30 protein-coding genes and 2 pseudogenes are annotated in these 43193 nt (G+C 65.5%); 18 read left to right on the top strand and 14 right to left on the bottom strand.

All coding sequences use genetic code 11. The features are described from left to right. The 4 genes and pseudogenes from KA354_19025 to KA354_19040 all read left to right on the top strand — a co-directional run. Window positions 1–607, top strand: a 607-nt coding sequence (locus tag KA354_19025) for a hypothetical protein (protein ID MBP7936741.1), incomplete at its 5' end; no start/stop codon positions are given. A gap of 83 nt (window positions 608–690) precedes the next feature. Beyond that, window positions 691–1446 (top strand): hypothetical protein, encoded by a 756-nt coding sequence (locus KA354_19030; GenBank protein ID MBP7936742.1) that lies wholly within the window; start codon window positions 691–693, stop codon window positions 1444–1446. A 124-nt stretch (window positions 1447–1570) separates the two neighbouring features. Then, a complete protein-coding gene (locus tag KA354_19035) occupies window positions 1571–2488 on the top strand; it encodes a Mu-like prophage major head subunit gpT family protein (protein MBP7936743.1) in 918 nt (305 codons plus the stop codon). Between the two features lie 240 nt (window positions 2489–2728). Continuing rightward, window positions 2729–3532 (top strand): annotated as a pseudogene (locus KA354_19040) (ParA family protein). A 462-nt stretch (window positions 3533–3994) separates the two neighbouring features. Here the strand turns inward: KA354_19040 and KA354_19045 are convergent. Together KA354_19045 and KA354_19050 are read right to left on the bottom strand one after the other, a co-directional pair. Then, window positions 3995–4879 (bottom strand): bifunctional 5,10-methylenetetrahydrofolate dehydrogenase/5,10-methenyltetrahydrofolate cyclohydrolase, encoded by an 885-nt coding sequence (locus KA354_19045; GenBank protein ID MBP7936744.1) that lies wholly within the window; start codon window positions 4877–4879, stop codon window positions 3995–3997. A gap of 10 nt (window positions 4880–4889) precedes the next feature. Beyond that, window positions 4890–4982: pseudogene (locus KA354_19050) on the bottom strand (SEC-C domain-containing protein). Window positions 4983–6454: 1472 nt separating this feature from the next. Here KA354_19050 and KA354_19055 point away from each other — a divergent pair. The 8 genes from KA354_19055 to KA354_19090 all read left to right on the top strand — a co-directional run bounded on the left by KA354_19055 (window position 6455) and on the right by KA354_19090 (window position 22182). Next, a complete protein-coding gene (locus KA354_19055; GenBank protein ID MBP7936745.1) occupies window positions 6455–7477 on the top strand; it encodes a MoxR family ATPase in 1023 nt (340 codons plus the stop codon). Between the two features lie 82 nt (window positions 7478–7559). After that, on the top strand, window positions 7560–8480 hold the full coding sequence (locus KA354_19060) for a DUF58 domain-containing protein (protein MBP7936746.1): 921 nt from the start codon (window positions 7560–7562) through the stop codon (window positions 8478–8480). Between the two features lie 52 nt (window positions 8481–8532). Continuing rightward, on the top strand, window positions 8533–10686 hold the full coding sequence (locus KA354_19065; protein ID MBP7936747.1) for a BatA and WFA domain-containing protein: 2154 nt from the start codon (window positions 8533–8535) through the stop codon (window positions 10684–10686). Between the two features lies 1 nt (window position 10687). Continuing rightward, on the top strand, window positions 10688–12988 hold the full coding sequence (locus KA354_19070) for a hypothetical protein (GenBank protein ID MBP7936748.1): 2301 nt from the start codon (window positions 10688–10690) through the stop codon (window positions 12986–12988). A 195-nt stretch (window positions 12989–13183) separates the two neighbouring features. Further along, window positions 13184–15736, top strand: coding sequence for a hypothetical protein (locus KA354_19075; GenBank protein ID MBP7936749.1), 2553 nt, complete (start codon window positions 13184–13186; stop codon window positions 15734–15736). Window positions 15737–15739: 3 nt separating this feature from the next. Further along, on the top strand, window positions 15740–16600 hold the full coding sequence (locus KA354_19080; protein MBP7936750.1) for a DUF4159 domain-containing protein: 861 nt from the start codon (window positions 15740–15742) through the stop codon (window positions 16598–16600). A 154-nt stretch (window positions 16601–16754) separates the two neighbouring features. Further along, on the top strand, window positions 16755–19796 hold the full coding sequence (locus KA354_19085; GenBank protein MBP7936751.1) for a HEAT repeat domain-containing protein: 3042 nt from the start codon (window positions 16755–16757) through the stop codon (window positions 19794–19796). A 184-nt stretch (window positions 19797–19980) separates the two neighbouring features. Next, window positions 19981–22182, top strand: a complete 2202-nt coding sequence (locus tag KA354_19090; protein ID MBP7936752.1) for a DEAD/DEAH box helicase — start codon at window positions 19981–19983, stop codon at window positions 22180–22182. A 57-nt stretch (window positions 22183–22239) separates the two neighbouring features. Here KA354_19090 and KA354_19095 read toward each other — a convergent pair whose 3' ends face one another. Then, window positions 22240–22656, bottom strand: a complete 417-nt coding sequence (locus KA354_19095; GenBank protein ID MBP7936753.1) for a hypothetical protein — start codon at window positions 22654–22656, stop codon at window positions 22240–22242. A 27-nt stretch (window positions 22657–22683) separates the two neighbouring features. Then, on the bottom strand, window positions 22684–22989 hold the full coding sequence (locus KA354_19100) for a response regulator (GenBank protein ID MBP7936754.1): 306 nt from the start codon (window positions 22987–22989) through the stop codon (window positions 22684–22686). Between the two features lie 569 nt (window positions 22990–23558). On the opposite strand from KA354_19100, the gene KA354_19105 reads away from it, so the two are divergent. Continuing rightward, window positions 23559–27170 carry an SUMF1/EgtB/PvdO family nonheme iron enzyme gene (locus tag KA354_19105; GenBank protein MBP7936755.1) on the top strand — a complete coding sequence of 1204 codons (3612 nt, stop codon included), beginning with the start codon at window positions 23559–23561 and terminating at the stop codon, window positions 27168–27170. Between the two features lie 27 nt (window positions 27171–27197). On the opposite strand, the gene KA354_19110 is transcribed toward KA354_19105, so the two are convergent. Together KA354_19110 and rlmN are read right to left on the bottom strand one after the other, a co-directional pair. Beyond that, complete coding sequence (locus KA354_19110; protein MBP7936756.1) at window positions 27198–29981, bottom strand: DUF4091 domain-containing protein; 2784 nt, start codon at window positions 29979–29981, stop codon at window positions 27198–27200. Window positions 29982–30251: 270 nt separating this feature from the next. Continuing rightward, window positions 30252–31352 carry a 23S rRNA (adenine(2503)-C(2))-methyltransferase RlmN gene (rlmN, locus tag KA354_19115; GenBank protein MBP7936757.1) on the bottom strand — a complete coding sequence of 367 codons (1101 nt, stop codon included), beginning with the start codon at window positions 31350–31352 and terminating at the stop codon, window positions 30252–30254. Window positions 31353–31466: 114 nt separating this feature from the next. Here rlmN and KA354_19120 point away from each other — a divergent pair, with 114 nt between their 5' ends. After that, window positions 31467–32117, top strand: coding sequence for a protein-L-isoaspartate(D-aspartate) O-methyltransferase (locus KA354_19120; GenBank protein MBP7936758.1), 651 nt, complete (start codon window positions 31467–31469; stop codon window positions 32115–32117). Window positions 32118–32217: 100 nt separating this feature from the next. On the opposite strand, the gene KA354_19125 is transcribed toward KA354_19120, so the two are convergent. After that, a complete protein-coding gene (locus KA354_19125; protein MBP7936759.1) occupies window positions 32218–33315 on the bottom strand; it encodes a DegT/DnrJ/EryC1/StrS family aminotransferase in 1098 nt (365 codons plus the stop codon). 607 nt (window positions 33316–33922) lie between these two features. On the opposite strand from KA354_19125, the gene KA354_19130 reads away from it, so the two are divergent. Continuing rightward, entirely contained in the window at window positions 33923–34327 is a 405-nt protein-coding gene (locus tag KA354_19130; protein MBP7936760.1) for an NUDIX domain-containing protein, read from the top strand. Window positions 34328–34484: 157 nt separating this feature from the next. On the opposite strand, the gene KA354_19135 is transcribed toward KA354_19130, so the two are convergent. Together KA354_19135 and KA354_19140 are read right to left on the bottom strand one after the other, a co-directional pair. Beyond that, window positions 34485–34880, bottom strand: a complete 396-nt coding sequence (locus KA354_19135; GenBank protein ID MBP7936761.1) for a response regulator — start codon at window positions 34878–34880, stop codon at window positions 34485–34487. Between the two features lie 43 nt (window positions 34881–34923). Then, window positions 34924–35433, bottom strand: coding sequence for a chemotaxis protein CheX (locus tag KA354_19140; protein MBP7936762.1), 510 nt, complete (start codon window positions 35431–35433; stop codon window positions 34924–34926). A gap of 333 nt (window positions 35434–35766) precedes the next feature. On the opposite strand from KA354_19140, the gene KA354_19145 reads away from it, so the two are divergent. Continuing rightward, the gene (locus tag KA354_19145; protein ID MBP7936763.1) at window positions 35767–36876 is read left to right on the top strand and encodes a sugar phosphate isomerase/epimerase; all 1110 of its coding nucleotides are present in this window, start codon (window positions 35767–35769) and stop codon (window positions 36874–36876) included. Window positions 36877–37219: 343 nt separating this feature from the next. Here the strand turns inward: KA354_19145 and KA354_19150 are convergent, their stop codons facing one another. Continuing rightward, window positions 37220–38164 carry a hypothetical protein gene (locus KA354_19150; GenBank protein MBP7936764.1) on the bottom strand — a complete coding sequence of 315 codons (945 nt, stop codon included), beginning with the start codon at window positions 38162–38164 and terminating at the stop codon, window positions 37220–37222. Window positions 38165–38239: 75 nt separating this feature from the next. Here KA354_19150 and KA354_19155 point away from each other — a divergent pair, with 75 nt between their 5' ends. Together KA354_19155 and KA354_19160 are read left to right on the top strand one after the other, a co-directional pair. Then, window positions 38240–38833, top strand: coding sequence for an SIS domain-containing protein (locus KA354_19155; GenBank protein MBP7936765.1), 594 nt, complete (start codon window positions 38240–38242; stop codon window positions 38831–38833). A 112-nt stretch (window positions 38834–38945) separates the two neighbouring features. After that, complete coding sequence (locus KA354_19160) at window positions 38946–40043, top strand: NAD-dependent epimerase/dehydratase family protein (GenBank protein MBP7936766.1); 1098 nt, start codon at window positions 38946–38948, stop codon at window positions 40041–40043. On the opposite strand, the gene KA354_19165 is transcribed toward KA354_19160, so the two are convergent. From KA354_19165 to KA354_19180, 4 genes are all read right to left on the bottom strand, one after another. Further along, window positions 40017–41549 (bottom strand): metallophosphoesterase family protein, encoded by a 1533-nt coding sequence (locus KA354_19165; protein ID MBP7936767.1) that lies wholly within the window; start codon window positions 41547–41549, stop codon window positions 40017–40019. The genes KA354_19160 and KA354_19165 overlap by 27 nt on opposite strands. A 217-nt stretch (window positions 41550–41766) precedes the next feature. Next, a complete protein-coding gene (locus tag KA354_19170) occupies window positions 41767–42165 on the bottom strand; it encodes an arsenate reductase ArsC (GenBank protein MBP7936768.1) in 399 nt (132 codons plus the stop codon). A gap of 52 nt (window positions 42166–42217) precedes the next feature. Next, window positions 42218–42811, bottom strand: coding sequence for a flavodoxin family protein (locus KA354_19175; GenBank protein ID MBP7936769.1), 594 nt, complete (start codon window positions 42809–42811; stop codon window positions 42218–42220). A 171-nt stretch (window positions 42812–42982) separates the two neighbouring features. Continuing rightward, window positions 42983–43193, bottom strand: a 211-nt coding sequence (locus KA354_19180; protein ID MBP7936770.1) for a cytochrome C biogenesis protein, incomplete at its 5' end; no start/stop codon positions are given.

Genomic DNA, 43193 nt, shown 5'->3' on the forward strand with positions numbered 1-43193 from the left:
GGAATGGACGGTGGGGGGGCGTGAGAAGCTTGCCGCCAAGGAGTATCGTTACCTCTCGCCGGTGGTTATGGTCCGGAAGGCTGACCGGCGGGTGGTTGCCCTTCATTCGGCGGCCCTGACGAACAAGCCGGCGATCGCGGGGATGCAGCCGATCGTGAACCGTGCGGAGGCGAGTCTGGCGGGTCTTCGGGTTCAGCTTGGACTGGCCTCGGACAGTGAGGTGGAGGCGGTTCTGGTTGCGGCCGAGGAGCGGCTGAGCCTGCTGGCCCGGGAGTCCCTGCTTCGTGAGGCCAGTGAGCGGGTTCTGGGGGCGATGCGGAGTGGTCGTCTGGTTTCGGCGCAGCGTGAGTGGGCGATGTCGCTGGCGATGAAAGACCCGGCGGGTTTTGAGGGGTGGCTGGCGACGGCGCCGCAGGTGGTGGTTCCCGGGCGGACCGATCCGCCGCGTTCGAAGGTGGAATGGGGGCGGGACCGGGAAGCGATCGCCGCCTCGGCGCGGGCCGTGTTTCGGTCGGATCCGAGCCTGGCTTTGCTGACCAGCGAGGAGGCCTGGGTGGGTGAGGCGTTGAGAGATGCTTTTGGAGGTAGCGGTTCCGGCGATTGGTGAGTAATGGGGGAGCGGGGGAGGAGGGGGACGAACGGGATGGCGGGTGCTGTCCGTCGTGGTCAGGTAGAAGGAGGTTGTGGGCGATGCCTTTGACGGCCAATCGGGACTTGGATCGGTACGTGGACCAGGAACTGCGTGCGTTGCCGGTGCGAGCGGGTGCGCGCATCTACAAGGGTGCGTTTCTGGGATGGAACAATGGGCACGTCCGGCCGCTCCTGGCGGGTGATTCATTCGCCGGGATCGCCTATGAGGAGAGGGACAACGCGTCGGGTGGCGACGGTGGGCGGGCGGTTCGGGTATTCACGATGGGGGATTTTGAGCACGTGTTGGCGGGCGCCTCGCGGACGGGCAACCGTTCGGCGGTTTATGCCTCTGCGGACAACGCCCTCACGGCGACGGCCGCGGGGAACAGTTTTGTTGGTTTCCAGCTGGAAGTATGCGGCAGCAACTTAATCCTGCTGCGGATTCAGACGACGCCGACGCCGCTGGCGGGCGGGGTGATGACCGGCGAGCTGGTTTCGGCGGGCATCAAGCACAAGGTGGTGATCAAGGCGAGTGCCGCGAGCATGGTGGTTGGAGCTGGCGATCTGGGAGGCGTGATCCTGGTGACGGGTACGACGGCGGGGGTGCTCGTTTTGCCTGCGGTCGCGACGGCGGGTGCCGGGGCCTGGTGCACGTTCATCAAGAGTGGAGCCTCCGGTCTCTTGACCATCGATCCGAGCGGCGGCGAGCTGATCGACGGAGCGGCGACGCACGCCGAGATGGACTCGAACGGCGACTCGGTGACCGTTTTCTGCGATGGGGCGGGTTGGGTGGTGGTGGCCAAGAAGATCGCCTGAAACCGCTGAGGATCGAGGACGGAGGGTGGATCGAGGAAGCCGTCGGCGGCTCAGGATTGGAGGGCGGCGGGCGTCTTCGGTCGCGGATGACAGATCGGCCAGGAAACACGAAAGGACGTCACACATGGCGGTGATCAACACGGGCTTGCTGACCAAGGGGCTGCGGAGCGAGTTTTTCGATCGCTTCGAGAAGACGGTGGTGTATTACCAGGATCTGGCGACGCGTATTGTGTCCAGTTCGGACGCGGAGACGTATCGCTGGCTGGGGACGGTTCCGCGGATGCGGGAGTGGGGCAACGGCCGGCTGGCCAAGGGGCTTCGGACGGAGCGATACTCGGTGGAGAATCTCAAGTACGAGGCCACGATTGAAGTGGACCGTGACGAGATTGCCGATGACCAGACCGGGCAGATTCGGGTGCGGATCGGCGAACTGGCCCGGCGGGCGGCGACGCACAAGGATTTTCTGATCGGGCAGCTCCTGACCAGCGGTGCGGGCCCGGGGTTTCACGGCTACGACGGGGTACCATTTTTCAGTGGTAGTCACATCTCGGGAGGATCGGGGGCGCAGGACAATGACGTGACCTACGCTGCGGCGGCCGCCGACAATCTGCCGACGACCGACGAGTTCAAAGGCGCCCTGAGGCAGGCGATCGCGGCCATGCTGTCGTTCAAGGATGATCAAGGCGAGCCGTTGCCGGTGGGCATGAACGGGATGGTATGCGTGGTTCCGCCGCCGATGCTGTTCACGGCGATGGAGGCGGTGAGTGCGACGGTGATCAATCAGACCTCGAATGTCATGGCCGGTGCGGCTCGGGTGATTGCCCTGCCCTGGCTGACGTCGGCCACGGTGTGGTATCTGCTCAAGACGGATGGCGTGGTCCGGCCGTTCATTTTCCAGGATCGCGAGCCGGTCGAGTTTGGGGCCCTGGCGGAGGAGAGCGAGGAAGGTTTCAAGCGTGAGAAGTTGCTGTTTGGTGTGCGGGCCCGGTACCGCATGGCCTACGGGTATTGGCAGTACGCGGTGCGGACGACATTCACGTGATCGGCGGGTGACGGCCGAGGGCGGGTGATACACGCGGGATGGCGGATGGCGAGAGCGGCCGGGTTGGGGGGATTGGCCGCCTCGCCTCGGTCATTCCGCGGTTCTGTTGGTTGGGGAAGATGGGGGGATAGGGTTTGGCCTGAGTGGTCCTCTGTTCATATAATGACGCCGCTTGCCACGAGGGTGGGGAATGAAGAGCAGCCTGCCGGGGCCGCTGGCGCCCGTCGGGGAGGAGGTCCGATGCGACGCATTGCGGTGATCAATCAGAAGGGTGGTGTGGGCAAGACGACGACAACGGCGAACGTCGCGGCGGCCCTGGCCCGCGCCGGGCATCGTGTTCTGGTCATCGATCTGGATCCGCAGAGCCACCTCAGTCTTCACCTGGGTGTGGATCCTGCTGCCGGTCGCCCGGGCACCTATGAGCTGCTCACTGGGTTGACCTCGATAGCCAAGTGCCGGGTGAAGGTGGCCAACAACTTGTGGGCGGTCGGGTCGAGCATTGACCTGGCGGCCGCGGAGGTCGAGCTGGTGAGCGTCGTGGGGCGGGAGGTGATTCTGCGCGACCTGCTCGACCAGCATGTCGGGCTGGACAAGGACCCGAAGACGAGCAAGTACGATTATGTTCTGATTGACTGCCCGCCGTCGCTGGGTGTGTTGACGCTCAACGGCCTGTGTGCGGCCCAGGAGGTGGTGATTCCGCTTCAGCCGCACTATCTGGCCCTGCAGGGTTTGAGCAAGCTGCTCGAGACCGTGTTGCTGGTGGGCAAGCGGATCAACGCCGGCTTGAAGGTGGGGGGGGTGGTGATCTGCATGTACGAAGCCGGGACCAAGCTGGCGGCCGAGGTGGTGGACGACGTGAGGGCTTTTCTGGACTCGGCGAAGTCGGCGAACATGCCTTGGTCTTCGGCCCGGCTGTACAAGAGTGTGATTCGCCGAAACATCAAGCTGGCGGAGGCTCCCAGCCACGGGCAGAGCATTTTTGACTATGCCCCGGACAGCAACGGAGCGAAGGACTACGAGGAGTTGGCCGCCGAGATCGACGGCAAGGTGGAGCGGGTTGGTGTGACGGCGACCGCGGGGGTGGAGTCGCCGGTCGCTGACAAGCAGGCGAAGGCGGGGCGGGCTCTGTCCCCGGTATCGAGTGGTGGGATTGAGCCGTCGAGGGTAGCGAGCGTCAAGGAGGAGTGCGCGGCTGGCGGACCCAAGGCCGAGGTTGCTGGGGCGGCGGTGCCGGCGGCTGCCGTTCCGTCGCCGGTGGCCCCGGCGACTGCGGGCGCGGCGGCGCTCTCGGGGGTGAAGGCTGCCCTGGCGGAGCCAATGCACCCGGACGCGCTGGGAGCCGAGGCGGTCAAGCCGAAGCGACGGCCGAGGCGTGTCCGACCTGAGCCGGCGGTGAAGACGGAAGCGATTGAGCCGGTGCCCTCGTCTACGCCGAGGGTGTAGTTTGAGGGGTACCTGCCCGCGGGCTTCTGGTGGCGGGGTGCTGTTGCGTTATGGTCTTGGCGTTCACGGCTTGCGGATCGCCTGTTTGCGGGCAGCTTCGACGGTATTGCGCATGAGCATAGCGACGGTGACCGGCCCGACGCCGCCGGGGACGGGGGTGATGGCCCCGGCCACTTCGCGGACCGCTCTGAAGTCGACGTCGCCGACGGTTCGCGACACCTCGTTGCCGTTGATATCACTGCCCTTGACTCGATTGATGCCGACGTCGATGACCATGGCGCCGGGTTTGACGTGATCGACGGTGATGAGGCCGGCCTTGCCCGCGGCCACGACGAGGAGGTCGGCCCTGCGGGTGTACTCGGCCAGGTCGGGGGTGTGTTCGTTGCAGGCGGTGACGGTTGCGTCCTTCTGAGCGAGGAGGACGCTGATCGGGCGGCCGACGATGGCGCCTTGTCCGACGACGACGGCGTGGATGCCACGGAGGGGCATGTTCAGGGTTTGGACCAGCTCGACGACCGCGAGGGCGGTGCAGGGGGCGATGATCGGCTGGCCGTAGAAGACCAGTCCGATGTTGGCGGGGTTGACGCCCTCGACGTCCTTGTAAGGGTCGATGCGGTATTGCATATCGTGGACATCGATCCAGGTGGGGAGGGGGAGGTGGAGCATGATGCCGGTGATGCCGGGGTCCTGGTTGAAGTCCTGGATTCGGTCGGCGACGCAACTGGCATCACAATCGGCGGGCAGGCGGCTGAGCAGATAGTCGATACCCATGGCCTGGCATTGTTTTTCCTGGGAGCGGGCATAGACCAGGCTGGCGGCGGGCTCGCCGACGAGCAGGGCGGCGAGCTTGAGCCTGCGGCCTTCGGCGGCGAGGGCCGTTGTCTGGCGGCGCACCTCCGCGCGGATCGTTTCCGCCACCTGGTTGCCGTCGATGAGGGTTGCGGTCATGGAGGTCCTTTCAGGCGAGCCGCCCGCAGCATTTCTTGTACTTCTTTTCGCTTCCACAGGGACACGGGTCGTTGCGGCCGATTTTCGGCTGCGAATCGCGGATCGGCGCGGTGGGCGGATCCTCATCGGTGAGGGGGTCGACTTCCTCTTCGTCCTGGTCGTTTCCTTCTTCGTCTGCGAAGTCGTCGCCGATCCCGTTTTCCTCAGCGTCCTCCCAATCCTGGAGCAAGTCGGGCAACTCGGTCTTCCACCAGTCGCGCCAGGATTCCCAGGATTCGGGCAGCCACTTTTCCACCGGGGTGATCCATGACTTGACGAGGTCCTCGGGGAGCGGCTCGGCTTTGCCTTCAAGCTGCTCGATCACGTCGGCGATGTCCGGATTGTCGGTGCGACGGAGGATCTCGCGGAGAAACGGGAGGGAGTCCTTGTCGCCCAGGTCGCTCAGTACGCCGGCCGGTCCGGCGAGGTCGGTCTCCGTATGGGGGCGGGTGAAGAGCTGGCGGAGCATGTTGCGGCAGAATCGGATGACCGAGGCTCGTGTGGGTGGATCGGCCTGTTCGGCGACATCCAGGAGATGGAAAGCGTGGAACCAGCATTGCAGCCGAGTGCCCTGGCTCTCGATCGCCTGCATGACAGGTTCTAGGATGGGGGGGCCCAGGCGACCGGTGGTCTGGACGATGACCTCCATCATGGCGTCGTCATCGATATCGCCCGCGTCGTTGAGCCATTCGAGGAGCTGCCGGGCGAAGTCTTGCCTGGCGGGTTCGCTGAAACGCTCGGCGCCGAGGGCGATGACCGCGAGAACCCCCAGGATGGTCAGATCCGGCTCCTCGCGTTCTCCTGCGCCTTCAACGTAGTCGAATTCCTCCGTTCCGCGGCGGAGCAGCTCGAGGCGGACTTCATCGGAGAAGACGGCGGCGTTGGCCAGGGCGTGAAGGTCGTTCCAGGGAACGTCCTTGCCGTCCATGGCCAGCGACGACCAAGGCAAGTCTGAATGACGGTCCTCCATGGAACGATCTCGCTACAGCTATGCTCAACCCGATGGGCGGATTGGACCATTTTTGCATGACGCACACAAGTCCGCCGGCCCGGCCGCGTTCGAAACGGCTGGGAGTGGTCCTCGGACGCGTTGACCACGGCTGGTGGCCACGGGTCGATCCCGCCGAATGGTGCGTGTACCGTACCCGTGGCAGGCCCGCATGCCAAGGCGGCGGGCGTTTCAGCCGAGGCGCAATCCATGCTGGGGTTGGATGTCGCCGGGGTGAGGGAGAGGGTTGTCAAGATCTGCGCGCGGGCCGGAAGCCGAGGCCCGGCCGCATGTTGCAGGTTGTGGAGGCGGCGGCGACGATTCCGGGATCGAGGCATTACCTGCGGGGTGTGTCTTTGCGATAGCCGCGTACGATCTGTCAGGCTCACGTGAGATACTGTGTGGGGCGGTAATCTGGTATGCTCATGGTCTGGACCCGGGGGCGGCGTCTTGTGTGGCTGGCGTGCTCCCTGGCGCCGACCGCGGAGCCGGGCTTCCGTTGTGTCGCGATGGTTGACAGTGAGGCTTCCTGAGAAGGGATATGGCCGATGCACAGCGAGGCTGCAGGAGTTGACGCCGCCCGTGGGCGAGTGGAGGCGTTCAGCCGTCAGGTCCAAACCATCCGGGGCAGTCTGCATCAAGTGGTGGTCGGTCAGGAGAGGACGGTTGATCTGCTGCTGACCTGTGCGTTGACCGGCTCTCACGCCCTGCTGGTCGGCGTTCCGGGCTTGGCCAAGACGCTGATGGTGAAGGCTCTGGCGGCGACGTTCGACTGGAAGTACGCCCGCGTCCAGTTCACTCCGGACCTTATGCCCGCGGACATCACCGGCTATGAGCTTCTGGGGCGTGAGAGTCAGGGGGGTACGCCTGCGATGGTTTTTCGGCCGGGTCCGGTGTTTGCCAATCTGGTTCTGGCGGATGAGATCAACCGGGCGGCGCCGAAGACTCAGTCGGCGTTGCTGGAAGCCATGGCCGAGAAGCAGGTCACCGTGGGGGGCAAGACCTATGGCCTGGAGGAGCCGTTCCTGGTTGTCGCGACGCAGAATCCGATCGAACAGGAAGGGACTTACCCTCTTCCGGAGGCCCAGCTGGATCGGTTCATGATGGAGATTCGCATCGGCTATCCGCCGCCGGATCAGGAAGTGGCGATTGTGATGAAGACCACTGGTGGGCAGCCGGGGCTGCCGACGCCGGTCCTGGACCGGGCGGGTTTTCTCGGACTGCGGGATCTGGTTTGGGCGGTGCCGGTATCGGCGGGGGTTGCCGGCTACGCCGTGAGCTTGTGCGGGGCGAGCCGGCCGACGGATCCGCGCGCGGATGGTTTCGTCAGGGGTTACGTGGCCTGGGGTGCGGGTCCGCGCGGCTCGCAGAATCTGATCTGGGCGAGCAAGGCCCGGGCGCTGTTGATGGGTCGGACCGCTCCGACGCTTGAGGATGTGCAGGCGGTAGCGCTCCCGGTGCTTCGCCATCGGGTCATTGTGAACCATCGAGCGGTGGGCGACGGGGTTGTGACGGAGGACATCGTCAGGCATCTGCTGGAGGTAGTGCCGCGGGCCGGAGGTTCTGGTTGAGGGCGTTCGCATCGGGGGGGGTAGCCTTGATCGTGCGGTGTTGGCTGGGGTGGGCTCGCGGCCATGCGTCTGGGGCGGCGGTATGGACGGCATTCGGGCAACATGGGTGGGTCGGTTTCTGGACTTGCGAGCCCTGGCGTGCCTGGATCATCTTCGGTTTTCGACCCGGCACCGGATTGAAGGCAGCTACAGTGGCCGTCATCCCTCCCGCCGACAGGGTGGGGCGGGCGAGTTCGTGGATTTCCGTGAGTACGTCGAGGGTGAGGATCTCCGTCGGCTGGACTGGAAAGTTTTTGCCCGGACCGGGCGGGCGTACTTGCGCCTGTACCGGGATGAGACCCATCTGGCGTGCACGCTGGCCATTGATGCCAGTGGGTCGATGCGTTTCGCCGGCTGGGGGTCGGGTGGTGTGCGCGGCTCGAAGCTGGAATACGCCCAATACCTGGCGACGGCGTTGAGTCACATCATTGCTCGCCAGCGGGATCGGGTCGGTTTGGCCCTCCTGGCAGAGGGTTTGGAGGGGTACGTGCCGCCGGGTTCGACTCCGGCTCACGCGGCCGGGATTCAGCAAGCGATCGAGGGAATCGAGACGCGTCCGGTGACCGATCTGGCCACGGGTTTGCGGGAGCTGTTTGGCCGTGTGGTGTCCCGGGGTGTCCTGGTGGTGATGAGTGATTTTCTGGTGGACGATCTCGAGCAGGTCTTCGCCTCGGTCCGGCTGTTCCGGCATCGGCACTGGGAGGTTGTGGTTCTTCATCTGGTTGACCCAGACGAAGAGAGGCTGCCAGAGGGTCTGGGGTATCGGTTCGTCGGGCTGGAGGATGAGGGCCAGGTGGACTGCTCGCCGGCGGAGATAGGCGGGTTATACGAAGAGCGTTTTGCGGCCTACGCGGCGGCGGTTCGCACGCTGGCCCTGGCGGGGGGGTGTGATTACCGGCGGGTTTCGACCGTGGTGCCGTATCTTCGGACGCTGGGCGGGTTCCTGGTGGAGCGGAGCTCGTAGGTCTGGCTGGTGAGGCGTGGAGCGGGTTTTTTTAGGGTCGGATGGTCGACCGATGGCCTGTGGTGTCCTGCTCATCGCGGGCGGCTCTGGGCGAGGAGGGCTGGTGGTGCTTCATCCGTGGGCGGTGGTGTTGGGTGTGCTGGCGGTCGGGCTGCCGGTGTTGATTCACTGGCTGAGCCGGCCGCGCCCGGTCCGACTGCCGTTCTCGGGGCTGCGTTTCATTCGCGGCGCGATTCGTCAGCGGCGAGCGGTTCACCGGCTGCGTGATGGTCTTGTTCTGGGTCTTCGGGTGATGGCGGTGGTGCTGCTGGCCATGGCTATGGCTCGGCCCCTGTGGGGCCCAAGGCTGGAGTCTCTTTATACCTCCGATTGGGGTGGTAGCCGGCAGCGGGTGGTGATTGTGGATGTGAGCGAGAGCATGTCCGCCCGCGAGGGGAGCTTTGAGGTTTTCGAGAGAGCTCGTCCGCTGGCGGCGAAGTATCTGGCGTACGCCGAGGGCTTGCGGGCGAATCTGATCCTGGCCGGCGGCCGGCCGGAGGGGGTGTTTGAGCGGCCGTCGGCCAACGTGGCCGCCTTAAGGGACGCGCTGGCTGGGACTCGGCCCCGCCCGGAACGGCTGAACATCCAGGCCGCGCTGGCCATGGCCGCTCAGATGCTTGGCCAGGTTGCGGAAGCCGGTGTTCCGCGGCGCGAACTGGTGGTGGTCAGTGATTTTCAGAAGACCAGCTGGGCAGAGGCGGATCTTCGGCTGTTGCCCGCGGATACGCTGATGCGGATGGAGTCGGTTGCGCCGGCGAGGGTGCTGGGCAACCTGGCGGTGCTGGGGGTGAGCAGTCCAGGGCGGGTGGAGCGCGGGGCGGAGATCAAGGTCGATGTCGAGGTGGGCAATTTCTCGCCCAGGCCGCGCCAGGTTCAGGCGGACATCACGGTTGCCGGGGCGACCGGTCGGGCGTCCGGTTCATGCCCGGCGTTCGGCCGAACGGTGCTGTCGACCCGGGTGGTGCCGGCTTCGGACGGCTGGCAGGCGGGTGAGGTCCGGCTGGTCGGGATCGACGACGCCCTGCCGGCCGACGACATCCGGCCGTTTGTGCTGGCCGTTCGCGCTCCGACGATCTACGCCCTGGTGACTCGCCAGCGGAACGTGGTGAATGCCACGGCGAGCTATTACCTGGAGCGAGCTCTCGTTCCCAGCGTGGGGGGCGGGGGCGCTGAGGGCGAACGCGTGGTTCGGTGTGATCCCGGGCAGCTTGACCTGGAGGGCATTGCCCCGGCCGATCTGGTCGTTGTTGCCCATCCGGGGCGGCTGGTCGGTAAGGCCGTTGAGTTGCTGGCGTCGCACATGCGTCGCGGCCGATCGCTGGTGTATGTGGCGGCCGAGGCCGTGGACGCCGTCAACCTGAAGCTGCTGGTTGAGGCGGTCGGGGGGGGCCTGCGCATGCCGGTCGAGTTTCTACCGCCGACCGCGGGTCGTCCGCGCCGGGATCTCAAACTGGCGGACGTGCGCCTGGACTCCGCCGCGTTCAGTCTCTACGGGGACGATGTTCGGGCTGCGATCGCCCCGTTGCGGTTCTCGGGCGGTCTGGACACGCGGGTGATCGAGGGAGGGCTGGCTGATGACGTGTGGGGGCGTTACGACGATGGTACGGCATTTCTGGCGGTTGCGAGTCGAGGGGACTCGTGTCTGGCGGTTCTGAACGTGGATCTGGCGGCTTCGAATCTGCCGGTCTCTCCGGTGTTCGTGCCGTTGCTGCATGAGTTGGCGGCTTGGCTGGTAGGTAGCCGGAGCGAGGGTCACGATCTGCTGTGTGGTGAGCCGGCGTCTGTGGTCCTGCCGGTGGAGTTCGCCGGGTTGAGGGCTCTGCGGGTGGTTGCCCCGGCCGGGGTAACCGAACCGGGAGGCCTCGTGGCCGAGGGTGATGGCGTGGTCTACCGTTCTCCGGCCGTCGGCGGGCCGGGCGTGTTTCGGATCGAGAGCGGCGATGCGGCCTGTCTGGCGTTTGCCTCGGTGATTCCGGCTGCCGAGAGTGATCTGCGATGTCTCGATGTGGCCTCGATCAAGGAGGGTTTGTCGACGGGGGGCGAGATCGAGGTGTGTTCGGCGGCGGGCGAGGATGACGGGCGTGATTTCATCTGGGTGTGGCTGGCGGCGGCCTGTGTTGGGTGTTTGCTGCTCGAGCTGGTGGTTCTGAGGGTGATGCGGACGTGACATGGTGACTTTGAGTACGGAACCGCTGTTATCTGGCTGGCTCTGGCTCGCCCTGGTGGCGCTGGGCGTTGTTCTGCTGGGGTGGTACGGGTCGGCTCGTCCGGCTTCGATGAGCCGGCGGAGATGGGTTTGCATGCTGGCCCTGATGGCTGGCGGCTTGGGTGTGGTGCTTGCCCTGCTGCTGAATCCGGTCTGGGTGGAAGAAGTGCCGCCGCCGGAGGGCAAGCCGCTGTTGACGGTGCTGGTGGATTCTTCGGCGAGCATGGCCGCGGTGGACGCGCTGGGGGGCAAGAGTCGTTACGACGAAGGTGTGGCTTTGGCCGCCCGACTGGCCAGGGAGCTGGCCGGCCGGTTCGATGTGCGGGTGCGGGCGTTTGCGGATCGAGTCATGCCGATCGAGGTTCTTGCTGCGGGTTCTTCTCGTGCCGACGGACCGTTGACCGACCTGGTGCTTGCCTTGGACTCGGGCCTGGACGAGGAGTGCCCGCAGGGTCAGGCGATGGTGCTGATCAGCGACGGCATTCACAACGCGGGTGGGGGGGCGAACGCGGTTCTGGGCGGTTCGCGGCGGGCGAAAGCCATGGGGGTGCCGGTCTACTGCCGGACGATCGGCGGCGACGCCGATATCCGGGACCTCTCGGTAGAGCTATGGTCACCTCAGGAGCTGGCTTTCACGGGGCAGCGAGTGACGCTCACCGCCCGGGTTCGCCAGCGGGGCATGGTCGGAGCGCGGACCGCGGTTGCCCTGCGGCTGGACGGGGCCGAGATCGAACGGAAGGAGGTTGTGCTGGCCGCTTCGGAGCCGGTGGTAGTGGGTTTTGATGTGACCCGGCCGCAGAGTGGCTTGTACCGCTATGAAGTTCGGGTTGAGCCTCTGCTGGGCGAGGCGACGGCCGCGAACAACGTCGGGAGCGGACTGCTTCGCGTGGTCAGCGTGCCGATCCGGGTCTTGTTCATAGAGGGCAAGCCTTACTGGGACGGCAAGTTCCTGGTGCGATCGCTGGCCTCGGATCCGCTGGTGGATCTAGACAGTGTGGTTCGGCTCGGCCCCGAGCGTTTCGTGTGGCAGGTTCTGTCGGTCGACCGGGCGAGGCCGGCCGGGCCGCCGGCGGGTCCGGGGCCGGCATCTGGACCGGTGGACGATGCTCCGGCTCCGCGGATGCGGAGCTGGCGGGTGGTGAACGACGGGGGCGTGGTGCTGGCGGGTCCGGAGGGGTTGAAGGGGTACCAGGTTGTCGTTGTGGGGCGTGACGCGGAACCGTTTCTCAGCGAGGCTGGTCTGGAGAATCTGCGTGACTGGATTGCCCACGAGGGCGGGGCGTTGGTGTGTTCGCGTGGTTGTCCTGTGGCCGAGGTCAACCAGCGGTTGGCGAAGCTGCTGCCGGTTGAATGGCTGCCGGCGGGTGAAACGCGGTTTCACCTGCAGTTGACCGATCAGGGGCGGGATTTCAGCTGGCTGTCGGTTGGAGGGGCTGGCGAGGATGCGGCCGAGCTGCCCGATCTTCCCGCCCTGGTGATGGCCGCCCGGGTTGCCCGGGCCAAGCCTCTGGCCTCGGTCCTGGCCACCGCTTCTGGAGGGGCGGAAGCGTCGGGGCGACCGGCGATCAGTTATCAGCCTTATGGTGTCGGGCGGGTGGTGGTGATTGAAGGGGCGGGCATGTGGCGATGGGCGTTTCTTCCGCGCCGCTACCAGGATCAAGAGGGTTTTTACAGGAACCTATGGCACAGCCTGCTGCGCTGGCTTGCCTGCGGCGAAGGGCTGTTGCCGGGGGAGAGCCTGGCCGTCCGGTCCGAGAAGCTGAGCTACACGACGGTGGAGGTCGCCACGGCGCTGCTGCGTGTTCGGGATTCCACCGGGGCCACCCCGACCGTCGAGTTGCTGGCCGAGGGTCAGGCTGAGGCCCGGTCGTTCACGCCGGTCGCGATCAAGGGCGAGCCGGACGTCTTCAGAGTGGTGTTCGGCAGGCTGTCGCCGGGCTGTTACCGGATACGAGCCGGCAGGGCGGCTGGGGGCCGGGCCGGGTCGGAGACGATCTTCGTGGTGTCGGATCCGGTCGACGAGCCGCTGGATCAGAAGGCCCGGCCGGAGCTGATGGCCCGGGTTGCGGAGTTGAGCGGAGGGGCGGTCCTGACAGAGGCGAGCCCGGACGAAGTCGTCGCCCGTTTCCGGGCGCATCAGAATCTGACCCGGACGGTGGCCGTGGGTCGCACAACGGCCTGGGATCGCTGGTGGGTGCTGCTGGCGATCGTGGTTCTCTGGGGTACGAGTTGGGGGCTGCGGCGATCCAGCGGTCTGATCTAGCGCGGTTGGCCGGGCTCGGGTTCGCTGGAGGCATGGCACCGGTGAGGGCGTCTTGCCCGGGTTTTTTCGTTGGTCACCGATCCCTGTCCGGCCGGTGGCGGGAGAGCGTTTCGGGATCGGCGCTCGAGGGACGTGCCGCAGTGCGAGAGCTGCGATGTATGAGGTGGCTGTGAACGCTTCGAGAAGGAACAAGGCATGACCCATTCGGCGCTGGCCGCGGTTTTGCGGGGATTGCGGCGCCGCCTGCTGGCTATTGAGACAGGCGCGGGAGCGGTCTGGACTGCGATCGCCGCGATCGCCTCGCTGCTGGTGTGGATGTGGCTCGATCTGGTGCTCGAACTCGCCCCGCGTGTGCGGGTCGGCTCATGGGTGTTCACCCTGCTGCTGTCCGCAGCGGTGGTGGTCCTGATTCGAGGGGCAGTGCGGCGGCGGTGCGAGGCTTGTTCGCTGGCTCGTCGCCTGGATGCCGTGGCGGGTGCGGGGGGCGAGATTCTGACTGGTGTGGAGCTCATGGCCGAGTTGCGGACCGGGACCAGCGGTTTGGGCGACCCACGTTGGGCGGGTGGGCTGACCGCCGGGCTCGCGGAGATGGCGATCGATCGGGCTGCGGCGCTGGCGAGTCGGGTATCGGCGGTCGAGGCCATTCCGTCGCGGCCGTTGCACCGTCCCGCAGGGCTGTTCGTGTTGCTGCTCATCGGCCTCGTCACCGCGAGTCTGCTGTGGCCGCAGGTGGTTTGCACGCAGGGCTTGCGGTTTGTCGATCCGTACGGTGATCATCCGCCCTATTCGCCCCTTTGGTTTGAGGTGCTGCCGGGCACGACACGGGTGATCTATGGCCAGGGCCTGGATGTCTTGGTTCGCCCTCGCGGCGGTGTTCCCGAACGGGTCGAGCTCGTGCTGCTCGCCGTGGATTCGGCCGAGGCCGAGGTGTTGCCTATGTTCCCCGAGTCGAGCGGCTTGTGGCGTGCGACCCTCGCCAATCTGACCCGTCCTCGGCGCTACTACGTGCGCGCCGCCCGTTCCCGGAGCCGTCAGTATGACATTGGGATCCAGATGGTGCCTCGGCTCGACGTGGTTCGATTCAGAATCACGCCGCCCGCCTACTCCCGCCGGGCGAGCGAGGAAGGGGAGTTGCCGCCGCGCGGTCTTAGCGGGCTGCCGGGGACCCGGATCCAGGTGTGGGCGAAGAGCAACCGGCCGCTGTCGGGCGGAAGGGTTAATTTCATCACCCCTTCGACAGCGTCGGCCCCGGCACGGGTGGTGAGTCTGGATCGCACCGCGGATCCGAACGAAGTGACCGGTGTGGTCACCCTTCTGTCCTCGGGCCAGCTCGCGATATGCGTCACCGATACCGATGGCCAATCGTCGTCGCAGGCGTTCACGGTTCCGGTGACGGTGGTACCGGACGAGCGGCCGGCCATTCGGATGGCAGCCCCGCCGGCCGAGTCGCTGGCCACACCGACGGCGGTGATACCGTTGCTGCTGGCCGCCGAGGATGACTGCGGCATCTCGCGTGTACAGCTCTTCCGGAGCCTGAACGACTCCCGCCCGCTGCCTATGGACGTGCCGCTGTCCGGCGTGCCGACCCGATGGTCGAACACGATCGAGCTTCGCCTGGCGTCGCATGGACTCGCTCCGGGGGACGAGATCAGGCTGTCTGCCCGGGTGGAGGACAATGATCCTGACGGCGCCAAGGTCGGCGAGAGCACCATTGCGAGGATACACATCGTCGCCCAGGCGGACTTCGAGCGACTGGTCGGAATCCAGGGCGGACTGGAGTTGACGGCCGGCGAGCCCGGCATCGGCGTGGCCCAGGCGATGGAGGCGATCAGGAAGGCCGCCGGCAAGTGCGGTGCGGGTCGCGAGGTGATCGGCACCGAAGCGAGCGAACCGCTGGAGTACCTGGCGGCCGTCTATCCGCTGATCGAGGGCGAGGCCCGGTACGTCGCCCTCCACGGACGGCAGGTCGAGGTGACGAAGTGCCTGGCGGCCCTCAAGGATCACGAGCGGGAGACCGATGTCGCGGTGAGGGCTCGAATGCGCGATGTGGAGGTCGAGCAGGGACAGGTGCACGATGCTCTGTACGGCTTGCTGATTGATATCGAGGATCGCATCACCGCCCTGCCTGGTGACGAGAGGCTTGGCGAACTGCGGGAGACGGCCGCGGCGTTCGTTCAGGACGTCCGGGCCAGTCGAGTATTGCCCGCGATGTCCGAGGCTCAGGCGGCCCTGCTGGGCTTCTCTGGCGCCTGTGCCTATCGGGCGGCGACCGAGGCGAAGGAGGCGATGGCCCGGTTCATCGCCCGCGGCCGGGGCATGGGCCAGTTGGGTCGGACGGGTCTCACGTTCCGGCCCCCATTGTCCAGCGGCATGGGTAGCACCCTCGAGCAGCTTCTCAGTCAGGCCGGGTTTTCCCCCCTGGGCCAGGGAGAGACTGTGGCCGGCAGCGGTTACAGCGTTCAACGCAGCCTGCTGCAGGACATGGGCATGTACGGAGACTTGTCGGCCGTAGCGAGCGTCGCCCAGGGCGGATCACGGCGCGGCCGCGTGGTCGATGCGACGCAGGTGGGTGGGGCGAGTTCGGGTCAGGCGATTGCGTCGCCCGGTGAAAGACCGGGGATGGACTACGTGGCCGGTGGCGATCGTTTCCTGGCGGTACCGGTTCAGTATCGGCGTAAGGTTGGTCAGTATTTCGAGCGGATCGCCGAGGAAATGCCCGACCGCCGGCCGGCTCTGAGATCGAGGTGAGGTATGGGATTACACAGCGCCAATCGACGGAATGCCGGGCAGGCCCGGGCGTCGTTTCGGTCGGTCGGTCTTGCGGCGACGGTGTTCTGTCTGTGCGGCGGATGGCTGGCGGTTTCCTATGCCCAGTCGTCCGGCCGCGGGCTCGCTCCGGCGGCCCCCGGGACACGTCCAGCCACCGCGGGTCAACCGGCGGTCGTCAAGCCGTCAGCCACCCGTCCCGCGGCCAGCCGACCTGCCGCCCGGGCGCACGTTCTCGAGCCGAAGCAGGTTGGCGGCGAGCCGGACAGCATCGTGCAGGTTGCCAACCTCATCTACGCGGGCAGCAGGAGCAGCAAGTGTTTCTCCGATCACTTCCTGATTCAGGCGGAGAAAGAATCGGTCATTTCGACGAGTCGCAGGTTCCATGCGGTGAAGCTCGATTCCGACGAGCTGTTCGGCTTCCCGCTGGTGATCATGACGGGTGAGGGCCCCTTCGGGCTGGGCGATGCGGAACGGGAGAATCTGCGGACCTTCGTGATGAATGGCGGTTTCCTGTTGGCGTCGGCGGGTTGTTCATCGCCGGAATGGGATCGCTGCTTCCGTGTGGAACTGGCCCGCGTGTTTCCGGAGAACTCGCTGGAAGTGATAGAGATGGAGCACCCGGTGTTCCACACCGTGTACGACATCACCGCGCTCACCGCCCATCAGGGTCTGCCGAAGCCACTGGAGGGAATCGTGGTGCGCGGGCGTCTGGGTGTTCTGTACTCGCAGGAAGGTCTCAACGACACGGCCCACGCGCAGGGTTGCTGTTGCTGCGGCGGCAACGAGATCACCAACGCGCTCCAGGTCAACGTCAATATCCTCGGGTATGCGTTAGCGTACTAAGGGCGGGTGCCGGCCCCGTGTGGCCCCGGCGAGTGGGCCTGGTTCGGGCGTTGTCCGCGGTCGCCGATCACCGTCTCGCGGTGCGGCTTCAAGGATGCGGGACGCGAAGCGGTGTGCGATGTGTTGATGACGGCAGGATGATGAAACTGGGACGATGGCGATGCGGCGACTGGTTTTCAGCGTGATTCTCGGCACGGGCCTGTTGTTCGGGCCGGTGTCACCTCGCCTTCCTGCCTGCGGCCTAAACATCGATGACCACGCGCTGGTGGCCGGGTTGCAGCACCAGCACGGGCAGGCATCGGTGCCTCCGTCGGCGGATCTCACCTCAACGGAACCACCGAGCGCCGAGGCCGTTGCCTCCCTGGTTCAGGAGCTCGGGAACCGGGACCCGGTGATTCGTGAAGCCGCCATTCGACGTCTTGCGGCTCATCCGAAGGAAAGCGCGGTGGCGGTGGTCGAGGCCTTGACCCGGGAGCGGCTGGCCGTGCGGCTCGCGGTGATGGAGCTGCTCGTCCTGTGGAAGGCGCCTGTGGGGGACATGGATCCCTGGCGCCCGGAGACGTTCAGCGACGATCTTCTCAAGGCACTCAGTGAGTGGGCGGCCGCGCCCGGCAAGCAGCCCGGCAGCCGGCCGGCCGAGCTGAGCGATGAGGAGCGGGCGAGTGTTGCCCGAGACCTCGCCGATCTGATGCGAGCCCGGAGCCCGACCGAGGTCCAGGCGATTCGCGAGCGGCTGGCCCGCTTTGGTGTTGTGCTGCTGCCTGAGGTCTGTGCCCGGCTCGGGGCCGTGGAGGACGATGAGGCCCGCGAGCGGCTGACGGCGCTTCGCTACCGACTTGCGGCCAGCGATGTTCTGGCTCTGCGCTGGCCATCGGGCTTTGACCGGTTGGCGTCGATGGACGCTGGCACCCGTCGGCGGGCGGCCGAGGAACTTGGCCGTTTCGCCGGTCCTGCGGACGTGTCCCTGCTGCTCGAGTTGTTCAGCGGTCCGGACGCCCTGGTCCGCGAGATCGGTCTTCGCCTGCTGAACGAGATGGGCGGTGCGCAGACCGCTGACGCTTGGGTCCGACTGCTTGCTGACCCCGAGCCGAACGTTCGGGCCGCGGTCCTCAAGCAGTTGGCGGAAGAGCCCTCTGCATCCCTCGTTTCGGCAATCGCCGAGTATGTGGCCGGCGAATCCGATCCCGATCTGATCGTGCACGCGGTCCGAGCGTTGCGCGCCGCCCGGAGCCAGGCGGCGGCCGCTTGCCTGATCAGCCTGCTGAAGAACCCCGCCTGGCAGGTGCGCGCCGAAGCTGCCGAGGCTCTGAGCGCCATGCCGACTGGATCCTCGGGCATGAGCGGTGCGGAGGCGGCCGATGTGCACGCAGCCCTGATCGGGCTGCTCGAGGACCAGGATGGATTCGTGGTCAGTCGGGCCGTCGCCGGTTTGCGTGGAACGGGGTCAGTGGCCGCGGTCGAGCCTCTGGTCAGAGCTGCGGGCGCTCATCCCGAACTGGCCGCCGAGATCGTGGCAGGCCTGGCGAGCGACGCGAGCCTGAGGAGCAAGGCCGTCGTTCATCTCCGATCGTTCTGCACGCATGCCGACCCCGCGGTCCGAGCCGCGGCCATCGCCGGCCTGGGTGGCGCTGCCTCCGACGCGATAGAGAAGGAAATACTGGTTGCGCTGGCCGACCCGGAGAGCCCGGTTCGCATCGCCGCCGCCAACGCGCTGTTCCAGATCATGGATGCACGCCGGTTATCTTCGGACCGGTGCTTCCTGGCGGTGGGAAGACCCTCCTGTTCTCTGGGCAGCCAGGGCGGGCCGTCGAGATGGGATCCAGGGGAGGCCTCTGCGGTCGCCGATTCCGGAAGCGAACCGTCAGGTGCGGCTCGGGGCATCGACACTCAGCCTGCCCCGACGCCGCCGGGCAGGACTCAGCCTGACGACCGCGGGAGGGTCTTCAAGAGTTTGGCCATCGAGGATCCCTTGATCGCAGGGTGGCGATCCGGCCGGAGCCGACCCTTGTGGATGACTGCCACGATTCCCTTGTTGGAGAACATGCTCGCGGCTCCGCAGGTCGATGAGCGCGTCGCTGCCTGCCGCCCGCTGGTTGCGCTGGGTCGGGAGGACCTTGCCCTCCCGGTCTTGTTGGCCGCTGTCCGTGTCACCGAGTCCGGTTACGCTCGCATTGTTGCGATCCTGCCCTGGCTGCCGATCGAGGCGCGGCGTGAGTTCCTCGAGCAGTTGCGGCAAATGAAGCCCGATGGTGAGGCCCTCACGGCCCTCGTTTCGGCGATCGCCCAGGTGCCGGACGACGATGCCGATGGTCCTTTGTGGGCCCTGCTGGCCAGTCCGACGGCCGATATCGAAGTCGGCGCCCAGGCGTTTATCGGCTTGGTCAAAGTCTACTTCGGCGACGACAACTTTGACCCGCCGGCCATCCCGGTGGCCCAGCGCCGATACGTGACGATTGTCGCCCAGGACAAGGTTGCCTCGGGCCCGCCCATGCAGCGGTTGATCGCCTTGGCTCTGCTCTTGGGGACTGGGCCCGAAGTTGCCGGTGAAGTTGCCGGCAGGATGTTCGAAGATGCTTCACTTCCGAACAATGTCCGTGCGGATGCATTTCAGGCGTGGCTCCTGAGTCGGCAGAGCGGGAGTGCAAGAGAGCTGGCCGTGGCCAACATGACGCACCCCTTGGTCGAGGTTCGCCGCCTGGCCCTGGCCTACCTGAGTCTGGGTCCCAACGCCCTGTTGCATCTGCGGAACCGGATCTGGCTGTACAGTGCGGCGTGGTCCGGGGATGTAGAGTCCGGGTACGACGTCAACGGCAGGATCAGCCTTCAGCCGCCCAGGCCGCTCCGGGCGGCGATGCTGCGGCCGATGCTCACCGATCCTGATCCGCAAGCGGCCGCCTACGCGGGTTATCTGGTCAGTCTGTTCAGCCGGCCGGAGGGGCTGGCTCCCCTGGTTTCCTACTGGCGGGCTCATGCCAGGAGCGACGAGGCCTGGACGCGGTTGGTCTATCGGGCCGCGGCCGCGGTCAACAACGAGCAGCTGGTTCCGCTTCTGGAGGAGATCTACGGCCGGTACAGGAAGGACGACAACGCCGTTCGCGAGTTCTACTGGACGATCCAGACCATGGCGCCCGGCGACAAGATCCAGGCGCTGCGGGCCCGAATCCGTGACGAGGTGGGCATGGACTGGTTGAGATGACGTGGTGGGGTCGGTGATAGCGACCCGGGTGGGCGCCGGGGGCGGCGCGTCGTGGACCGAGAGGAGCGGCCGCAGGCAGGGGAGTTCCGGGTTGCCGCAGCCGGGCTTGAAGGGCGGCTCCCGTGGGCGGCCTTGAAGGTTTGGGCATCGCCGACATCTCTCGACATTTCGGCCTATCGCGGCCATGCTACCGGGCATGGATCGTGACGAAGTCTGCTCGAAGTTCCTCGAGTCGCTGAGGTTTGAGCTCTATCTCTTCCAGGAGGAGGCCCTGCTGGCGTGGTTCGGTTCGGCCGGCGGGGTCATGGTCTGCGCCCCGACCGGCATGGGCAAGACCCTGATTGCCGAGGCGGCGGTTTTCGAGGCCCTTCACACCCGCAAGCGGCTGTACTACACCACGCCGCTCATTGCTCTGACCGACCAGAAGTTTCGCGAGATGCAGGATCTGGCCGAGAGGTGGGGATTCTCGCGCGACGACATCGGGCTCATCACCGGCAACCGCCGGGTCAACCCTGACGCGACCGTCAGGGTGGTGGTGGCCGAGATCCTGCTCAACCATCTGCTCTCGACGGACACCGCGCTTTCCGGCCTGGTGGACGTGGGAGCGGTGGTCATGGACGAGTTTCACAGCTTCAACGATCCGGAGCGGGGTGTTGTCTGGGAGCTCTCGCTCGTTCTGCTGCCCAAGCACGTTCGGGTCATGCTGCTGTCGGCCACGGTGGGCAACCCGTACGACTTTTGCCGCTGGCTGCGCGTGCAGCACGAGCGTGACCTGACCATGGTGCTGTCCAATGAGCGTCGTGTGCCGCTCGAGTTTGTCTGGGTCGGCGACAAGCTTCTGACCGAGCATCTGCTGTCCATGGTTTCGGCCGACGATGTCGAGAACCGCACGCCCGCGCTGGTCTTCTGCTTCAACCGTGACGAATGCTGGGAAGTGGCGGAGCAGATGAAGGGTTTGTCGCTGGTGACCGCCGCCGTCCGGACGCAGATCGAGGCGTACCTGGACACGGTCAGGGGCGATCTGGAGGACGGGGTGGGGCCGAAGCTGCGCCAGATGCTGCTTCGCGGCGTGGGCGTGCACCATGCGGGCGTGTTGCCCAAGCACAAGGAGATCGTCGAGGAGTTGTTCAACCGCAAGCTGGTGCCGTTTGTGATCTGTACGGAGACCCTGGCCGCGGGCGTCAATCTGCCCGCCCGGTCGGTGGTTTTGAGCACTCTGCTCAAGGGCAAGCGTGGCGAGAAGAAGCTGGTGGCCTCGAGCAGTGCCCATCAGATGTTCGGGCGTGCCGGCCGGCCGCAGTTCGACACCAAGGGCTACGTTTTCGTCGTGGCCCACGAAGATGACGCCAAGCTGGCCAAGTGGCACAAGAAGTTCGACCAGATCGACCCGCGCTCCAAGGATCCGGGCATTCTCCGGGCTCGCAAGGAGCTGGAGCGGAAGAAGCCCGCGCGCCGCAAGACCGAGCAGTACTGGCACGAGGGCCAGTTCAAGCAGCTCATCGAGGCCGGGCCCGCCCGGCTCTACAGCCGCTCGATGATCCCGTACCCGGTCTTGTGCTACCTGTTGACCAAGACCGGGGCGCAGCAGGCGGTGCGTTCGTTCCTGTCCAAGCGGTTCGAGACCGTCGAGCACATCGAGCGCTGGCAGGAGCAGCTCGGGTTCATGCTCAACAATCTGGCCGGCTTCGGTTACCTAACCCGATCCGAGGACGGCGATCGCGTCACCCTGGACGACAGCATTTACAGGCTGCTCAGCTTCCGGAGCGTGGATCCGCTGTACGGCATGTTCCTGGTCGAGCAACTGGTGCGTAGCAGTTTTGAGGAGAAGGTCATGGCCCTGGAGTCGGTGCTCCAGGTTCCGCCGGTGATCGAGCGCCACGTGCGCATTCCGGAGGATTTGCCGCCCGGTCCGCTTCAGACTCAGGTCATTGAGCCGCTGCTGATTCAGATGGGTGTGGTTGTTGCCCAGGTCAATGCGGGGGCCGACGACGATGACGACGACTACGGAGTCGAAGGGCTGCTGGCCGAGGAGGAGCAGCGTCCGCCGACGTTTCCGGAGATGCTGAAGATCGTGTTCGAGGCTCGGCTGGCCGCTCCGGAACCGGTGTTCGTGCAGCCCAAGTGGATCGGCGGGGCCCTGCCCGACGTGGTGGGTGACTTCTACAAGCTGGTCAAGTCCCGCGATCTGGTCAAGCAGGAAGGGCTGATCCTGCGGCACCTGCTGCGACTGGTTATCCTGGCCGGCGAGTTCTACCTCCACACCGAGGATCCGGATTACCAGCGTATTGCCGAGCTTGCCACCGCGGCCTGCCGCCGGGTCGATCCGCGCTACACCGACCGGTTCCTGGAGCAGGCGGCGGAGGTGCGGAAGCTGACGCCGGGGTGATGCGGAGGTGGAGTGGCGCAGGGCGTCCTGCTCGGTTCTCCGCGGGGCGGGCGGTGTTCATCGATAGGAGCCGCCCAGCACCGCGTGGCGTTCTCTGGAGAAACTGTCCTTGAGTCGTTCGCACGCCGCCTGCAGGTTCATCAGTTCTTCCTCGAGCGGGCACAGATTGGGTGGCTCGGTGTTTGGGGTCCGCAAGGCCTTGCCGACGTCGAGGGCGAATGCGCCGAAGCGTTCGGCGCCCAGTCTGATACACTCCACCGCCATGTTGTCCAGCTGTTCTGCGGCCTTCATGCGGTCGTTGTGTTGAGCTGCCTCGCGGACCTCGGCCAGGTGGCTGTCGAGCACCACCACGTACTTGGTGAGCAGTTCGAGGTAGCGCGGGGGTGTCAGGCACAGGCGTTGGATGGCGGCTTCGGGGTTGGTCACGGAGCCGGTGACGTTGCACCGGAGGGCTCGTCGCAGCGTGTCCAGCACGTTGGCGGCGACGTAAGGCTTGAGCAGCTAGGCGGAGATCTGCAGTGCTGCCAGGGACAGGATCATCTCGCGGTTTCGCACGCTGGAAATCATGGCCACGCGCATGCTGCGCCATCGCGGATCGGATCGCATTCGCTGGACGAGTTCGTGACCGTTCAATCGGGGCATCTTGATGTCGAAGAGGCACAGATTCGGCTCCAATCCGCCCTCCAGCAGATCCCAGGCGGCCTGGTCGTCCCGAGCCTCGGTGATCTGCCACGTCGGCTCGGCCTTGAGGATGTGGCGAAGAGCGATGCGCGAGGTCGCGTCGTCGTGGGCATGGAGTATCTTCATGGCTTCGCCTCTCCTGCGTCTGAGGGTGGGCTAGAAGTGGCAGTTGACGCACTTGTTCTTATCGACGTCGATCACCTGCGGCTGGGTACGCGTCGCACGCCCCGTGGGATCCATACGGTCTCCTCAGTCGTGGTCCGGCCGGCTTGCCGTGCAGAATGCCCCTTGTTCATCGGTTGGCGGATGGCCCATGCTGAGCAAACGGTGAGCCAGGGCCCGGGGGGGCGGCTCGGGTCGGTGATCGGGTGCATCTGGTGCAGGGGGAGCCGGAGAGGCAGGTCTGATAATCTCGCCAACGGTGTATGGGAGGGTGATCCGCGGAATTGCCTGCGGAGAGAGCGGCGGTAGAATACCGCTCACCCCTGACCGGGGTCCGCGGTGTTCTGTGTCGTGAGCGTCGAAAGCACTGGTGGTCGGCATCCACCCCATTCTGGACGGTAGGCCCGCGCACTGCGGCGAGCATCTCGGCGTATTGGAGCACGGGCTGGTCCGGCCGCCGCGGGCGGTTTACTGCGGCGACTGCACGGTGTACGAAAGCGGCTCTTCGGTCGATGGTCGCGGGAGATTGTCTCATGAACCTCGGGGGGCTGGTTTTCGTTGTGGTCTTTCTGGCTGGCACGGCCTCTGGCCCTGGCCAGGCGGCGCCCGCGGCGGTGACCGGCAAGGACGGGGGGGTGATGGTCCTGGTGCCTGCCGGCTCATTCATCATGGGCACCGGTGAAGGCAGGCCTGAGGAGGGGCCGTCTCGTCGGGTGGATCTGCCTGCGTTTTACATCGACAAGACCGAGGTGACCGTCGGCCAGTACGCTCGCTTCCTGCAGGAGACCGGCAGCAGGCCGCCGACGGGCTGGGCGGAGCAGGGGTCGCCCCGGGGCCGCGAGCGGCTGCCGGTCACGAACATCACCTGGTACGACGCCATGGGCTATGCCCGCTGGGCGGGTAAGCGGCTGCCGACGGAGGCGGAGTGGGAGAAGGCGGCGCGTGGGATCGACGGTCGGCGGTTTCCATGGGGCCAGATCGACGAAGTGGCCCGCCGCAACCTGGCGGAGGACAAGGATGTGGTCGAGGTCGGCACCCATCCGGCAGGTGCGTCCCCGTGCGGCGGTCTGGACATGGCCGGCAATGCCTGGGAGTGGACCGCCGACTGGTTCGAGGTCTACCCCGGTTCGGCTGCCCGGTCGATCCACTTCGGCCGGCAATACAAGACTGTCCGCGGCGGCGGCGCGACCTACTTCTACGGTCAGCCGAACACCGGCCGATGTGCTCAGCGGGCGCGCCTGGTGCCGTACGGAGCCCACGACGCGCTCGGGTTCCGCTGTGTCATGGATGTAGATCCGGAGCATCCGGCGTACGATCCGAAGGCGGTGCTGAAGGAGGCGGAGGATGGCCTTCAAGCTTCGCTGCGTGAACCTGCCAGGCTCTCCGACGAACTGGAATACGAGGCTCTGCTGACGACCGGTCGCGTGCCAATCACGATCGTGGGTGAGCCGGGACAGCGGGGGCACGTGCGTGCCGGGTTCCCTCTTCCCGAAGGCAGAATCCAGGAGGGGGCGAGTCTGCGGCTGGTGAAGGCCGACGGAGCGGTCGTGCCCATGACGGCCAGGGCTCTCTCGAGGTGGAAAGACGGTTCGGTTCGGTGGGCCCTGCTCGACTTTGCCGGCGAGGCGGGACAGCCACTTCAGGTGGAAGTCTCCGGCGAGTGTCCGGTCGCCTCCCCGCTTGCGCCTGGTCTGCGCCTTCAGCGGACCGGTGACGTGGTCACGATCGACACCGGCCGCATCGTTGCCCGCCTCACGCCCGCCGATCTTGTTGAGCGGGTAACGATTCGCGATCGTGGTTCGCACGACGGTTCGCCATTGCTCGGCAGGATGAGCATCGAAGCCCAGGTGGATACTGATGGCGTGTCACTCTCATTACACGCTCTTGCTGCAGAGAGGATTCAGGTGGAAGAGGGTGGCGAGCAGCATGCCACGGTGCGGCTGAGCGGCTGGCTGGGTGACATCAACGGCCGGAAGTCGGCCCTGGAGTATGAGCTGCGGGTCCTGGCGGCGGCGGGTTGCGGACGGCTGGGTCTCTTGCTGACCGTGACTCATCTGGCTCCCCGCAGGCAGCCATTCGATGAACCGGCCCCGGTGATTCGGTTGGCGGATCTGGCGGTGCGTTTCGTTCGGGGCGGCGCGCCGGCTCGACTCATCGTCGGCACGGAGCAGGAGGCTCTTGTGCTGCCGGCCGCGGAGCGGACCGAGGTGCTCCAGCCTGATGATCTCAGCTACACGGTTCATCAGCCTGGCGGAAAGGACTATCAGGGCCATCGCCACCCCGGCTGGCTGGCTGTGCAGCTCGAGGAGGGCTGGTGTACGCTCGGCCTGCGGCACTTCTGGCAGAACTGCCCCAAGAGCCTGTTGGTGACGGCGGATGCCGTGGGGGCGAGGCTGTGGGCGGGGAACAAGCCTTTCGAATGGGAGGCCGGCCTGGCCAAGACGCACGAACTGGTGATCGAATGCGCGGCCACGCCGCCGGAGCATGTTGATCTCGATCCGTTGCGGATCACGATGCCTCCGGCGTGGATGTGCGGCACGGAGGCGGCTGGTGGGATTCTGCCCCGAACCCGCGAGGTCATCGCGCTCCTGCCCTACTGGGAATGCTGGCGCGACTCGGCGATGCGGGCCTGGCTCAACGCGATGCCGTTTGGTATGCGCGATTTCGGCGACGCCTACATGGGCGGGCCCTACAAGGGCAAGAACGCCTACGCCGATCTCGAATACGACGTGCACCTGAACTTCATGTTTCAGTATCTGCGCACCGGTGAGACGTGGTATATCGACGTGGCCGAGCCGATGGCCCGCCACCAGGCGGACATCGACGTCAATCACCACAGCGGGCACCCCTGGAAGCACAGTCCCCAGCACACCACGACCGAAGCCGACCTCGGCCACGTCTTCGTGCGCGGCCTGCTTCTGCACCATCTGCTGACCGGTGAACGTCGCTCGCTGGAGGTGGCCATGCGGGTCGGCGACTGGATCGCCGGGAACCTCGAGAGGGGTCAGGGTACCGGCAACGAGCGGCAAATCGGCTGGTCGCTGTACGCTCTCACTGGGCTCTACGAGGTCACCCGCGAGCCGCGCTACCTTCACGCGGCCGAGGCTTTGTGCCACCGCCTCATCGCCGGTCAGGCGTCGACGGGCAAGTTCGCGATCCGCTGGGACAACCGCATCGCCTTCTTCAATGGCATCGCCATGAACGGCATGCTCAGCGTGCAGGCGCTGAACGGCGATCCGCAGCTGGCCGAGGGCATTCTGAAGGTTGCCGGCCGGACCCTGGGGTTCTACCCGGAGTACGCCTGTCGGACGTTGAACGCGTACTGCTGGGCGGCCGGGCGGACGCGTGATCCGCGGTTCATCGACGCCGTGGAGCGCACCTGGCGGAGCTCGCTCGAGTTTCTCATGGACCGCTCGGCCGAGGCTGAGGAGACCCACGCCTGGCGGTTCCCACGGTTCGCCGTCCGGTACAACCTGCTGCCGCTGTTCGACAAGGTGCCCGGCCCGCTGCCCGAGCCGGCCAAGTGGAAGGCCACGCGGTTCAGAAGCGCGGAAGTCGAGGTGTGCCTGCGACCCGCCGAGAAGGGCCCCGCCCCTGTCATGGTCATTCGCGAGGGGCTCGCGGAGGGCAAGGCAGAGCTGCTCGATGGCGCCGGTCGGACGGTGCGGGTCTTCGAGCTGTGCGACGCGGCCCGTTTCTTTGAAGCAGCCGTGTTCACGCTGGCGGGCCAGGACACCTATCGCCTTCGCCTGACCGGGGCGAGGGTCCGGGGCTGGCAGATCCAGCGCGATGCGGGCGCGCGAATGACGGTGCACGATCCCGGCTGCGTCCAGTTGCCCTTTCTGCTTCCTCGGGCCTACGGCTATCTGACCGAGGGCGTCGAGCAGGTGAAGATTCGTTTCGAAGCGGTGGGCGAGGGCTTCCACGGGGTCAGCCTCTACGACCCGGCCGGCAAGCCGGTCGCCGTGGTGCGGCATTTCATCGATTTCCAGGATCCCGGCCGATACGAACTTGAACTCAAGGCTCCGATCGAAGGTGAGGTCGCAGGCTGGTCGCTGCAGATCGACGAGGCCAGGATCCTCTCGATCGAAGGTTTCTCGCCCTACTGGGCCAGTGACCCGGCGGAGCTGTTCCATCCGCGATGAGCTGGCGGTGGGGCGTACCTCCGGGGCTCACGGCCCGACGTGCAGCTTGGTTGCCTCGATGATGGTCTGGGCCACCGTCGCCCTGAAGGCTGCCAGCCGGGTGGGCTCGTGCGTGTAGTCCGTCGTGGTGCGGACCACGTTGTCCGGTACGGCCAGCAGTTGGCCCGCCCGCTCCAGCCAGGCTTTGCGCTGCGGGGTCTCCGGCAGGGTGACGATCTTCCCGGTCAGCTCCTTGAGCCGGTACAAGTATTCGTAGTCCTCGAACCCGTCGCGGATGTTCTCCAGCCGCACGGTCGAGAGTGGTCCGTTGGGGCCGGGGCAGATCAGGCTGCCGTCACCGTTGGCGTAGGCGGTGATCTTCTCCCTGTCGTTGGGGTCCTTCCTCTCGCTGTAGCTGGCCGGGTTCCACTCGGTATACGGCCCCTGGGCGATCGGCCGGCGGTTCGGTTGCCATTCGTTGATCAGGTAGTAGAGGAAGCCGTCGACCTCGTACTTGTAGCTCATCGCGCCGGTGAGCAGCCGCGACTCGATAGCCGGATATTCGATGAACCAGTTCGCGGAGGGGTGGGATGGCACGATGCAGACGTACCACCACATCTTCTTCCTCTCGGCTCGAAGCTGGCGGGCCTCGGCGCGATCGTAGGCATCGGTCAACGGGACCCAGATATCCACCACCTCGCGCAGCCCGGTCCGAGCGCCAAAGGAGCGATCTTGGGCGGTGGTCATCGTCTCCAGCCCCGGGTATCGCCGATGCACGAAGGCGAAGGTCTCCTTCATCTCCGCGAACTTCTCCGCCTGGACCTCGTCGAAGCCGTACACGTAGGCGTAATCGAACAGCCCCTCCTGCTTGAGCCTCTCGACATATCGGGCGAGGCGCTCGGGGTTTTTGGGCTGATCGTGCCGAAACTCGCCGCCGACGTTGAATGCGTTCATGCCCCTGGACACGCCGTATTTCACGACTCCGATGTCCGGTGCGTCGCCGCGGTACAGGTGATCGATGTTCAGACGGTGATCGAGAATCAGATCGTGGTACTTGCGAGCCAGCTCCTCGTTCCATGTTCCGCGATAGAACGTGCGGGTCACGGGCTCGTTGTAGGTGAACGCGTTGGGCAGGTGTCCGCGCCGGGGCAGTTCAAAATCCCACACCCGGACGTTCAGTCGCAGTTCGATCGGGGCCTGCCCATCGGCCTTGACCGTCACCGTGCCCTGATAGTCGCCGGCCGGCGTCCGCGCCGACGTGGCGACGTCGATCCAGAAGGCGACATGCTCGCCGGGCTGGGCATCACCGGTGGTCTGGAAGTCCAGCAGGGGGTCCGGCCACCAGCCGTGATAGTCCGCGTCGTAGCGCACCTGGTCGGCCACATCGACGTGACCGACCAGGGCCACGCTCACCGTGGTGTCCGCACCATCGCCGGTGCGGCTCGCGGACTTGAGCGGCGACACGGTCACCGATGCCTTGGCCAGCGCCGAGAGCACCGGAATCACGATCACCTGGAATCCTTCATGCTCGTTGCGGGCGAGCGAAAGGTCGTAGTGATCGTCGATGGCCCCCTCGAAGGGGAAGTCCTTGATCATGACCTTCTCCATCGGGCCGGCCAGCCCAATGGCGAAACCGGCATTCGGGATCACGGCTCGTGTTCGAGCGTATGACCAGGGTTGGTCCAACTTCAGAGCCAGGTCGGTGACCAACTTCTGGAGCCGCTCCCAGTTTTCGCCGCCGTGCAGCCTTGGATCCGCGGTGATGCGCTCGGCCTCATTGAGCGGCCGCTCGGCCTCAACCAACACCTCGCTGAGCGGGTGGCGCGTGAGGGCGGGACATTGGCTCAGGCCGGCTCTGGTCTCGTCGAACCGCTTTCGCAGGATCGGCACCCTGGCGGCCACTTCCGGCGAGGTCATCGGGTACCAGCACCGGGCCAAGACGGTGCCGGTCGCATCGACCAGGCGCAAGTCAATCCTGCGGATTCGATCGTCATGCAGGGCAAAGGACACACTGCCGTCCGCCCCGACGGTTCCTTCCTGTCGGCGTGTGACTGTCCGGCCGCTGGTCTCGCCGTTCTGTTTTTCCTCGGCCACGAAGCGCAAATCTCCGCCCGAATCCAGCGCCAGCCGGTTCTCGCCCATCGTCACCGGATCGACCTTCCGGAACCGAGCCACGGCTGTTCTCTTCCCCCCGAAGACGATGTGCCCGAACGCCTCGGGTGTCTGGTAGCTGCCCCGAGTCGGTGCCCAGGTGCTCCGCTCCGGCCGCGAACTGTTGTGGCAGAATTGGACCGCCCAGGCGTCTCCCTCCACGGGCATGGACCGGCGCAGCTCGGCGAACGGGATTCTCATGGCCAGTGTCCATCCCTTGTCGTCGGACGCGGTCTGGACCTCGGCGCGGCCGTTCCACTCTCGCCGGCGCTCCCACGCGTCATAGACCACGCCGGCCGAGTTCACTGCGAAGTGGATGAATCGCTGGTGCGAGTGCCAAGGGTCGAGCAGTAGTTCGATACTGTCATCGCGCCAGGTTCTGTCGTCAGGCTGGCTTGCGGCTTGCTTCAACCGGGCCCCGCTTCGCCCCTGGCATCGGAACGCCACCCGCAGGGCCTCGGCTTCGTAGGCGAGGTACACCCAGGTCTGCTCGGCCGCCAACCGCCGCTCCCCCAGCCTTGTGAAACCGGTGACGACCGCCGCTTGTGTCCACGGCGGGCGACTCAAATCGGCACTCACGGGTGAAGACCCCACTTGGGGGATGGTGATGACATGCCCCGCATCGCTCTCCAGCGGACCCGGGTCACCGAGAAGGAGCTGGTTGGAGAAAACGCTCGTCAACAGAACGATGCAACAGGCATGTGGGGATCCTGCTCGGTGCATGGTGGGAGTATAGTGATTCCGCGAGGCCATGGGGAATCCGAGCGGCGGCCGCCGGCCAACGGAGGGCGGCACGAGCCCGCCGCCTCGGCCGCGGGTGCCGCCTGTCGGACGCGCGCTCGGAACGAACTCGAGGTCGCCGGTATTTGTTTCTCATGGAGTCCGTCATCTCCGGCATCGGGGTCAGGGTTGATGCCGGCGTGGCTGCCTTGGGGCCGGGATCGGAGGGGGCTAGGGAGTGGGCTGGTTGGGACCCGGAACCAGGTCATCAGTGACCGGCTTGCCGGTGGCCCGGCGAAGCTGTCCGCAGGCCGCGTCGATGTCCAGACCGCGACCTTTTCTCACGTGGGCATTGACGCCGCGTTCGCGGAGCCGATCGACGAAAGCGTGCGTGATCTGGGATGTGGGTCGCTCGAACGGCAGGCCCGGCACCGGGTTATACCGGATCAGATTGACGTTGCATCGCATCCGCCGGCAGAGGGTGACCAGTTGATTGGCGTGCTCAAGGGTGTCGTTGACCCCGCCGAGAAGGACGTATTCGAGGGTGACTTCGCGGTGTGTCCGCTCGAAGAAGTCGCGGGCCGCGTCGGTCAACTCGGCGATGGAGACGTTGCGGGCCCATGGTATCAACTCCTGCCGCAGCTCATCGGTGGGAGCATGGAGGGAGATGGCCAGATTGACCTGCAGACCCTCGCCGGCCAGCTGGCGGATCCGGGTGGGCAGGCCGACGGTGCTGAGGGTGATGCTCCGAGCTCCGATGCCCATGCCCCATTCGGCGTTGATGATCGACACCGCCTGGAGCACCGCGTCGTAGTTGGCCAGCGGTTCGCCGAGGCCCATGAGTACGATGTTGCCCAGCCGTTCGGGAGTTGCCGGGTCGGCCGCACAGAGTTCGCGGACTCGCATGGCCTGTTCGACGATCTGTCCGGCGGTCAGGTTGCGCTGCAGGCCGTTCAGTCCGCTGGCGCAGAACGCGCACCCGACCGGACATCCCACCTGGCTGGAGATGCACGCCGTGCGCCGCTTGTCGTCCGGGATCAGGACGCACTCGCTGGTTGCCCCGTCTGGCCATGCCAACAGCAGCTTGGTTGTGCCGTCGGAGGCCACCTGCCGCCTGGCCTCGGCTGCGGTATGGATTACCCAGTCCTTGGCCAGCTGTTGGCGCAGGCTTTTTGGCAGGTTGGTCATGGTTGCGAAATCGGCCGCGCCCTGTTTGTAGACCCAGTCCAGCACCTGCCGGGGCCGGTAGGCGGGCAGTTCGCACTGGGCGCAGTATCGACCGAGATCGTCCAGGGTTGCCTCCAGGAGATGTCGGCGTACCGGGTTGTTCATGGTCTCATTGTACGGTCGTCGTGACCAGGGTGCGACACACCCGCTGGGGCGAGGAATGGACACACCCAAGCCGACGGCGATAAGATGCAGGTCGTGCCAGGAAGCAGGTCTGCGATGGTCACCGATCCTTGTCTTGAAGCCCGTCAACGAATGGTCGAGGAGCAGATCCGGGCCCGCGGCGTTGTGGATGAGCGGGTGCTCCGACTCATGGCCGAGATACCACGGGAGCGGTTCATCCCGGCCGCGGAGCAGCATGGAGCGTTCAGCGATCGTGCGGTGCCCCTGGAATGCGGCCAGACGGTTTCTCAGCCCTTCATGGTCGCGGTCATGACCGAGTACCTTGACGTCGAGCCGGAACACCGCGTTCTGGAAATCGGCACCGGCTCGGGCTACCAGACCGCGATCTTGGCACGACTGGCTCGCGAAGTGTACACCATCGAGCGGCTGCCGCTTCTCCGGCAGCAGGCTCAGACCTTGCTCAATTCACTGGACATCGGAAACGTCATCTATCGAACCGGGGACGGGAGTCTGGGTTGGCCGGAGATGGCCCCCTTCGATCGCATCATGGTCACAGCGGCCGCCCCGGATGTGCCGAAATCGCTGATCGAGCAGCTCGCGGAGGGGGGACGGATGGTCATTCCCGTCGGCCAGGAAGGTGAACAGACTCTCACCCTCGTGCATTGCTCGGCGGGCCGCATCGAGGAGACGCCGCGTTTCCTGTGCCGGTTTGTGAAGCTGATCGGCCGGGAGGCGTGGAGCCAGTGAGGTGCCCAGGGCTCGGGGACGGGTGGCATGCCGGGCGCGGGCCGTCACCCTGAACCGCGGCTCCGAGATCAGAAGGCTTGCTGCTTGCCCCTGAGGCTGCCTACTTGAACTGTCGGATGGTCTGGATCACGTAGTCTTGCTGGTCCTCGGTCATTTCGGGGGAGATCGGGAGCGACAGGACTTCCTTGGCGGCCTTCTCGGCCACGGGGCAGGCACCTTCCTTGTAGCCCAGATCTCTGAAGCAGGGCTGGAGGTGGAGCGGCAGCGGATAGTAGATGCCCGATGCGATCCCGGCGTCGGTCAGGTACTTCTGCAGCGCGTCCCGGCGCGGCGAACGAATGGTGTACTGGTGGTAGACAGGCTCACAGCAAGGCAGGACTGCGGGTGTCTGCACGGACGAATCCCTGAGGCCGACGTCGTAGCGTGCGGCGCGCTGGCGGCGGGCGGCCGTCCAGTCGGCCAGCCGCTTGAGTTTCACCCGGAGGACCGCGCCTTGAATCCCACCCAGTCGGAAATTGCCGCCGATGAAGTGGTAGTAGTAGCGCGGATTCTGGCCGTGATCACGGATGAACCGCAGTTTCTGGGCCAGAGCCTCATCGCGGGTGAGGATCATGCCCCCTTCGCCGGCCGCCGACAGATTCTTAGTCGGATAGAACGAGAGCGTGCCGACAATTCCGAAACTGCAGGCCGGCCTGTCCTTGTAGGTGGCCGCGATTGCCTGGGCATTGTCTTCAACCACGTACAGACCATGCCGATTGCCGATCTCCATGATGCGATCCATGTCCGCGCATTGGCCAAACAGATGGACGGGGATAATCGCCTTGGTCTGCGGCGTGACGGCCGCCTCGACAGCTTCCGGGTCGATGTTGAATGTGTCCGGCAGAATGTCGACGAACACGGGTTTGGCGCCGGTACGGCTGACGCAACCGGCGGTGGCGAAGAAAGTAAAGGTCGGAACAATGACTTCGTCACCTGGTCCGATGCCAAGGGCCATGAGTGAGGCGAGGATGGCGTCCGTCCCGCTGCTCACGCCAATACCGTGAGGGACACCGGTGAGGGTGGCCAGTTCGGCTTCCAGAGAGGCCACATCGGGGCCGAGGATGTACTGCTGTGAGTCAAGTACGCGGATGACGGCGGCGCGGACCTCGGATTCGACCGACCGATACTGAGCCGCAAGGTCAAGGAGTGGCACTTTCATGGTCGACAGTATCGCCGCATCGTCCGCCGATCACAACAGCCGCGGATGTCGGTCGGTGTCGCCTAGTCCGGGCCGCACAGACAGGTGAGAGCGAGTCAGCGAGTGCAACGCGTTGCTCGTACGGCGATCCTCGAGATGATGAATGCTGACCTCGAGATGGCGAATGCTGATGCGATCGAAGATGAAGGATCAGAGGTGGGGGGCGCAAAAAACTTCCGGGCCAGGACTCATGTCCCATCCCGGAAGTGCGCCACGGCTAAGACAGCCGAGAATCGGGAGCGTTACTGCTCTGGGGGCGAATATAGCACGCTTTTCGCCGCCATGTCAACCAATGCATCGGCGAAACGGTCACGGATCATGAATGCGCTAACATCATACTATATATAGAGTTATGAAGATAGCGAGTTGGCCCTTTACGACCCCGCGACGCAAGTGCCGCTGGCGTAGGAGGTTGCTCTTCGGCAAAGAATCTGACAAAATCTGCAAAAAGCTGGTCGAGCGATATTACCCATTGTTGGGTATTCACATCTGGCGGGAGCGGGTCGGTTGGGAGCTGCCGGCGGCGTGTCTTGCCGGCTGAGTTGTCGAGGGGCCAGGAGGTGCTGGCATGCTTCGCGACATCCAAGTCTCGCTTGCCTTGGTGGAGTGCCAGGGTTCCTGGCTGGTCAGCCGACGCGCTCCGGGACGGGTTTTCGCCGGTCATTGGGAGTTTCCTGGCGGCAAGGTCGAGGGAACGGAAACGCCGGCGGCAGCGGCGGTTCGGGAGGTGTGGGAGGAGACCGGCCTGAGGGTCGTTGCGGTGGGGGACGTCGGGCAGGTAGCAACGGAACATGACGGACAAAGGGTGGTCCTTCACCTGGTTCGGTGTCAAGTCGTGGAAGGCTCGCCTACGGTGTGCAGTCCGGCCATCGATGAGGTTCGCTTCGTTTCGCTGAGTGAGCTGGCCGCTCTGCCCATGCCGCCAGCGAACGGCGAGATTGTCGCCCATTTGTCTTTTTTAGACAGGAAATAGGTTTTTGCTTTATGACCGATTCCGCGAGGCGATTCTGGGGATGACTGTTGGGCATGGGGCGTGGTCGTGTTCCAGGCAGACATGCCCGCACGCCTCGGTTTCGCGGACGGCGTTCGGGCATGCCAGGTGGAGTCCTGCACGGAGTTTGGCCCGGCGATCAGCCGGGGGCCGCTGCGGCGGTCGGAGCCATGCCGGCTTTGGCCAGGGTGGCGTTGATCTTCTCGCCGAGGGTTTCTGCGGTGAAGGGTTTGACCACGTAGTTGTTCACCCCGGCCTGGATGGCCTCGATCACCCGCCGCTTCTCCGCTTCGGTGGTGACCATGATGAGCGGCATCTGCTTGTCGGTCTCGCGGATTTTGCGGACCAGGGTGATGCCGTCCATGTTGGGCATGTTCCAGTCGACCAAGGCCATGTCGGGTTTGCTCTCGCCGATCATTTTGAGGGCCTCGACTCCGTCGGCCGCCTCGACCACGTCTTTGAAGCCGAGTTGGGCCAAGACGTTCTTCTGAATATTCCGGATCGTCCGCGAATCATCAACCAACAGGATCTTCATGGTCCACCTGCTCCTGGTTCAGACACCAACCGTCCCTGATGCCTCAGGCGCCCACCCCCGCTGGAACGGGTGCGGCGCTCACCGCGGCCGGCTTCTTCTCAACCACCAGAACGACTTCCACAGCGAACCGTCCCAGCGACGAATCGCAGGGCAGCGAAAGTCGCGGAGCGATTCTTGACTGAGACACGGTATGCTCCTTGCCAATGATCACGCTGGGCAACGAGATGCTCAGGTTGAGACCTTCGAGGTTTGCCTTGGCGTGACCGGCCACCATGTTGGCGAGTTCGCCGAGTGCGTCGGCGAAATCGGGGTTTTTTTCATCCATCTCGGCGCCGGCGAATTTACTGGCGGCGGCGGCTGCGGTCCGCGTAGGGAAAGACAGCACCACGCAGCCGCTGGCATCGCCGGACAGCCCGATGACGGCGGAGACATCGGCGTTAGCCTCATCGTGTTCCTTGATCACCGGTTTGCTGACGATGATGTCCGTCGCCAGCATAGTCTTGAACACGTTTTTCACAGACCCGATGAAAGGGTTGATGAATCTGACGTCCATGATCCCTGCCTCTTCGTTGCTGGGAGCCTTCCCAAACCGGGTACTTCGCGGGATACGCACCACGGCCACCCGAACGCTGTATCGGTCGGAACCCGAGGCTCCATGAACATGGACCCGCTCAGTTTTCCGCCGGGTGATGAAACGGTTGGGAAACGTCCCGTAACTGCGTCGCTTCCCTTTTCGGATCTCGAGCGGACGGACAGCCGGAGACAACGCCGGGACGGATCGCCGGTGTCGCTGCCTGCGGTGGTCTTGGGGCGGTCGCGCTCCTCAACCGCGGGCGGACGTTACGGGACCTCCGCGGCGCGGAAGATGTCATGAGGATGCTCCGGCATGCTCACGGTTCGCGTGCAATGGGATTCTCGCCGCCGATGCGGAGCGTCTCGAATCCCTCTGGCGGAGGACCGCGATGAAGTCCACTTGTCCAGCGAGGTGACCGGGGGTAGTCTGAATGCCGTGGTCCATCGGAAACGTGGATTGAGGCTCGAGCTGACGGAGTGTACGGATATGCGACTGATCGCGCGGGCTATGATGGTGGGTGGTCTTTGCTCAGTGGTGGTTGTCCTGGCGGGCTGCGATTCAAGAGATGTGCCCACCAGCCAGAGCGTGACCGCGGATCAGGCGGCGTCCAAGCCGGGCAGCCTGGCGGCCCCGGCCAGGCTGAAGATTGCCGACCGGGTGTCGTGTTCGTCGCTGGTCCAGATCAAGCAGCCGCTGGAGGCCGTCGCCAAGTCGATTTCCGAGATGGGCTATCCATACATGGATCTGTCCTGTCTGTCGTGGGCCCCGCACGCGTCGGTGGTCGAGATGCGCAAGGACTTCGAGAAGGAGGCCGGCCGGGTTGAATCGGTGCTGGCGGCCAACCGCTTGAAGGTGTCCAACCTGACGCTGGATGCGGTGGAGATCAAGCCGTACGCGGAATACGAGGAGGATTTCCGGCTGGTGGTGAAGCTGGCCGCCCGGCTGAAGGCCCGGTTGATCAACATCATGGCTCCGTCCAAGGGAGCTGATTGGGCCGACCAGGTCAAGAAGCTGAAGGCCTTGCAGGCAATCGCGGCCGCGTCGGGTGTGATTCTGACCGTCGAGACACACGCCAACCAAGTCACGGAACTGCCGGCCGATGCTGAGAAGCTGTGCAAGGAGGTACCGGGCTTGGGCCTGACGCTCGACCCCAGTCATTACTACGCGGGCCCGAACCAGGGCCGGAGCTTCGATTCCCTGTACCCGCTGGTGCAGGGCACCGGTTTTCGGGCCGGGGGGATGAGTTGGGATACGATTCAGATGCCGTGGGGCGAGGGGCCGATCGATTTCGCGGGCATCGTGGCCAAGTTGGAGGCGGCGGGGTACCGGGGTTTCTACGTGGTCGAGTACCTGGAAGGCTTCAACACCCTGGATCCGCTGGCTGAGGCGAGCAAGTTTCTCGCCTGGGCGAAGGGACTGTGAGCTTGGCCATCGACGGTCGCAGGAGGGTCCGGGTCGTTCGGCTGTGCGGGGCGCAAAAACAGAGAGCATGATCGGGTGGAAGAGAACTCCACGCCGCTGCTCTCTTTGTTCCGCCTATTTCCCGCCGGGTTGAATACTGCTGTGTAATCCTATCGATCAAAACAAGCAGAAAACAATAGTCATGGATGTGGGTAAAAACCCCGATTGTGATTTCCTGGGGCCGAGAGCTGCGGGTCTCCTCGACGATCGAGCGGGTGTCCCGGATTGGTTGGAGACATCGAGCTGGCGGGAGAGGGCATGGCCGGGGCGGCGGTGTTTTCGCTCGGAAGTGCGGCCGCGGCTGTCATCGGCCGGTGGTGATCCGGGGGCCTTCTTCCTGAGCTGACCAGGCGCTCAAGTTGCCGTGGCGAGCGACATAGTCCTGCCAGAGTTCGAACCAATAGGCGAGGAACTGGTAGGGCTGCCAAGCGGTGTAATACTGGCGGAGCGCGGCGGGGGTAAACCGGCGACGGGGATGGCGGGCTTTGAGAAGACGGAGCATTTCGGTGTCGACGGCCAGTCGGTCGTAACGCCCCAAAATCATGCAGAGGTTGCTGGCTGCGTAGTCGCCGACACCGCGGATGCGGCGGAGGCTGCGGTACAGTTCGTCGGTCGGTCCGGCGAAGTGTTCCAGAGCGGCCAGGTCGGTCCGGTCCTCGGCGATGTCGACGGCCAGGGCGTGCAGGTAGTCGGCCCGGTAGCCCACGCGGGCGATCCGTTTGAGGTCGGCCGGACCGGCGGCGGCGAGGCGGACCGGGGTGGGGAAACCTCGCCCCGTTCCCTGACCGGTGGGTATGCCCCAGTGTTCCACCAGCTTGGCGATCATGGCCACGGTCTGCCGCCAAGCGACGTTGCAGGTGCAGATGACCTTGACAATGTCCTCGAAGAGTGTGGCACTGCGGAGCAGCCGGCCGAAACGCCTGTCGGCGGCGGGGCGATGGGATGGCGAATCAAGGCAAAGGGCGTGGAAACGGGAGAAGTCCTCGTCGAGCCGGAGCATCCGGCGAACGGCGGTCCGGACGACCATCGCCTGTGGCCGTGACAGCCTGGCGGTCAAGGTCACGAGCAGTTGCCTCTTGTCCGACTCGCGGACGGCGACGGCCACGGCGGCGTCCTGGTCGAGGGTGATCGCCGTTCGCAGCGTACGGGTTGCCGGCTCCCACGCGTTGGGAGCCAAGACGAAGAAGCCGTGCGAGCAGACGGCGGTGCCGAAGTCGAAATCGGGCGGCGCGGCCAAGGCGATTCGCATGTCAAGAAGGTAGCGGCGGGCTCGAGGTCGGGCAACGCTCTTGCCATGGGGGGCAAACGCGGCTATCACACCGACGTGGACATACAACAGCGAATGAGGGAGATCCTGGCCCGCGAGGCAGCGGCCATTACCGCGGTGAATGTGACTGCCGAGTTCGAGCGGGCGGTGCGGGCGATCAACGCCTGCGGGGGCAAGGTGCTGACCACCGGGATGGGCAAGGCGGGGCACATTGCCCGCAAGTTCGCCGCCACGCTGTGTTCCACGGGGACGCCGGCCGCCTACATTCACCCGGGCGAGGCCGCCCACGGCGATCTGGGGCTGGTGGACAAAGATGACTGCATCGTCGCGTTCTCGACCAGCGGCAAGACCAACGAAGTCATCGAGATGCTCGATCTGGGCCGGCACCTGGGTCTCGAGACGATCATCGGCATCACCTCGCATCCCGACTCGCACCTTCGCGATCTGGCCGACATCATTCTGGACATGGGTATCGTCGAGGAGCCTTGCCCGCTGGGTCTGACGCCGTCGGCGAGTATCGCGGTGATGCTGGCGATCAGTGACGCCATCGCCCTGGCCCTGATGGAGCTCAAGGGGGTCACCAAGCACGACTACGGCCTGCGGCATCACGGCGGGTACCTAGGGCGGAAGGCCCGCACGGACAATCTGTGAGCGGCGATTTCTCACCCCGATAGTCGGCCCTGCACCCCGCGTTGCCCCCGGGGGATCACGCGGTCATGGCAGGGTCGCGCGGGTTCGCGATGCTGTGTCGAGAGGGGCGTGCATGAGTCTTCAGCAGGATGCGCGGGGAGACGCGGTCAGCAAGCCGGGATCGACCGGTGGCCGCTACCTGGTCACCGGTGGTGCGGGCTTTCTGGGGGTCAATCTGGTGCGGTACCTCCTCGCCCGAGGGCACCAGGTGGCCTCGCTGGATGTGGCCCCGTTCGATTACGCCGATTGTCGCGACCGCGTCGAGGTTCACCTCGGCGACATCCGGCGGCCGGAGGACGTTCGAAGGGCCGTGCGCTCCGCGAGATGCGTGGTTCACGCCGCGGCGGCCTTACCGCTGTACAAGCCCGAGGACATCTTCTCGACCGATGTGGATGGCACGCGGAACGTGCTTCAGGCCGCGCTGGAGGCGGGCGTCGAGCGCGTCGTTCACGTCTCCTCGACCGCGGTGTATGGCATCCCCGACCATCATCCTCTCCGGGAAGATGATCGCAAGCAGGGCGTGGGGCCTTATGGGCAGGCCAAGGTCGAAGCGGAAGAGGTCTGCCTCGAGTACCGCAGACGCCACGGCATGTGCATTCCGATGGTGCGGCCCAAGTCATTCATTGGCCCTGAGCGGCTCGGCGTGTTCGCCATCTTCTACGACTGGGCCCACGAGGGTCACGGTTTTCCCATGATCGGTTCGGGGCGTAATCGCTACCAGCTTCTCGACGTGGAGGATCTCTGCGAAGCGATCTACCTCTGCTGCGTACTGGACGGTGAGCGGGTCAACGACGTGTTCAACATCGGTGCGGCCGAGTTCACCACCATGGGCGAGGATTTTCAGGCGGTTCTGGACGAGGCCGGTTTCGGCAAGAAGATCAAGCCCTTTCCGGCCCGTCCGCTCATCTGGACCCTGCGACAGCTGGAGCGGCTGGGGCTCTCGCCGCTGTACAAGTGGGTCTACGAAACGGCCTGCGAGGATTCGTTCGTCTCGATCGAGAAGGCCCAGCGGGTGCTGGGATTCCAGCCCCGATACTCGAACAAGCAGGCTCTGGTCCGCAACTACCGCTGGTACCTGGAGCATCTGGACCAGTTCGCCGGCACCTCAGGCGTATCCCACCGCGTTCCCTGGAAGCAGGGTATCCTACGGCTGGCGAAGGTTTTCTTCTGACTGGCCGGGCCGGGAGCTGTCGCCGGACGGCGGCCGGGGCGACAGGCACAACTCGTCGAAAGACACGACGAAGTTGCGTTCGGCGAGATCTCCCGCCTTGCTGTGCAGACCAAGCCGGGCGTAGGCATCTTGAGTCATGGCCGACCAGTGCAGGCACTGCGGATCGCGCGGGGTGTGATAGCTCTGCATGTAGCCGCCGGTGAAGACCCGGGTGATGGCGTACCCGCAAGGGTACTCCTTGGTCGAGGCCGTCTCGACGTACGGGAGGTTGCCCGTCTCCTCCGGCCAGTAGCCGACGTAGTTGCGGTGCAGGTGACCCGCGAAGACGCCGGCGATCCGGCCATGGGCGCGGAGGAGGGGGGCGAGCTTCCGGGCGGCGTTGGGCGAGACGCTCGGGGTCTTGCCCGTGGCGAGGTCGATGGTGTGCGCGGCCCCGCTCCCGTAGATCTTGCCGAGCAAACCGCTTCCCAGCTGGAGCAGTTCCTCGGTCAGGGCTTCTCCCGAGGCCCTTTCCAGCTTGGGCAGGATGGGGCGGTGCAGCAGCACGAAGGTCCACCGGTCTGCATGATCGCGAAGGTCCCGGGCCAGCCAGTTCAACTCGGCGTCCAGGACCGGATCCTTGTCGTTCACCATCGGTTCGGTGTCGAGAATGACGAGATGGATGTCCTGATGGTTGAAGCTGTACCAGGGCTTGGCGAGGCCGAATGTCTGCAGGAAAGGGGCGGCCGCGTCGTGGTTGCCGTGGACGACGCGATAGGGACGAGTCAGTCGATCGAAGAGCTGCCTGGCCTGCGGGAACTCGTTGGCGGTCGATCCGTCGGTGAGATCCCCTTTGATGATGGTGAAGGCGGCGCCGCGGGCATTGATTTCATCGATCGCGGCTCCGACCGCCAGGCGCCAGAAGGGCCGATTGGGCTCGGGCCAACGTGTGCCTGGGCTGATGAGCTTCCCGCGAAGGCTGAGCCGGGCGACGATCTGCTGGCCGACGTGCGTGTCGGTCATCGTGGCGAAGGAGAACAGCTCCTCGCCCGGCGGCGGGATGAGTGTGGTGAACTGACCGTTGGCCTGACCGGTCGTTGCGTCGTGCTCGACCTGGCAGGCGTAGTCGTATCGTGTCCCCGGCCGCAGGCCCCGGAGTTCGCAGTGCTCAAACCGCCGGGAAGAGGACGCAACCGGAGTGCCGCCCGCCTGGCCGGACCCGCCGGGGGGCATGGGCCTTGCGATCCGGTCCAGGCGCTCTCCGTGTTTCCCATAGCGGATGATCGTCTCGGTCGGCCGATTCGTTTCCCAGGTGAAGACGGCCGTCGTATCGGTGACGGTCGTGAGCATGAACCGGCTGACGGCGACTTCGGGTGTCGAGGGTGAGGTGGCGGTATCGTCCTGGCTTGGCAGGGCCGTTCGTGAGTTGCGCTCCTGGCCTGAGGCCGCCGACAGCAGGAGCGAGAGAGCAACTACCATCCACCCGCGGAAAGGCCACGGGCGTTTGACTTCGGAACGTTTCGCCATGATGGGTATTGTATACGACCCAAGCACGCCGGGACGAGACACGGCGGTATCCCGAGACCGGATGTCGACACCCGCCACCTCGTGACTCACGTCTATCCGCACCTGCACGATGCCGGCTTACGAGCGGTGACGTTCAGACTGGTGATGCAATCGGCCGGCGTCGTGCCATGCGGGAGCTGCTCGGCGATGCTCTTGTAGAGTGGATCTTGGAACCCGGTTATGGCCCGGATGTAGTCGCTCTTGGGTTCGAGCACGATGTCGCCCAGACCGGCCCCGCTGCCAGAGCCGCGAGTCTGGGTGGGTCATCGAAACCGACATGAATCACCCTCGCCTTGCCGTGGAAGATGGGGCATGTCTCATGAGCATGCCCGCAGACCGTGACCACGAAATCGAAAGGCACATCCTTCAACTCAGCCACGTTCTTCGAACGATACCCCGAGATACCCACACCCGCTTCGGCCATGACCTTCACGGCGTTCGGGTTCAGGCCGTGGGTTTCTATACCCGCCGAGCAGGCCTTGAGGTCATCACCCTTGAGATGGCGCGCCCAGCCCTCGGCCATCTGGCTTCGACACGAGTTGCCGGTGCAAAGGAACAACACTCGTAACCTGCGCATGTTCTCCTCGCGTCGTCATCAGAGTAGCGTTCTTGCCGCCGCGGCATGCGGCCTACTTGGTACGCCTGACCAGCAGAGCCACCTCCGCCACGCGGCGACCGAGGTTCCTGGCGGTCGCGGTGCCGAATTCGTCGCCGCTGATGCTGTCCTTGCCGTCGTTGACCAGTGTGCCGCCGATGTGAGCACTGGGCTTGCCGTCGCCGACCACGATCATTTCCTGGCACAACAGGGCCGCAAGGACGGATTGCGTGGTCAACTCCTGGCCGCCGTTGCGGGCAGCGCCGACCGCCAACACGCCGCCGACCTTGTTGCTGAGCACGAAGTTGTTTTTGCGGAACACCATGCAGCGGTCGATGAACGCCTTGCACAGCGAGCTCATGTTCCCGAAATAGACCGGCGTTCCGACGACAATGCCGGCCACCACGGGGCTGCCGAGCTTTTCGGTCAGTGCCGGGAAATCGTCCTTCTCGCCCGGCTCCAGCGGCATGCCGGCCGCCACCCCGCCGGGGATCTTGAAGCCGGCCAGCTCGATCAACTCGACCTCCACATCCGGCGACACCGCCTTGGCGGCATCCAGGCAGATTTGCATGGCTGCCGCGGTCGTCTTGCCCTTGCGGGGGCTGCAACACACCCCGACGATCCTGATCTTTCCCGCGGAAGTCCCCTCGGCGGCATGGGCGGTACCGGCACTCGCGATTGCACCGGCAGCCACCGCCGTTCCAGCGACCTCCAGGAATCCCCGTCGTGACCAGTTCTGTTTCATCGCATGTCTCCTTGGAAGAAGTCAATGTTCACACGTTTTGGCGCGCCCGGTCGGTCAATGGGCCGTATACAACAGACACAACCCGCCGAGCAGAACCAGGACGCCACAGACCTTCTTGAGGATCACCGCGCCCTTGGAGTGCTCGTTCCAGTCCAGGTATCGCTGCACCATTTCGGTCGACGTTCCCGCGGCCACGATCACCGAGCAGTGCCCGATGCCGTACACGAGCAACAACGCCGCGCCATAGAGAGCGTTGGTCGTCGCG

The organism is Phycisphaerae bacterium (assembly GCA_018003015.1).
Classification (GTDB): domain Bacteria; phylum Planctomycetota; class Phycisphaerae; order UBA1845; family PWPN01; genus JAGNEZ01.

Bases quoted from the DNA above. Each gene is read 5' to 3' on its own strand.
- KA354_19030 (MBP7936742.1), top strand. From the start codon at position 691: ATGCCTTTGACGGCCAATCGGGACTTGGATCGGTACGTGGACCAGGAA.
- KA354_19035 (MBP7936743.1), top strand. From the start codon at position 1,571: ATGGCGGTGATCAACACGGGCTTGCTGACCAAGGGGCTGCGGAGCGAG.
- KA354_19045 (MBP7936744.1), bottom strand. From the start codon at position 4,879: ATGACCGCAACCCTCATCGACGGCAACCAGGTGGCGGAAACGATCCGC.
- KA354_19055 (MBP7936745.1), top strand. From the start codon at position 6,455: ATGCACAGCGAGGCTGCAGGAGTTGACGCCGCCCGTGGGCGAGTGGAG.
- KA354_19060 (MBP7936746.1), top strand. From the start codon at position 7,560: ATGGACGGCATTCGGGCAACATGGGTGGGTCGGTTTCTGGACTTGCGA.
- KA354_19065 (MBP7936747.1), top strand. From the start codon at position 8,533: ATGGCCTGTGGTGTCCTGCTCATCGCGGGCGGCTCTGGGCGAGGAGGG.
- KA354_19070 (MBP7936748.1), top strand. From the start codon at position 10,688: ATGGTGACTTTGAGTACGGAACCGCTGTTATCTGGCTGGCTCTGGCTC.
- KA354_19075 (MBP7936749.1), top strand. From the start codon at position 13,184: ATGACCCATTCGGCGCTGGCCGCGGTTTTGCGGGGATTGCGGCGCCGC.
- KA354_19080 (MBP7936750.1), top strand. From the start codon at position 15,740: ATGGGATTACACAGCGCCAATCGACGGAATGCCGGGCAGGCCCGGGCG.
- KA354_19085 (MBP7936751.1), top strand. From the start codon at position 16,755: ATGGCGATGCGGCGACTGGTTTTCAGCGTGATTCTCGGCACGGGCCTG.
- KA354_19090 (MBP7936752.1), top strand. From the start codon at position 19,981: ATGCTACCGGGCATGGATCGTGACGAAGTCTGCTCGAAGTTCCTCGAG.
- KA354_19100 (MBP7936754.1), bottom strand. From the start codon at position 22,989: ATGAAGATACTCCATGCCCACGACGACGCGACCTCGCGCATCGCTCTT.
- KA354_19105 (MBP7936755.1), top strand. From the start codon at position 23,559: ATGAACCTCGGGGGGCTGGTTTTCGTTGTGGTCTTTCTGGCTGGCACG.
- rlmN (MBP7936757.1), bottom strand. From the start codon at position 31,352: ATGAACAACCCGGTACGCCGACATCTCCTGGAGGCAACCCTGGACGAT.
- KA354_19120 (MBP7936758.1), top strand. From the start codon at position 31,467: ATGGTCACCGATCCTTGTCTTGAAGCCCGTCAACGAATGGTCGAGGAG.
- KA354_19125 (MBP7936759.1), bottom strand. From the start codon at position 33,315: ATGAAAGTGCCACTCCTTGACCTTGCGGCTCAGTATCGGTCGGTCGAA.
- KA354_19130 (MBP7936760.1), top strand. From the start codon at position 33,923: ATGCTTCGCGACATCCAAGTCTCGCTTGCCTTGGTGGAGTGCCAGGGT.
- KA354_19135 (MBP7936761.1), bottom strand. From the start codon at position 34,880: ATGAAGATCCTGTTGGTTGATGATTCGCGGACGATCCGGAATATTCAG.
- KA354_19140 (MBP7936762.1), bottom strand. From the start codon at position 35,433: ATGGACGTCAGATTCATCAACCCTTTCATCGGGTCTGTGAAAAACGTG.
- KA354_19145 (MBP7936763.1), top strand. From the start codon at position 35,767: ATGCTCACGGTTCGCGTGCAATGGGATTCTCGCCGCCGATGCGGAGCG.
- KA354_19150 (MBP7936764.1), bottom strand. From the start codon at position 38,164: ATGCGAATCGCCTTGGCCGCGCCGCCCGATTTCGACTTCGGCACCGCC.
- KA354_19160 (MBP7936766.1), top strand. From the start codon at position 38,946: ATGAGTCTTCAGCAGGATGCGCGGGGAGACGCGGTCAGCAAGCCGGGA.
- KA354_19165 (MBP7936767.1), bottom strand. From the start codon at position 41,549: ATGGCGAAACGTTCCGAAGTCAAACGCCCGTGGCCTTTCCGCGGGTGG.
- KA354_19170 (MBP7936768.1), bottom strand. From the start codon at position 42,165: ATGCGCAGGTTACGAGTGTTGTTCCTTTGCACCGGCAACTCGTGTCGA.